51 protein-coding genes (2 of these 51 only partly in view) are annotated in these 57,671 nt (G+C 45.0%); 28 read left to right on the top strand and 23 right to left on the bottom strand.

From position 1 onward, the window contains the following. The 4 genes from LZG73_RS16485 to ppk1 all read left to right on the top strand — a co-directional run. Positions 1–609 carry the end of a beta-galactosidase gene (locus LZG73_RS16485; RefSeq protein ID WP_233852377.1) on the top strand. The gene continues 1,950 nt to the left of window position 1, outside the view, so the window shows 609 of its 2,559 coding nt (coding positions 1,951–2,559); its start codon lies beyond the left edge, outside the window; its stop codon occupies positions 607–609. Between the two features lie 200 nt (positions 610–809). After that, the gene (locus LZG73_RS16480; RefSeq protein ID WP_233852375.1) at positions 810–2,516 is read left to right on the top strand and encodes a hypothetical protein; all 1,707 of its coding nucleotides are present in this window, start codon (positions 810–812) and stop codon (positions 2,514–2,516) included. Between the two features lie 168 nt (positions 2,517–2,684). Further along, a complete protein-coding gene (gene gyrB, locus LZG73_RS16475; RefSeq protein ID WP_233852373.1) occupies positions 2,685–4,640 on the top strand; it encodes a DNA topoisomerase (ATP-hydrolyzing) subunit B in 1,956 nt (651 codons plus the stop codon). Between the two features lie 164 nt (positions 4,641–4,804). Continuing rightward, positions 4,805–7,120 (top strand): polyphosphate kinase 1, encoded by a 2,316-nt coding sequence (gene ppk1, locus LZG73_RS16470; protein WP_233852371.1) that lies wholly within the window; start codon positions 4,805–4,807, stop codon positions 7,118–7,120. Between the two features lies 1 nt (position 7,121). Here ppk1 and LZG73_RS16465 read toward each other — a convergent pair whose 3' ends face one another. The 3 genes from LZG73_RS16465 to LZG73_RS16455 are packed head-to-tail and all read right to left on the bottom strand — an operon-like array spanning position 7,122 to position 11,617. Beyond that, positions 7,122–9,596 (bottom strand): bifunctional UDP-N-acetylmuramoyl-tripeptide:D-alanyl-D-alanine ligase/alanine racemase, encoded by a 2,475-nt coding sequence (locus LZG73_RS16465; protein ID WP_233852362.1) that lies wholly within the window; start codon positions 9,594–9,596, stop codon positions 7,122–7,124. 36 nt (positions 9,597–9,632) lie between these two features. Further along, positions 9,633–10,760 carry a magnesium/cobalt transporter CorA gene (corA, locus tag LZG73_RS16460; RefSeq protein WP_233852358.1) on the bottom strand — a complete coding sequence of 376 codons (1,128 nt, stop codon included), beginning with the start codon at positions 10,758–10,760 and terminating at the stop codon, positions 9,633–9,635. 5 nt (positions 10,761–10,765) lie between these two features. Beyond that, complete coding sequence (locus tag LZG73_RS16455) at positions 10,766–11,617, bottom strand: universal stress protein (RefSeq protein WP_233852347.1); 852 nt, start codon at positions 11,615–11,617, stop codon at positions 10,766–10,768. A gap of 354 nt (positions 11,618–11,971) precedes the next feature. Here LZG73_RS16455 and LZG73_RS16450 point away from each other — a divergent pair, with 354 nt between their 5' ends. Together LZG73_RS16450 and LZG73_RS16445 are read left to right on the top strand one after the other, a co-directional pair. After that, complete coding sequence (locus LZG73_RS16450; RefSeq protein WP_233852344.1) at positions 11,972–13,372, top strand: dicarboxylate/amino acid:cation symporter; 1,401 nt, start codon at positions 11,972–11,974, stop codon at positions 13,370–13,372. An 18-nt stretch (positions 13,373–13,390) separates the two neighbouring features. Continuing rightward, on the top strand, positions 13,391–13,744 hold the full coding sequence (locus LZG73_RS16445; protein ID WP_233852341.1) for an ArsC family reductase: 354 nt from the start codon (positions 13,391–13,393) through the stop codon (positions 13,742–13,744). Here LZG73_RS16445 and LZG73_RS16440 read toward each other — a convergent pair. Then, positions 13,741–14,970, bottom strand: coding sequence for a THUMP-like domain-containing protein (locus tag LZG73_RS16440; protein WP_233852337.1), 1,230 nt, complete (start codon positions 14,968–14,970; stop codon positions 13,741–13,743). The genes LZG73_RS16445 and LZG73_RS16440 overlap by 4 nt on opposite strands. Before the next feature lie 254 nt (positions 14,971–15,224). On the opposite strand from LZG73_RS16440, the gene acs reads away from it, so the two are divergent. Next, the gene (gene acs, locus LZG73_RS16435) at positions 15,225–17,114 is read left to right on the top strand and encodes an acetate--CoA ligase (protein ID WP_233852334.1); all 1,890 of its coding nucleotides are present in this window, start codon (positions 15,225–15,227) and stop codon (positions 17,112–17,114) included. 77 nt (positions 17,115–17,191) lie between these two features. Here acs and LZG73_RS16430 read toward each other — a convergent pair whose 3' ends face one another. From LZG73_RS16430 to LZG73_RS16400, 7 genes are all read right to left on the bottom strand, one after another. Next, positions 17,192–17,968, bottom strand: coding sequence for a hypothetical protein (locus LZG73_RS16430; protein WP_233852330.1), 777 nt, complete (start codon positions 17,966–17,968; stop codon positions 17,192–17,194). A gap of 193 nt (positions 17,969–18,161) precedes the next feature. Beyond that, positions 18,162–18,314, bottom strand: a complete 153-nt coding sequence (locus tag LZG73_RS16425; protein ID WP_233852326.1) for a FeoB-associated Cys-rich membrane protein — start codon at positions 18,312–18,314, stop codon at positions 18,162–18,164. 20 nt (positions 18,315–18,334) lie between these two features. Beyond that, positions 18,335–18,868: a YfiT family bacillithiol transferase gene (locus tag LZG73_RS16420; RefSeq protein ID WP_233852324.1), complete on the bottom strand. Its 534-nt coding sequence runs from the start codon at positions 18,866–18,868 to the stop codon at positions 18,335–18,337. Between the two features lie 96 nt (positions 18,869–18,964). Beyond that, on the bottom strand, positions 18,965–19,756 hold the full coding sequence (locus tag LZG73_RS16415; protein ID WP_233852321.1) for an inositol monophosphatase family protein: 792 nt from the start codon (positions 19,754–19,756) through the stop codon (positions 18,965–18,967). 7 nt (positions 19,757–19,763) lie between these two features. Further along, positions 19,764–20,939, bottom strand: coding sequence for a DUF4105 domain-containing protein (locus tag LZG73_RS16410; protein WP_233852318.1), 1,176 nt, complete (start codon positions 20,937–20,939; stop codon positions 19,764–19,766). Between the two features lies 1 nt (position 20,940). Continuing rightward, entirely contained in the window at positions 20,941–21,642 is a 702-nt protein-coding gene (gene rsmI / locus LZG73_RS16405) for a 16S rRNA (cytidine(1402)-2'-O)-methyltransferase (RefSeq protein WP_233852316.1), read from the bottom strand. Positions 21,643–21,678: 36 nt separating this feature from the next. Next, complete coding sequence (locus LZG73_RS16400) at positions 21,679–21,924, bottom strand: 4a-hydroxytetrahydrobiopterin dehydratase (RefSeq protein WP_233852456.1); 246 nt, start codon at positions 21,922–21,924, stop codon at positions 21,679–21,681. A 261-nt stretch (positions 21,925–22,185) separates the two neighbouring features. On the opposite strand from LZG73_RS16400, the gene LZG73_RS16395 reads away from it, so the two are divergent. From LZG73_RS16395 to LZG73_RS16385, 3 genes are read left to right on the top strand one after another with little or no spacing between them, the layout of a single operon-like run. Beyond that, positions 22,186–22,614, top strand: a complete 429-nt coding sequence (locus tag LZG73_RS16395; RefSeq protein WP_233852306.1) for an OsmC family protein — start codon at positions 22,186–22,188, stop codon at positions 22,612–22,614. 39 nt (positions 22,615–22,653) lie between these two features. Then, a complete protein-coding gene (locus LZG73_RS16390; RefSeq protein WP_233852304.1) occupies positions 22,654–23,475 on the top strand; it encodes a thymidylate synthase in 822 nt (273 codons plus the stop codon). Positions 23,476–23,483: 8 nt separating this feature from the next. Then, positions 23,484–24,092: a trimeric intracellular cation channel family protein gene (locus LZG73_RS16385; RefSeq protein ID WP_233852300.1), complete on the top strand. Its 609-nt coding sequence runs from the start codon at positions 23,484–23,486 to the stop codon at positions 24,090–24,092. A gap of 90 nt (positions 24,093–24,182) precedes the next feature. On the opposite strand, the gene LZG73_RS16380 is transcribed toward LZG73_RS16385, so the two are convergent. Next, positions 24,183–25,097, bottom strand: coding sequence for a DUF2911 domain-containing protein (locus LZG73_RS16380; RefSeq protein WP_233852299.1), 915 nt, complete (start codon positions 25,095–25,097; stop codon positions 24,183–24,185). Positions 25,098–25,172: 75 nt separating this feature from the next. Between LZG73_RS16380 and LZG73_RS16375 the strand changes: the two genes are divergently transcribed. After that, the gene (locus tag LZG73_RS16375; protein ID WP_233852294.1) at positions 25,173–25,709 is read left to right on the top strand and encodes an NUDIX hydrolase; all 537 of its coding nucleotides are present in this window, start codon (positions 25,173–25,175) and stop codon (positions 25,707–25,709) included. Here LZG73_RS16375 and LZG73_RS16370 read toward each other — a convergent pair. The 4 genes from LZG73_RS16370 to LZG73_RS16355 all read right to left on the bottom strand — a co-directional run bounded on the left by LZG73_RS16370 (position 25,699) and on the right by LZG73_RS16355 (position 30,999). Beyond that, positions 25,699–27,363, bottom strand: coding sequence for a S8 family peptidase (locus LZG73_RS16370; protein ID WP_233852291.1), 1,665 nt, complete (start codon positions 27,361–27,363; stop codon positions 25,699–25,701). The genes LZG73_RS16375 and LZG73_RS16370 overlap by 11 nt on opposite strands. A 107-nt stretch (positions 27,364–27,470) precedes the next feature. Beyond that, positions 27,471–29,063 (bottom strand): FMN-binding glutamate synthase family protein, encoded by a 1,593-nt coding sequence (locus LZG73_RS16365; protein ID WP_233852287.1) that lies wholly within the window; start codon positions 29,061–29,063, stop codon positions 27,471–27,473. A gap of 25 nt (positions 29,064–29,088) precedes the next feature. Further along, the gene (locus tag LZG73_RS16360; RefSeq protein ID WP_233852285.1) at positions 29,089–30,324 is read right to left on the bottom strand and encodes a 3-phosphoshikimate 1-carboxyvinyltransferase; all 1,236 of its coding nucleotides are present in this window, start codon (positions 30,322–30,324) and stop codon (positions 29,089–29,091) included. A 60-nt stretch (positions 30,325–30,384) separates the two neighbouring features. Beyond that, a complete protein-coding gene (locus LZG73_RS16355; RefSeq protein ID WP_233852282.1) occupies positions 30,385–30,999 on the bottom strand; it encodes a hypothetical protein in 615 nt (204 codons plus the stop codon). 207 nt (positions 31,000–31,206) lie between these two features. Between LZG73_RS16355 and LZG73_RS16350 the strand changes: the two genes are divergently transcribed. The 10 genes from LZG73_RS16350 to LZG73_RS16305 all read left to right on the top strand — a co-directional run bounded on the left by LZG73_RS16350 (position 31,207) and on the right by LZG73_RS16305 (position 42,621). Next, complete coding sequence (locus LZG73_RS16350) at positions 31,207–32,286, top strand: Ldh family oxidoreductase (protein WP_233852280.1); 1,080 nt, start codon at positions 31,207–31,209, stop codon at positions 32,284–32,286. Between the two features lie 59 nt (positions 32,287–32,345). Beyond that, positions 32,346–33,383, top strand: coding sequence for an endolytic transglycosylase MltG (mltG, locus tag LZG73_RS16345; protein WP_233852277.1), 1,038 nt, complete (start codon positions 32,346–32,348; stop codon positions 33,381–33,383). After that, positions 33,383–33,796, top strand: coding sequence for a thioesterase family protein (locus LZG73_RS16340; protein ID WP_233852273.1), 414 nt, complete (start codon positions 33,383–33,385; stop codon positions 33,794–33,796). The genes mltG and LZG73_RS16340 overlap by 1 nt, the downstream gene beginning before the upstream one ends. A gap of 11 nt (positions 33,797–33,807) precedes the next feature. Next, positions 33,808–34,746, top strand: a complete 939-nt coding sequence (locus LZG73_RS16335) for a YihY/virulence factor BrkB family protein (protein WP_233852271.1) — start codon at positions 33,808–33,810, stop codon at positions 34,744–34,746. Positions 34,747–34,768: 22 nt separating this feature from the next. After that, positions 34,769–35,842, top strand: a complete 1,074-nt coding sequence (locus LZG73_RS16330) for a glycosyltransferase (RefSeq protein WP_233852269.1) — start codon at positions 34,769–34,771, stop codon at positions 35,840–35,842. Positions 35,843–35,872: 30 nt separating this feature from the next. Next, entirely contained in the window at positions 35,873–36,499 is a 627-nt protein-coding gene (locus LZG73_RS16325; RefSeq protein WP_233852265.1) for an L-threonylcarbamoyladenylate synthase, read from the top strand. Positions 36,500–36,601: 102 nt separating this feature from the next. Then, positions 36,602–37,261 (top strand): WbqC family protein, encoded by a 660-nt coding sequence (locus LZG73_RS16320; RefSeq protein ID WP_233852248.1) that lies wholly within the window; start codon positions 36,602–36,604, stop codon positions 37,259–37,261. A gap of 66 nt (positions 37,262–37,327) precedes the next feature. After that, the gene (locus LZG73_RS16315) at positions 37,328–39,868 is read left to right on the top strand and encodes an ATP-dependent Clp protease ATP-binding subunit (protein ID WP_233852246.1); all 2,541 of its coding nucleotides are present in this window, start codon (positions 37,328–37,330) and stop codon (positions 39,866–39,868) included. A 155-nt stretch (positions 39,869–40,023) separates the two neighbouring features. Continuing rightward, positions 40,024–41,706, top strand: a complete 1,683-nt coding sequence (locus LZG73_RS16310) for an alpha/beta hydrolase-fold protein (RefSeq protein WP_233852243.1) — start codon at positions 40,024–40,026, stop codon at positions 41,704–41,706. A 30-nt stretch (positions 41,707–41,736) separates the two neighbouring features. Next, a complete protein-coding gene (locus LZG73_RS16305; RefSeq protein WP_233852241.1) occupies positions 41,737–42,621 on the top strand; it encodes a sugar phosphate isomerase/epimerase in 885 nt (294 codons plus the stop codon). A gap of 70 nt (positions 42,622–42,691) precedes the next feature. Here the strand turns inward: LZG73_RS16305 and atpH are convergent, their stop codons facing one another. The 6 genes from atpH to LZG73_RS16275 all read right to left on the bottom strand — a co-directional run bounded on the left by atpH (position 42,692) and on the right by LZG73_RS16275 (position 45,948). After that, positions 42,692–43,228, bottom strand: coding sequence for an ATP synthase F1 subunit delta (atpH, locus tag LZG73_RS16300; protein ID WP_233852239.1), 537 nt, complete (start codon positions 43,226–43,228; stop codon positions 42,692–42,694). 23 nt (positions 43,229–43,251) lie between these two features. Then, positions 43,252–43,746 (bottom strand): F0F1 ATP synthase subunit B, encoded by a 495-nt coding sequence (gene atpF / locus LZG73_RS16295; RefSeq protein ID WP_233852237.1) that lies wholly within the window; start codon positions 43,744–43,746, stop codon positions 43,252–43,254. Between the two features lie 142 nt (positions 43,747–43,888). Continuing rightward, positions 43,889–44,152 carry an ATP synthase F0 subunit C gene (atpE, locus tag LZG73_RS16290; RefSeq protein ID WP_233852235.1) on the bottom strand — a complete coding sequence of 88 codons (264 nt, stop codon included), beginning with the start codon at positions 44,150–44,152 and terminating at the stop codon, positions 43,889–43,891. A gap of 45 nt (positions 44,153–44,197) precedes the next feature. Then, positions 44,198–45,292 carry a F0F1 ATP synthase subunit A gene (gene atpB, locus LZG73_RS16285; RefSeq protein WP_233852232.1) on the bottom strand — a complete coding sequence of 365 codons (1,095 nt, stop codon included), beginning with the start codon at positions 45,290–45,292 and terminating at the stop codon, positions 44,198–44,200. 24 nt (positions 45,293–45,316) lie between these two features. Further along, on the bottom strand, positions 45,317–45,799 hold the full coding sequence (locus tag LZG73_RS16280) for a hypothetical protein (protein ID WP_233852230.1): 483 nt from the start codon (positions 45,797–45,799) through the stop codon (positions 45,317–45,319). Further along, positions 45,700–45,948 (bottom strand): AtpZ/AtpI family protein, encoded by a 249-nt coding sequence (locus LZG73_RS16275; RefSeq protein WP_233852226.1) that lies wholly within the window; start codon positions 45,946–45,948, stop codon positions 45,700–45,702. Before LZG73_RS16275 ends, LZG73_RS16280 begins: the two co-directional genes overlap by 100 nt. Positions 45,949–46,081: 133 nt before the next feature. Between LZG73_RS16275 and LZG73_RS16270 the strand changes: the two genes are divergently transcribed. From LZG73_RS16270 to uvrC, 4 genes are read left to right on the top strand one after another with little or no spacing between them, the layout of a single operon-like run. Then, positions 46,082–48,289, top strand: coding sequence for a tetratricopeptide repeat protein (locus LZG73_RS16270; protein ID WP_233852223.1), 2,208 nt, complete (start codon positions 46,082–46,084; stop codon positions 48,287–48,289). A gap of 50 nt (positions 48,290–48,339) precedes the next feature. Further along, the gene (locus LZG73_RS16265; protein ID WP_233852220.1) at positions 48,340–50,637 is read left to right on the top strand and encodes a penicillin-binding protein 1A; all 2,298 of its coding nucleotides are present in this window, start codon (positions 48,340–48,342) and stop codon (positions 50,635–50,637) included. 18 nt (positions 50,638–50,655) lie between these two features. Continuing rightward, the gene (locus LZG73_RS16260; protein ID WP_233852212.1) at positions 50,656–51,789 is read left to right on the top strand and encodes a glycerate kinase; all 1,134 of its coding nucleotides are present in this window, start codon (positions 50,656–50,658) and stop codon (positions 51,787–51,789) included. A 30-nt stretch (positions 51,790–51,819) separates the two neighbouring features. Next, positions 51,820–53,628 (top strand): excinuclease ABC subunit UvrC, encoded by a 1,809-nt coding sequence (gene uvrC, locus LZG73_RS16255; protein ID WP_233852209.1) that lies wholly within the window; start codon positions 51,820–51,822, stop codon positions 53,626–53,628. A 3-nt stretch (positions 53,629–53,631) separates the two neighbouring features. On the opposite strand, the gene LZG73_RS16250 is transcribed toward uvrC, so the two are convergent. After that, positions 53,632–54,867: an NAD(P)/FAD-dependent oxidoreductase gene (locus tag LZG73_RS16250; protein WP_233852199.1), complete on the bottom strand. Its 1,236-nt coding sequence runs from the start codon at positions 54,865–54,867 to the stop codon at positions 53,632–53,634. Positions 54,868–54,959: 92 nt separating this feature from the next. On the opposite strand from LZG73_RS16250, the gene LZG73_RS16245 reads away from it, so the two are divergent. The 3 genes in view from LZG73_RS16245 to LZG73_RS16235 are tightly spaced (at most 59 nt apart) and all read left to right on the top strand, a layout consistent with a single transcriptional unit that may run on beyond the window. Further along, positions 54,960–56,012, top strand: coding sequence for a saccharopine dehydrogenase family protein (locus LZG73_RS16245; protein WP_233852196.1), 1,053 nt, complete (start codon positions 54,960–54,962; stop codon positions 56,010–56,012). Positions 56,013–56,036: 24 nt separating this feature from the next. Further along, a complete protein-coding gene (locus LZG73_RS16240) occupies positions 56,037–57,575 on the top strand; it encodes an aldehyde dehydrogenase family protein (protein WP_233852188.1) in 1,539 nt (512 codons plus the stop codon). Positions 57,576–57,634: 59 nt separating this feature from the next. After that, a protein-coding gene (locus LZG73_RS16235) for a PqqD family protein (RefSeq protein ID WP_233852185.1) crosses the window boundary here: on the top strand, positions 57,635–57,671 show its 5' end (the start). It continues 233 nt past the right edge of the window; the window shows 37 of its 270 coding nt (coding positions 1–37); its start codon is at positions 57,635–57,637; the stop codon falls past the right edge of the window.

Here is a 57,671-nt window from a genome sequence, read left to right as displayed (position 1 = left end):
AATTTATGGAGGATCCGGTTTGATGTGAGCAGTTTCTCATCATTCTACATCACAGCCAACAATGCTGCTCCGCTTCCGGTCACGCTGGTAAATTTCTCAGGCAAAAAACAAGAAAATGCGGTTGCATTGGATTGGCAAACATCTGAGGAAAGTAACAGCAGTCATTTTGAAATCCAACACGGCGTGGATGGCAAGCAATGGACTAACATTGGCCAGGTGGAAGCTTCTCAGGAGAGCAAGGTTTTGAAAACCTACAACTTTTTGCACCCTAATCCAGTCGCTGGCGAAAACCTTTATCGTCTTAAAATGGTCGACAGAGACAGCACATTTGCCTATTCCCGGATTATTTCAACGGGTTTCGAAGGACAGGAAGACGTAACGCTTTATCCGAATCCGGTGACGGCAGGCATTTTTTCAATTCGTTTTTCAGGAACGAAGCCAAGCATAACGCTTAATGACATTACGGGCAGAATTGTTCCGGTGGAAACAGAGCAAATTGGCACGGACAAGCTGGAAGTGAGGTCGAAGTCAAAACTTGTCCCAGGACTTTATATTCTTAATGCAGGTTATGGTACCAAGCAAGTTAGGCACAAAGTAGTCGTTAACTAGGGACTTGCAGCAGGGCAAAACGGGAGCAGAGCGGAATGTGTTTTTCGCGCTGCTCTCGTTTTTTTATAAAAACCAAAGCTGCCGCAAATCAGTAAAAAAGCATTTGAAATTTACAAATTCAATGATAATCGTTTAGTTTTGAACCCATAAGTGCCGGATTGAAAAGGGTCCGGATACACATTCAATCTATTTGCGTTTTTATGAAGTTACGATTTCTCTCGGGTGTCGTTATATGCTTGGTCATTCTTGTATACATATTTTACAATTACTATTATTCCGTTAACTTCCCTTATCAGGACGATTTCCTGCTCATTCAATTCATCGAGGTTGTGTCGCAAGGCGGACTGGGTTTTACCGGTCTCATAACCGAGCTTTTCCGCACTTTCAATGACCATAAAGCCGTGATTCCCCGGACGATATCGCTCATTGAATACAACATTACCGGGCATCTGAACTTCCGGTTTTACATCACACTCGTTTCAATCAACATTACTTACATTTTTTACTTCGTTTATCTCCAGTTCCGAAAAGCGAGGCTGCCCTTATATTATTTCATTCCTGCCGCCTTTCTCTACTTTCAGCCGCTTTACTACGACATTTCAGGCTGGGCGCTGAACGGGATGCAGCATTCCTTCCTTACGGCTTTTACGGTTACTGCAATTATACTCGCTTCGAGGCGCACCAATCTGGCGCTTTATGGCGCAATGCTGTGCTGCTTTCTGGCCACATTCACGCATGGCAATGGCATACTTTCTTTTCCCGCAATCATCTTTTATTTCCTTTGTTTTAAAGATTTCAAGCGGGCGATCATCTCAGGCGCTTTCATGATCCTTTGTCTTGTCATTTATCTGGCGGGATATGAATCCGGGCAGGCGGGCAATTTGCCAAAAGATCTGGTCTCGTTCTTCTCATCCCTTTTCGGTTTTATTGGTTCAGCCATGTCTTTGTGGGCTCTTCCGGAGCTGCTTTCGGCAATTTGGGGTGCGATCATCATTGGATTTATGGTTTACATTACATGGCGCGTTGCCCGGATTCATTTCAACAAACCGGTCAACATTAAGCCCGGCACGGTGGAGTTGCTGACATTGTTTGCATTCATATTCATAACCAGCTTCGTGATTGCGCTTTTTCGCTCATGGGCGGGGAGCACCATTGCCAGTCGTTTCCAGATCTATGCATCCTTATCGACCGTAATCTTTTACATTTTACTGCTCAATTATACGCATTTGCTCCGCCGACGAGCGGTTTTCCTGAGCTTTACGGCGTTCAGTATTTTCTATTGTGTTTACTCATATTACAAATTCACAGGCTTTGTCGCCATCAAACGCACCACATATCTGGCTGATGTTTACAACTGGAAAACCAATCGCAACATGTTTTCAGTTGAAAAAACGATAATCCGAAACGGCAGTTTTTATTTAATCCCAGGTTACGAAAAGGGATTTTTCAAATTGCCCGAAGCAATCGTTGACAAAAATGAGCTCGATTCGATGTTCAATGCGAATTCCAAAGCATCAAGGGATTATGAATTGTATGTCGAGGACTGGGCAGTTGAGCGCAGGGTCCGCAATGGCGTGGAAAATCTGACTTACTATTTCGTCGCCAGCAATGCATTGCCAGAGCGGAAAGGGCTTGCAGGAGATCGATTTATGGTCTTACGGGATCAAAAAACCCGCGTAATCCACATGATGAATGCCAATCCGAAGATCGAAGCCCGTAAGGCGATTTTGACAAGCGGGCATTATTACAAACCCGGTTTCAACACGCTGCTCCGGCAGGATGACCTTGCACCCGGCACTTATGACATGGCGATTATGGATGTGCACAACAATGGTGAAAAAGTGTTTTATAGATTGGATAAATCGCTTCGTGCATCCGGCAAAGATTACAGTCTTTTGTCGAATTAATTTACAATCTTTTCATGACTTCCAACCCGGAAAAGTCATAACAACTCAACCTCCTCTCCGTGTTATCTGAATGTTATTTCCGCTAGGTTAAGCGGCAAAAAAATCGTATCTTTACAGGCTTAAAAAGCCTCAAAACGGTTCTTTTTATCGAAGTGTAAAACAAACTATATGTCAAACGAAGCAGTGATTGAAGTAAATAGTTATTCAGCCGAAAACATCCAGGTTCTTGAGGGTTTAGAGGCCGTTCGTAAACGTCCGGCCATGTACATTGGTGACACTGGTTTTAAGGGAGTTCACCATCTAATTTGGGAAGTTGTTGACAACTCCATTGATGAAGCGATGGCTGGCTATTGCGATACCATCAATGTGACGATAGAGAAAAATAATTCCATTACCGTTCAGGATAACGGCCGCGGTATTCCAACAGGAATGCATACAAAGGAGAAAAGATCAGCATTGGAGGTTGTATTGACCGTTCTCCATGCCGGCGGCAAGTTCGATAAAGACACATATAAAGTTTCCGGTGGTTTGCACGGCGTTGGGGTTTCCTGCGTAAATGCACTTTCAATTCATTTGAGAGCTGAGATCCACCGTGAGGGAAAAATATTTGAACAAGAGTTCAGCGAAGGCAAGCCGCTTTACTCCGTAAGAGTGATTGGCGAATCTGAAAAAACAGGAACATTTATTCACTTCCTGCCCGATGCGACGATTTTCACAGTAACAGAATTTAAATACGAAACTGTTGCAACGCGTCTCCGGGAATTGTCCTATTTGAACAAAAGAATCAGGATCACGTTAGAAGACAAACGTGAGGAAGATGAGGAGGGCAAATTCAGAGGCGAAGAGTTCTATTCCGAGATCGGCTTGAACGAATTCGTTACCTATCTGGATGCAACACGTCAGCCTTTAATTCCAGCGCCTATTCACATGGAAACATTGAAAGGAACTGTTCCCGTAGAAGTGGCGATGATGTATAACACGTCTTACAGCGAGAATGTTTTTTCTTATGTAAACAACATTAACACGGTCGAAGGCGGAACGCACGTTTCGGGTTTCAGAGCGGCGTTGACGAGAACTTTGAAAAACTACGCTGAGAAATCAGGCGTGCTTGCGAAAGAAAAAATTGAAATCAGTGGCGACGACTTCCGCGAGGGATTAACCGCCGTTATTTCGATCAAAGTTCAGGAGCCTCAGTTTGAAGGGCAGACAAAAACTAAACTTGGAAACTCCGAAGTGACGGGTGTTGTAAGTCAGGTTGTGTCTGAAATGCTTGAAACTTATCTGGACGAGCATCCGAAAGAAGCGCGTGTTATCATTGATAAGGTTATCTTGGCCGCAAAAGCGCGTATCGCTGCGAAGAAAGCTCGCGAAATGGTGCAGCGCAAGAACATTCTTACTGGAACAGGTTTGCCAGGAAAATTGTCCGACTGCTCAGAAACAGATCCAAACGTTTGCGAACTCTATCTGGTCGAAGGGGACTCGGCGGGCGGAACTGCAAAACAAGGCCGGAACCGTGCATATCAGGCGATTTTACCACTAAGAGGAAAGATCCTGAATGTAGAAAAAGCCCAGGAATACAGAATTTATGAAAACGAAGAGATTAAAAACATGTTTACCGCACTGGGTGTGCAGATCGGTAAAGATGGGGATGAAAGGGCGCTGAACATTGACAAGCTGCGTTACCACAAGATTGTCATCATGACCGATGCGGATATTGACGGCAGCCACATTCGGACGCTGATCCTTACTTTCTTCTTCCGTTATATGAAAATTTTGATCGATCACGGATACATTTATATCGCTCAGCCGCCGCTTTATCTGGTTAAGAAAGGCCGCGAAGAGCGTTATTGCTGGACAGAAGCGCAACGAGAAGCTGCTGTTCGTGAAATTGCAGCAGGTCGTGAGGAATCGGTTAACGTGCAGCGTTACAAAGGTTTAGGAGAAATGAATGCGGAACAATTGTGGGAAACAACCATGAATCCAGACAAGAGAAGCCTTAAACAGGTTTCAATTGAATCAGCAGCCGAAGCAGACCACTTGTTTTCAATGCTGATGGGTGACGAAGTTGCGCCGCGCCGCGATTTTATTGAGAAAAATGCGAAATACGCCCGGGTTGACGTGTAACAGTTAGCCGATAGATTTTAAAAACGGATGGCTGTCAAACTCGGCCATCCGTTTTTGTTTTAAGATCAAAATTTAATAGAAACTTCACGTCTCCAAAACAATAGATTCCTAGATTCGTTGAATTTTTAATGTATTCCCAATACAAGCCTTAAAGAATTAAGTTTATGTCCGGCTCAGGCGACCCAATATATAGCAACGGAAAAAAAGGCAGGTTAACCAACTTGTTCGCTTTTTTCAAAAGTACAAAAGGACCAGTCTCGACAGATGAGATCAAAGTGATCAGTCCTTCAACCGAAAAGGCCAACACGCTTGTACAGCAAAGTGACCTCATTAGCAGAGATTTGAGCTGGCTTAAATTCAATGACCGCGTGCTGGATCAGGCGACGAATGAAGATCGTAACCTGTTTGACCGCCTCAAATTCCTGGCAATTACATCGTCCAATCTCGACGAGTTTTTTACGATCCGCGTCGGCAGCTTATATAATTATCTTGATTTTGGTAAAGAACGCCTTGATTATTCAGGATTAAGGGAAATTCCCTTCCGTAAGGTGCTTATGCGTGAGCTGCATGAGTTCGTGCGGAAGCAAAATGATTGTTACAAAAATCAATTGCTGCCGTTATTTGAAAAGCACGGTTTTCGCATCATTAAGCTGGATGAAGTGCATGACGATGAAAAGGCTGCCGTTGAAGAATATTTCGAGCGGACGGTTTATCCAATGCTCACGCCAATGCTTTTTGATTACACGCACGCATTTCCTGTTTTGCTTGCCAAAGTGCTCATTCTGGGCGTGATCACGCAAGTCAAAGGGTCCACAGCAGAAGAGGATAGAAAACTTTCGTTCGTACAGTTGCCCTTGAACCTGCCACGGTTTTATGTGATCGATCGGGAAGAGGAGCTGTTATTTTTACCCATTGAAGACATTGTTCGGGCATACATTCATAAACTTTACCGCAATGTTGACATTGTTTCAACCAATCTTTTCCGGATCATCAGAAACGGTGATTTTTCATTGGAAGAGAGCGATGACATTGAATCAGATTTTATTGATGAGATCAAACAAAAGATAAAAAGCAGACGTCTGGGTCGTGTGGTGCAGGTTTCCGTTGAACACGACACCAACCCGGATTTGCTGAGTTTGATCAAAAAACGCTGGGAGATAGACGATTACAATGTTTTCCCGATCGACGGATTTATCGATTACACGTCGTTCTGGGGCATTATCAAGCATCCTGAATTCAAGGATCAGATTCCCGCAATCCACCCGCCGGTGCCGCCATTGGGACTGGAAAGAGAGCGCATTCCGGATATTTTTGAAGTGATGCGCGAGCGCGATATCCTCTTGCATCATCCATACAACAATTTCGAACCCGTTTTGCAGCTTTTGGAACAAGCCGCAGAGGACCCAAAAGTTTTGTCTATCAAGCTGACTATTTACCGGTTAGCAAAAAATTCTCGCGTTACCGAGGCGCTTTTACATGCCGCCGAAAATGGCAAGCACGTCGCCGTGTTATTTGAGGTTAAGGCACGATTTGACGAAGAAAATAACATTAGAGAAGCGCAGCGGCTGCAAAAGGCAGGCTGTTTTGTCATTTATGGCATTGGCTTATTGAAGACGCATACAAAATTGCTGCTCATCGTCCGGAATGAAGGAAATCGGGTGTTGCGTTACGCGCATTTATCAAGCGGGAATTACAATGAAGACACGTCCAAATTATACACGGACACGGGTTTGTTGACCTCCAATGAAAAATACACAGAGGATATTTCGGAATTTTTCAATGTCATTACCGGCCATTCCATTCCATCAGAATATCAAAATCTGATCACGGCGCCGCGTTACATGCGCGATAAGCTGGTTGCATTAATTCAGCAGGAAGCAGACAATGCGCGTGCGGGACTGAAAAGCGGAATTTGTATCAAAATCAATTCTTTGGAAGACCGCACAACCATCCTCGAACTTTATAAAGCATCCGAGGCCGGCGTTCCGATCAAGTTGATCGTGAGGGGAATGTGCTGCTTGCGTCCGCAAAGGGCCAAATTGAGTGAAAATATTACGGTTAGATCGCTTGTAGGTGACTTTTTGGAACATTCGAGAATATTTTATTTCCATCAAAATGGTGATCCGGTTGTCTACGGCGGAAGTGCGGATGCCATGGTGCGCAGCTTCGACAAACGCATCGAGTCGCTTTTCAAACTTGTTGACCCGCGTGTAAGGCAGCAAGCCATTCACATTCTTTATTTCAGTCTGATGGACAATGTGAATGCCTATGAGATGCAGGAAGATGGAAGTTACATCAAATGTGAAGTCAAAGATGGCGTAGCGCCACTGAATGTGCACGAGGCTTTTTACGACGTCACCATGGACGATGTTTTGGCAGCGCATCTTTTTGAGGATGAGCCCGTTGCATCATCCGACGAAGAAGCCGCAATTGAGGAAGTTCACGCGCAAATCACGGGAAGTGACGAGGCGGAAGCTTAATTTATTCTTTAAAAAAAACCCTTTTAACACGGTCCCCGATTCCTGTCAGGATTTCATAAGGGATCGTGTTTATTTGTTTTGCGAGCTCAATGATGGGCATTTCCTTCCCAAAAATTATCACTTCATCGCCTTCATTCGCATTTGCACCTGTTACATCGATCATGGTCATGTCCATGCAAATGTTGCCGATTGTAGGGCATAAGGTGCCATTTACCCAAATTTTCCCGACACCATTTCCAAGTCCGCGATCGTAACCATCGGCGTAACCAATGGCCAGTGTTGCAATGGCCGCATCATGATCCAGATGCCCGCGCCGGCTATAACCGACCGTCTCGCCCGCTGAAAGATATTTGATTTGTGAAATAACCGTTTTTAATGTGCCCACGGATTGCAGCGCCTGCTGTTCCTGCCCTGTTGCTTCAACGCCATAAAGCCCGATGCCAAGCCGCACCATATCCAGTTTGTATTCCGGAAAACGCACAATTCCGGCCGAATTAAGAATGTGCTTGATCGTTTCATAGCCCAATGCCTCTTCAATGCGTTCTGCGCCTTCAAGAAAAAGCGCATACTGTTGTTTGGAAAAAGCATTATGAACACCCTCATCCGCACCCACCAAATGCGAGAAAATGGAGGCAACCTGAATGCCAGGATTTGCTTTTAATGTGTCAATAAGCCATTCCAAATCATCCTTAATGAAGCCGAGCCGATGCATTCCGGTGTCGAGCTTCAAGTGGATCTTTGGAATTTCTGCCGTAATGCGGTTTTTATTGACAAAGGAGATCCAATCCGTAAAAATCCGGCGGCTGTAAATTTCCGGTTCAAGTTCGTATTGCAAAAGCAGGTCAAATGCCTGCGCAGTCGCATTCATCACCATAATTGGGAGCGTGATGCCGCTTTGGCGCAATGCGACACCTTCATCTGCATATGCAACGCCCAGATAATTTACGCGATGAAACTGCAACAACGAAGCCACTTCTCCACTTCCGCTGCCATAAGCAAAAGCCTTCACCATGGCCATAATCCTGGTTTGCGGCCCGACTTTTGACTTATAAAAATTCAGATTATTGGACAATGCATCCAAGTTAATTTCCAGCACAGTTCCATGTGCTTTTTGCTGCAATCGCTGCACGATTTTCTCGAAGGAAAAAGGCCGGGCGCCTTTGATCAAAATCAAACTGTCTGATAAGGAGCCAAACGGAAAATCGCGTAAAAAAGCGGGCGTGTCCGGGAAGAAATCTGTTCGTTCAACGTCGAATAACGCAGCCTGACTGCTTATTTCCGGGCCAATGCCGATCAAATGCGTGATCATTTTCTCGTCCAGAAGCTTCGAAACCATTGTATAAAGCTCAACCGGTGTCTGGCCGGTTTGCAAAAGATCTGAAAGAATTAGCGTTTTTTTCTGCCTTTGTTCTTGTTGGGACAGGAAATTAAGCGCCATCGACATGCCATTGATGTCATTGTTATAGGCGTCATCAATGATATAATTGTGATTAATGCCCTCTTTGAGCTCCAAACGCATGGAAACCGGCTTTAACAACCGGATGCCTTCCTGAATGGTCGTCGCCGAAAAGCCAAAATCCAGCAGAAAAACAATGCAATGTGTGAGATTTTCGAGAGAAGCTTCATCTGTAAAACCCGTTTCAAACTTGTGATCGCCGAGCTTTCCAGACAATGTAAGCGAAGCCTTCGATTTTTCATTTTGAAATAAAACAGTGACATCCGCCCCAGAAGCCGCTTTTCCCCAACTCAATGTCTTTAAAAATGTGTTGACCGGCCTTAAAATCAGATTGATCTCTTCGTCAATTTCGGTGTAATCTTTGCGATAGATCAGTTTCCTTACTTTGGTAAAAAGGCGCAGTTTCTCCGTAATTTTCTGTTTGCGGCTTTTGAAACCATCGTCATGCGCAGGACCGATATTGGTAAATACCCCGATGGTGGGCTGCATAACCGGCTGCAAATATTCCATCTCATGTGATTTGGAAATGCCCGCTTCAAAAATGCCCAGCGTATGTTCATTGGCAATGTTCCAAACAGAAAGCGGAACGCCGATTTGTGAGTTATAACTTTTGGGGCTGGCAACCACAGTAACCTGAGCAGCAGCCAATTGCACCAACCATTCTTTTACGATTGTTTTTCCATTGCTGCCTGCAATGCCGACAACGGGCAGATTGAAATGACGTCGTTTTTCAGCAACGAGTGCCTGTAAAGCCTTAATGCTCGAAGGCACGATCCAGATTTTCGCATCCTCCCAATCCGCAGTTTCTGAGCGAAGTTTTTCTGTAAAAGAAGCTTCCTCAACAACAAATTCCCTCACCCCGCTCGCATACAATGCAGACAGAAACTGATGGCCGTCGTGCCTTTCACCTTTGATTGCGAAAAAGATGCTTTGTTTGGGAAAAGAGATCTGGCGGCTGTCTGTAAGCAGGTAAGCTGCGTTGGTCGAGATTGTTTGAAAGCTGGTTGCGGTAAGGTTCATTCCAATGCGTTTTTCAGGCCACAAAGGTATCAAACCTTACATCCATTTTTTGGATTTGAAATAAAATATAAGTCCGGTCGTGACGACTGCCATCAAGCCCCAAACGTAGTAATAACCATATTGCAGCTTCAATTCGGGCATATTTTCGAAGTTCATGCCATAGACACCGACTATAAATGTGAGCGGCATGAAGACGGCCGAAAAAATGGTGAGCGTCTTCATTACGGAGTTCATTCGGTTGCTGATCGTTGATAAGTGCACGTCGGCAAGACTCGCCACAAGTTCGCGATAGGAGTCAACGGTGTCCAGAACCTGCATGATGTGATCGTAAAGATCCCGGAAATAGGGAATTGACTCTTTCTGTATCAACGGGTTATCTTCTCTGATCAGCTGGTTGATCATATCCCGCATTGGCCAGATAAGCCTTCTGGCCGTGGTAAGCTCTCTTTTTAGCGAATAAAGCTCGTTGAGCGAAAGTCCTTCATTGCCCTTGATGACCTGATCTTCAACGGAATCCAGGCTATCTCCCAGTTTTTCAAGGACAATGAAATAGTTGTCGATGACAATGTCCATCAATGCAAACAACAGATAATCAGGTCCGTTTCGGCGGGTTTTTCCAACGGAAGCTTGCAAACGGTCCAAGACGGGCGTGAAAATATCCGTGGTTAATTCTTCCTGAAAAGACAGTAAATAGTTTTCACTCAAAACAAAACTAACGTGCTCCGAAGAAATGCAAATGGGCGATTCCGTGTCCACATGCAGCATTTTTAATGTCAAAAACAAGTGACCCGTGTCATAAATTTCGAGCTTGGGCTTGTGCTCCGTGTTCACCACATCTTCCAGCAAAAGCGGATGCAGCTTGTACAAGTTGCCCAGTTTCGCTATCAGTGAAGTTTCGTGAATTCCGTCGACATCGAGCCAGGTGACCGTTTTCTTATCAGCAGGTTCAGGACTGCATTCGTGCAGAGATTTTACCGCATCATTTTTAAAGATCTCCTCATTATAAATGATCCGCCTGATCTTGGTTTTTAACTCAATTTCGGGCCCAATGTATGTGAGTGTTCCCGGAGAGGTCAGCAGATTCTTTTTGTAGCGCCTGTGCCTCCGATGCTTTCCTTTTGGTCCATCCGGCTGAATAGTCGGTGTATGCTCTGGGTTATCCAATGTTTTTATTTGAGATGAAATACCATTAATGGCACGTGTGTATCAATAATCAGTTTTCTGGTCACGCTCGGATTGATCAGAAACTCTTCGATGAAAGAACGTTCACGTGAAGACATGATTAATAAATCCGCGCCAACCTCGTCACAATAATCCTCTATTCCGTCCAGAACATGCCGCGCCTGGCGGAAAACAATCTGCTCGTCAGCAATGGTGAATTGTGATTTGAGCTCGGCAATGTATTGATTATCAGCCTGAATGTTCGGCTGTGAATCTGAATTTACTTTTAATAATGTAAGGCTGGCTCCCAGGTGGTTTAACAACACATAAACCTCTTTAAGAATGTCCGCTTCATCATATTCAAATTGCGCGGCATACACGACCTTCTGAAATTTTTTCGGCGTGCTTTGCGGCGGAATCACCAGCACCGGGCAAGTTGCGTGCAGACCGATATTCGTTGCCGAACTGCCAATAAGTTTGTCCATAAAGCCGCCCGTCCCCGTTCTGCCAATGACGATCATGCTCGGATTATGCGCCTCAATCGCATCTGCCACAGCCGCTTGCACACTTCCTATTGCCCAAATCGCCTGTGCGTGAAAGCCCTCAGCCGTAATCCCATCCACATAAGTGTTCAGCTTTTTCTGAAATTCTTCTTCCAGCTCACCGGTCATCGAAAGGAAATCTGTTCCGTCGATTCCAGGCAGCACATTGCCGGGCGTAAGGTTTACATCTGCAATGTATGGCTGATAAGCGTGGAGAATAAGCAGCTCGGAATTTTCTTTTTCCGCTATAATTTTTGCAGCTGCCAATGCGCGTTCCGCATTTTCAGAAAAATCAATCGGGATCAGGATTTTGTTCATAGGTTCGGGTAAATTTTGAGTTCGAAATAATGTAATTTCCGAACATATCAAATTTACAGACTCAAACCAAAGAATCATGCCCCTTTTAAATGAAAGATAATGTGCGTGCAAATTCTTGTTTGAATGCAGACATTCCTGTGCTTAATTTTAAAACTTTTCCGCCCCTTTAAATTTTTGTAAACCAATAATTATTTCTTAAACCGGCAGTTGTATAATACAAACAATCAATATTATTGTGCAAAACCTATTGATAATTTTGCATTTGACTGTAAAAGCGCTTGTCGCGACAGTTGGTCTTAAATTGATTTTTTATAAGTTTACCGTACAAATGAATTCCTCATTCCAATATCCTTTATGAAGAGCAAGATTACCATCATCAACATTGCCCTGGTTACTATTGCTGCAATAGCCACTGTGCTCAATGCATATCATATCATTGCTTTATCCGATACAGTCCTCATTACATTGCGGTGGCTCGCGCTGGCAGGGCTGATCATTTTTGCGATTCTCAAAAAAAATCTCACCACTTCCATCTTGATTTCCATGCTTGTCGGCACGGAGATCGGATATGATTTTCCGAAGATGGGCACCGAGCTCCATTTCCTGCGCCAGATCTTTTTGCAAATGATCAAAACCGTGATCGCCCCGTTGCTTTTCGCGACTTTGGTTACGGGAATTGCGGGGCATTCGGATCTAAAACAAGTGGGGCGGATGGGATGGAAATCCTTACTTTATTTTGAGGTTGTCACCACATTTGCGCTGCTGATCGGCTTGTTTTTTGCCAACTGGTTTAAACCCGGAGTCGGCATTGTTCCACCAGAATCGCTGAATGCGGCCTTGCCAAAAGTGGCCGAGCAAACCTGGCAGGACATTGTGCTGCACTCATTTCCTGAAAACATCGCCAAGTCCATTTACCACGGAGAAGTGCTTCAAATCGTTGTTTTCAGCGTTTTGTTTGGGATCAGCCTTGCATTATTGCCTGCTGTTAAGAAAGAGAAGTTTGTTCACGGAGTTGAACTGCTCGCAGAAGTAATGTTCAAATTGACCAAAATTATCATGCTTTTTGCGCCAATTGGCGTGGGTGCGGCCATTGCAGAAACGGTGGGTCACATGGGCATTGACGTCTTGCGCAATCTTGCATTGCTGCTCGCAACATTATACTGCGCTTTGATCGTCTTCATCCTTATTGTTTTTGTTCCAATTGCATTAATCGCTAAAATTCCGGTCATTAAGTTTGCAAAAGCGATTTTCGAGCCTGTTTCGATTGCATTCGCAACCACAAGTTCGGAATCTGCGTTGCCTAAGGCCATGGAAAAAATGGAGAAATTCGGTGTGCCGCGGCAAATCGTTTCTTTCGTTATGCCAACGGGTTATAGTTTCAATTTGGACGGTTCCACGCTCTATCTGGCTCTGGCAACCGTTTTCGTAGCGCAGGCCACGGGAACAGAAATGTCTTTCGGACAGCAGCTTACAATGGTTTTGTTATTAATGTTAACCAGTAAAGGCGTTGCCGGCATTCCAAGGGCGACCTTGGTGATCCTGCTTGGCGCGATTGCAAACTTTGGCATGCCTGAATGGCCCGTTTTGTTAATTATGGGCATTGACGAGCTTATGGACATGGCCCGGACATCTGTTAATGTGACAGGAAACTGTCTCGCAACCGCCGTTATTGCGCGTTGGGAGGGAGAGTTAGACGATGAAAAAATGCATAATTCGGACCTGATCGTTGACGAGCCGGTTGTTACAGAAGCTTAATTTTATTTTATATTTTTTATGTTGACGGTTTACGGAATTCCCAATTGCGACACGGTTAAAAAAGCACGCACCTGGCTGGAAAAGCATAACATTGAATACGCTTTTCATAATTATAAAACAGACGGAATAGGCAAAGACAGGATCAAGGTTTGGTTCAAACAATATCCCTGGGACAAGGTTGTAAACAAAGCAAGCACAACCTGGAAAGGGCTTTCAGATGAAGAAATAGCGCTGATAACAGACGAAAAATCAGCTGCAAAACTCATGATATCGCACACATCCGTGATCAAAAGGCCATTGATAGAGGATGAATCCGGAAAGGCAGTTGCACTTGGTTTTTCTGAAAAAGATTACCAAGAAAAATTTCTCTAAGCCATTTCCGGCTTCATCGTCACGACAACCACTTTCGAATTGTCGGCCAGGGTGGTGGCAAAAAGATAATATTTGCCGCCATCTTTCAACTTCCACTTTTTCCGAAGCTCCTCACTCTTTGCAGGGAAATTGCGCACGGTTAGGTTGGCCTTATCTCCTTGAATGTGCTTTGCAATCTCCTTAATATCGGGTTTGCAAACCGCAATAATCTCAAAAGTCCGGCCAGGAAAGTCTCGATTAAGTGCGTGCGACGTGTATAACTGACTGTTAATGGACAGTTTATCCAATGAAAACGCAGCACTGACGGTTTTAAAAGCCCCGGCCTTCAAGACAGCCGCATGTGGTTCGTACAAATATTGCAGCGGATCTGAGTAAGTGACTTGCGATATTCGCTCAGTTTCCCGGTTGAAATCCATCCGATGCAGCACAGCTCCCGCACCGTCCACAATGCGGATTTTTATTTCAAAATCATTGGAAGCGTGATTAAGGTCCATTACAAACAGGAGCTCCTTACATTCGCTTTCGAAGCCAATCACATGCACTTCTTTCAAATATTTGAGCGATTTTGCAGCGAGATCAATGTCCAGTAACGGCGAGGTTTTGAGCAAAATCTGAGGCGCATTTTGGAACAGCAAATCCAGATTGGAAACAATGTCAGGCGTGCAGCCGGAGAGGAGCACAACCTTTTCCCGGTTCGCATTGCGCCTCGCCGGATCGGCATAAATCCAATCGGCGGGAAGGTTATTTATAGCAAGATTTTCCAGCGAATTTTCAGCATGAACCACAATGTTGGTGACTCCCAAATGTTTAAAATTCGCTTTGGCAGTCGCGGCAACTTCTGCCTGCTGCTCGAAATACTGAACCTGTTCAAACTTTTGGCTCATGTAAAAGCAGTCGACGCCCATTCCGCCCGTAATGTCAATCAATTGATTTCCAGACACAATACTTGCCTTATAACGTGCTGTTCCCTCAGATGAGCTTTGCTCTACGGAGAGGGCAGGGGGGAATGTCAATGCTGGGTTAGCAGACCATTGCGGCAACTTCTTCACCGCCTTTTGTCTCGATTGAATTTGCGCAGCAAGCTTTTTAATGTCATACCCTTTAAATTGGCCCGCCCTGAGCATAAGCTGGCTCACGTCGTCCTGCATATGCGCCTTTATGAAGTCAATTTCCAGTTGTGAAAAACTGGTTTCAGCTGCACTGCTTTCGGGCATACGGTCTGACATGATGCTAATTCGTTATCATTAGAATCCGAAAATACAGCTTTTTGCCGGCGGGTCACAGTTTTGTGAAGCGTTCGCGAAAGCGTGAAAGATTATTCAAAAAGCTGACTCGTGCAGCTGACTGGTTTCGGCTTGATTATCAATGTAATGCAGTTTACGGGCGGGATTTTCTGTTTTGCTTTAAGTAGGACTAACCAAATGAAAATTATAAATTGACGCCTCATATCCCTTAATCCTAAGTCTAACCTTTATTTATCATGAGAATTAAGACCTTTGAAGCGTATCAGGCTGCCTACAAACAAAGTGTAGACGATCCCGAAGGTTTCTGGGCGGAAGTTGCCCAACAGTTTCAATGGCGCAAACCTTGGAAGAAAGTCCTGAGCTGGGACTTCAATGAAGCAAATATCAAGTGGTTTGAGGGCGGCGTGCTCAACATTACAGAAAATGCATTAGACCGTCACTTGGCCGAGCGTGGCGACCAGCCCGCCATTATCTGGGAATCGAATGATCCCGAAGACAAATCCGTAACCATCAGTTATCGTGTTCTGTATGATAGGGTTTGCCGTTTTGCCAATGTTTTGAAAAAGCATGGCGTTAAAAAGGGCGATCGTGTCTGTATATATTTGCCAATGGTCCCGGAACTGACCGTGGCCGTGCTGGCTTGCGCGCGCATAGGAGCCATTCATTCGGTTGTTTTTGGCGGTTTTTCTGCAAAATCCATCGCCGACCGGATCAATGACGCCGAATGCAACATGGTCATCACATCCGACGGAGCTTTCCGCGGATCAAAGGTGATTCCGATGAAAGAAACGGTTGATGCGGCGTTGGATCAATGTCATAGCGTCAAAAACGTGATCGTGATGACGCGCACGCGCACGCCGGTTTCTATGTTGAAGGGCCGCGATTTGTGGTGGGAAGAGGAAGTGAAGCACGTCGATTCCGTATGTCCCGCCGAGCCAATGGACGCAGAGGACACATTGTTCATTCTTTATACATCAGGTTCCACGGGCAAGCCCAAAGGCGTGGTCCACACCTGCGGCGGTTACATGGTTTACGCGACTTACACTTTTGCCAATGTATTCCAGTACGAGCCAGGCGAAGTGCATTTTTGCACAGCCGACATTGGCTGGATCACGGGTCATAGTTACATTGTTTACGGCCCGCTTTGCTACGGCGCAACTTCCATCATATTCGAAGGCGTTCCTACTTATCCTGATGCCGGACGTTTTTGGGAAATTGTAGCCAAACATAAGGTTAACATTCTTTATACGGCACCAACTGCGATTCGTTCGCTGATGAGTTTCGGTTTGGATTTTGTCAAAAAACATGATCTTTCATCGCTGACAAAACTCGGTTCAGTAGGCGAGCCGATCAATGAAGAAGCTTGGCATTGGTTCAAAACTAATATCGGCCACGACCATTGTCCGCTCGTCGACACGTGGTGGCAAACCGAAACGGGGGGCATTATGATCTCGCCACTGGCAGGCATCACGCCGGAAAAACCGACATTTGCTACATTGCCTTTGCCTGGGATTCAGCCGGTTTTGGTGGATGAAAATGGAAAGGAAATCTTCGGAAACGGCGTGAGCGGTAATCTTTGCGTAAAATTTCCGTGGCCTGGCATCATCCGTACAACATATGGCGATCACGAGCGCGCCAAACAAACCTACTTCTCAACTTACCCCGGCATGTATTTCACCGGTGATGGTTGTTTACGAGACGAAGATGGTTATTACCGCATTACCGGACGCGTGGATGACGTGTTGAATGTTTCGGGACACAGAATCGGCACGGCGGAAGTTGAAAATGCAATCAATATGCACCTGGGCGTGGTGGAATCAGCTGTTGTGGGTTACGCGCATGACATCAAAGGACAAGGGATTTACGCCTACGTCATCGCCGAACACGAGCCGGATGATCCCGAAATGTTCCGCAAAGACATTGCAGCCACCGTTTCTAGAATCATCGGCCCCATCGCAAAACCAGACAAAGTCCAGTTCGTAACAGGCTTACCGAAAACACGTTCCGGCAAGATCATGCGTCGAATTCTCAGAAAAATATCCGAAGGCGACATGAATAATTTAGGAGACATTTCAACTCTGCTTGACCCTGCTGTTGTAGAGGATATCAAGAAAGGGGCGTTTTAAAAGCAGGAAGCACTTAACGTAAAAACAGAAAAGCGGTGTTTGTCTTAAACACCGCTTTTCTGTTTTTGATCAACTATTTATTTTGCATGGAGAATGTTGTTTCCATATTGAATTTTTCCATTGGTATATTCTACATAAGTGCGTGCATAGATTTCCAGAACAGTGTTTTCGGAAATTGGCAAATTGACGGTGCCTAATCCCTTCAGTGTTAAAGGCCCAGAAAGGGCGATAACCTTGTTGTCCGCTGTTGTCGGGAATGCATTTATATTTGCATTTGCCTGTGGCCGGTAACTATAAACCATACCAAACTCCTTAACTGGTGATTTACCGAAATCCTGAATTTCATATGCAGTTTGGTAAGGTTTATTTAGTGACAAGTTTAACCCAGCTTCCACTATCGCCAGTTTCGGATCATAAACAAGCACCTCTCCGTAAACGACTTTATTATTGCCATAAATTGCATAGGCGCGATAGTAAAGCTGCTTAGCAGTAGTCAGATCTATTTCCGTTATTTTTATTCTTTCTTTTAAGCTAGGAACTTCTGGGAATACTGATTTCGAATTAGAAATCGTAGGTGTATTCGTAAAGTTTTGACTTCCGTTGTCAGGTTCAACTGAATAAACGACTCCATGTTCAATGATAGGTTGGTTGCCCAGATTTGTGAAGTTGACTTTAAGGCGATATAAATTAGCTGATGAATTTTCAATTGTCAATCCGGGCGTATGGATAACGGGCATAATTTCCTCTGGTGTTTGAGGATCAGGGTTTTCCGGAACCACGTGGTCTTGACACGAGAAATTGAACAAGAAGATTGCTACGAGGAGCATGGAGAACTTAAATGTAACTGATTTCATAGAGTTGTAATTATTGATTTTAAATGTCAGAGGAATATTTGTGACAATTATAAATCAATTAACTAACAGGAATGAGGGCGGGTGGTGATGCGATTATTTGTCGGCCTTGTTTCAATTATTCTACGGCACGCAAGCCAATAAAAAAGGTTGCCCTTTCGTAAAGACAACCAATTATTCAATCAAATATATTCTGTCAATTCTTAACACTCATCGCCTTATCCGCGGCGCAGCCGCAACCCTTCGCGCATCCGCCGCTGTTGCGGCTGTCGAATGCTTTCCAGATGCGCCAACCCATGAAGCCGGCTGCTGCAAGAAATAATATGAGGATGATGATTTGCTGTGCCATGGTGTGTTAACAGCGTGTTTTTACCAATTGTTCCTTGCAGCGAGTTGAAATGCATGCTGATAATGATGTTCGCTGTGCCACGCATAATTCGCAATCACTTCGTCCACGCGAAAGGTGCGGCCCGTCGCAGGGTGAATGTAAGTCCGCGCCAGATCAGTTTCATCCATTGAATTCAATAACAATATCCAACGCAAGTGAATGTATCGCAACAATTGAAGTGAAAGCTCAACCTGCGCCGTTTTCGCGTCAGGAAGCTCTGCCCAAAGTTGCTCTTCGTATGGCTTAATAACCGGATTATCTTCCGTCATCGCAAGCCTGCAACGCACATATGCATTCATGTGGCTGTCGGCGACGTGGTGGATCAGCTGGCGGATTGTCCAGCCATCCGGCCGATAAGGCGTGTTATATTTTTCATCGTCCCAGCCGCCTAGCAAGTTGATAAATTTAGAAGGCAAGGCGCTGATAATCTGAATGTTTGATTTTACTTCGGCTGGTGTGTAATAATCCTGGTGTTGGAATTGGCCGATTGGGTAACGGAGGGAATCTGGGGACATTTTTTGAATGACTGAATGACTGAATGAGTGAATGACTGAATGAGTGAATGAGTGAATGAGCCAGTGTGTGAGTGAGCCGGGATGAACGTCTTATGATTAGAAGTTTTCTCGGATTACTTCTACTAATTCTTTGTGGCCTCCTGCGGCTGCAACGATGTCGCCGCCGAAAAGATAGTTGTCTCCGCCTTTAAAATCTGTGACTGTTCCGCCCGCCTCTCTGATCATCAACACGCCAGCCGCCATATCCCAGGAATTGAGATTGTATTCATAAAAACCGTCAAACCGGCCCGCTGCAACATATGCAAGATCGACAGCCGCTGCGCCCATTCTCCGGATTCCGTGCGTTTTTTGCATAAGGAGTTCAAGAATGTACATGTATCGCTTTTGCTTCTCAAATTTGTAATAAGGGAAACCGGTTGCTATTAAGCTGTCCGCCAAAGTTTCAACATTGGAAACCTTAATCTGTTTACCATTGCACCACGCTCCGCCGCCTTGCCAGGCATAAAACATTTCGTCCAAACTCGGCTCATGGATAACGCCAACAAGCAATTCCTTCCCACGCGCAAGGCCCACGCTCACGCAATAGACCGGAATGCCATGAATGAAATTCGTAGTTCCGTCCAATGGATCAATGATCCAATTCAATGCAGTGGGGTCGGGTTCCTGGCCGGTCGTGCCTTCCTCAGTGATGAAGCTGGCCTCGGGAAGAAGTTGGGTCAGACTGGCAACGAGCAGTTTTTCCGCTTCCTTGTCCACATAAGAAACAAGGTTGTTCAGGTCTTTGTATTCAATTTTATCACGCGAAAACGAAGCAGCTTCCTGTTGGATAAAAGAAGAAGCCTGTCTTACTATTTCAATCGTTTGTTGTGTAAGCTGTTCGAGATTCATTACTATTTTATCCTTTTTCGGGGATTTTAGAAAGTGAATTATTAATGTAGTAAACCCTGATAATCAATGTTAATAGAATCGGGATTACAACATAGTTATGCTTTAATACATTGCCCGTTGCGCAAAGTAAGAGAAATCCGTAAAATATCAGCAAGAACTGAAACCACGAAGGTTTTTTTGTTTTTGAAATAAAAAAAATCAGCGGCATCCAAAGCGGGAAAGCCCAGAGAATGTCATAGTTCCACTTGGTGTCGTTGTGCTCGGTTGCAAACCACAATAAGGCAAGCAGCCAGCCCGCCAGCCCGACGACAGAAAAAAGCACTTTGTCAAATGTAAAATCAAGAATTTCTTTCCTGATCTGCCAATAAGTAAGCGCCATTGTAATGACTGCCAAAGCCCAAAAAACGACCGCCGGCGTGAGAATTCCCTTATAAACGATTGGCTCCGCCTTGAAATATTCATTTGTTGTCAAAACCAATGGCACTAAGCCGGCTGCTGTTTTAATCCGCGCATCTTTGAAAGCAATGCTCAGATTATCAGGCAGAAACGTCGCTTGTTCGGCAGTTGCGATTTCATCCGCAGGCGTGCCCAATGCGAGATCCATCCCAAAGTCGGCCCAGGGATTTTGCTTGTAAGCGTAGCGATCAATCCATTGTCTGAAACTGAGCTTTTCGTGCGTGTAACCTTTGTAAACGAGGCTGTCACCGCATGCGGTTTTCAATGCAACGGCTAATCGGCTTGCACAGTTGTCATAAAAGAATTTATAAGGATAAACCCTGTTTTGAGGCAAATAATTGTTTTCCAAATAATTGTAAAGCCGCTGCTTTTGTGCTTGACTCAGATTCAAAACCTGCTCAGATATAGATCGATTTTCGGCACGATAATATTCCAGTTGCGGCCCAAGCGGGTGCACCGAAATGCTGTAAGGCAAATAACCACGCATGAAATTGATATAAAAATTGCCCTGATCGAAGCTGAATGTGCCGTAACTATAAGCATTGTCAAGCCGCAAAACCGGATCGTAAACCCAAAGCACACTATGCCCAAAACCTGAATACAACTCATCTCCCGGACCGAATGTCACCAGGCTAACTTTGGCCTGCGCACTCAGCGTGGCAAATTGCGCGCGCGCCAATGCAATCGAAGACAAAAACAAAAAAGCGAACAGAACTGACCGCAACATATTAATCCTCATATTTTTCCGATTTCTTTTTCTCTTCCGCTTTTCCGGCCAGAATGATTACGATTTCTCCTTTTATGGTTTTTTCTGAAAAGTAAGTAATGACTTCTTCCAATGTGCCGCGCACGTTTTCTTCATAAATTTTGGTCAGTTCCCGCGCAACTGAAACCTGTCGGTCTGCCCCGAAATACTCAACAAATTGCTGCAACGCTTTCACCAGCCGATGCGGCGATTCGTAGAAAATCATGGTCCTCTCCTCGGCAGCCAGGTTTTGCAAACGCGTTTGACGGCCTTTTTTATGCGGCAAGAAACCTTCAAATGTAAAACGGTCGCAAGGCAAGCCTGAGTTCACCAGCGCGGGCACAAAAGCAGTGGGGCCGGGGAGACATTCGACTGCAATGCCTTGTTTAATGCATTCCCTAACGAGCAAAAAGCCTGGATCAGAAACAGCCGGCGTGCCAGCGTCGGACACCAGCGCCATGGTTTCACCCTTAAGAATGCGTTCCACAACACGCGTAACAGTCTGATGCTCATTATGAACGTGATAACTGTGCATTGGCTTCGAAATGCCCAGGTGTTTGAGCAGATTTCCAGAAGTTCGCGTGTCTTCCGCGAGAACGACATCGACATTTTTCAGAACATTGATGGCGCGAAGTGTAATGTCTTCCAGGTTGCCGATCGGCGTGGGGACTATATAAAGTTTCATTGAAAGCAAATGTGCCCAGGTTGACCGGCCACACAGTTATTTTTTAATTTCTTCAAATATTTTGTCAATCGCCTCAGCGAGTTTTTTATCCTTATCGGTAACAATGTCGCCCGCATCGTGCGTGTTCAATTCAAATGTTACTTTGTTATATGTGTTGGTCCAAAAGGGATGATGATCCATTTCATCAACCGTTTGCGCAACCTCCGTAATAAAAGCAAATGCTTCCTTGAAGTCCTTGAAAGTGAAGCTTTTTTTTAATTTGTTATTCTCCTCTTTCCACATATCCATGTTTATTTATTTTACTAAAAATCCTTTATTCAGCATAATGAAACGAATATACAAGCTTTATGCTTCTTTTTAAATTATTCAGGTAAATAGCCGAATCGGGTTTGATGGAGTATATTTGAACTTTGATCCGGTTCATATCCTTATCATAGTGTGGCGGCTGAACAATCGGTTTTTCAGAACAAAAAGCCTCGCATAACCCGCTCTTTTATCTATTTATAATTTAACAAAGCTCTGCTAATCAGCCGAGTAAGAATCATGAAAGTAGAACTCGTTCGTGTTAATGACGCCTTTCATTTTGAAGGCACCGGTTCATCAGAAGTAAAAGTGCACACAGACGGATCGCCTGAAATCGGCGGCAGTAATCTTGGCGTGCGGCCTATGGAATTGCTCCTGTTGGGACTGGCAAGTTGCAGCGCCATCGATGTGGTGCTAATCCTCAAAAAACAACGTCAGGACATTACAGACTTCCGTATCACTGCCGATGGCGACAGGACGCAGGAAGAAAATACGCAGCGCAAGCCATTTACCAAAATCCATTTGACATTCAAATTTGCGGGTAATCAGCTGGACGAAAGCAAGATTAATCGTGCTATTGGTTTGTCGATGGAGAAATATTGCTCTGCAACTGCACAGCTCGAAGCACTTGCAGAAATTACATATGCTGTCGAAATCGCGACGGTTTAACAAACATTCTTTTTTATAAAGCATTAATAAGCAGCCCAAATGCAGCAATATCACGATTTGTTACGCCACATTCTTGACCACGGCGTTCGTAAAACAGACCGGACCGGCACAGGAACAATCAGTGTTTTTGGTTATCAAATGCGCTTTAACCTGAACGACGGTTTTCCATTGGTTACCACCAAAAAAGTGCACACTAAATCGATTATTTACGAGCTTTTGTGGTTTTTGAAAGGGGACACAAATACGAAATATCTCAAAGATCACGGCGTGTCGATCTGGGATGAATGGGCGGATGAAAATGGCGATTTGGGGCCAGTATATGGCAAGCAATGGCGGAGTTGGGAAGGGCCAAACGGCAAGACGGTGGATCAGTTGCAGGAAGTTTTGAAGCAGTTGAAAAACACACCGGATTCTCGCCGCATCATTGTTTCGGCCTGGAATCCATCACAGTTGTCGGAAATGAAATTGCAGCCTTGTCACGCATTGTTCCAGTTTTATGTGGCGCCTCCGAATGAAGATGCGGGTGAAACAAAAGGAAAACTATCCTGCCAGCTTTACCAGCGCAGCGCCGATGTTTTTCTGGGTGTTCCATTCAACATTGCGAGTTATGCATTGCTGACGATGATGATAGCGCAGGAATGTGACCTGGATTTGGGTGATTTTGTATGGACCGGCGGCGATACGCACATTTATCTCAACCATTTGGAACAGGTGGATCTGCAACTCAGCCGTAAGCCACGCGCGCTCCCGGTTATGGCCATTAATCCGGATGTTAAAAGCGTCTTTGACTTCAAATTTGAAGATTTCGAGCTGCAAAATTACAATCCGTGGCCAGGAATTAAGGCGCCCGTCGCCGTTTAGGTTTTGAGATGAGCATCCAATATATTTTAGAGATTATCGGAACATTCGCGTTTGCGATTTCCGGGGCGCTGGCTGTGAAAGATCAGCAGCATCAGGATTGGTTCGGCGCGAGTTTCACTGCATTCATTTCCTCCATTGGCGGTGGAACGCTGCGGGATATTTTGCTAGATAGTTATCCTCTGGTCTGGATTAGCGACATCACGATCATTTACGCCATTATGGCGGGAATATTGGTCACATTCATTTTTTACAAATTTCTCCTTCGCTTGCGCAAAACGCTCTTTTTGTTTGACACATTCGGCATTGCGTTATTCACCATCGTGGGCACCGAAAAAGCCCTTCATTTAGGCGTCAGGCCAGAGATTGCTGTGATTATGGGTGTTTTTACCGCCACAATGGGAGGCGTTATCCGTGACATGATGACGAATGAAATTCCGATCATCTACCGAAAAGAAGTGTACGCAACTGCTTGTCTGGCAGGGGCATGTGTTTATTTGTTATTGGACGAAATCGGCGCGGGGCGTAATGTGGCGTTTATCACCGCGTCGTTGGTTATCATCACGATTCGCATCCTGGCAGTCCGTTACGGATGGAGCGTGCCGCGGTTTTTCCGTTAGCATTATGGTTCCGGGGTTTATCGTTGCAATTTTTTGCACAAAAATCGTCGGGGATGCCAACTCATTCAATGGGCATCCCTGACGTCTTAATTATTTCTTCTTCTTTCCTTTTACGGATGCAGCGGCTTGCTTTGGGGCGGCTGATATTTTTGATTGGATCTGCGTAATGCCCTTTTCGATCTGGCCTTTGTAAAAAGTTGTGAATGCGCCGTCTGGTGCGGTTGTTCCCAATGTCAACGCCTTTTGGGCGGCTGGCAATGCTTCTGCATTCTTGCCTAATTTGCTCAAAATCTGTGCTTTCAACCAATAATTAAAATACGATTCTTTTAAACCAATCGCTTTATCAGCCATTGCAAGCGCAACTTGCAAATCCTTACCTTGGGATAATAAATAACCCGCAGTGCTTTGCAAAACGCCAATGTCCTCAGGTTTTTCGGCAACTGCTTTATTCAAACCGGCCATTGTCAATGCTTCGGTGCCAACTGCCAACGGAACCGGAATGTTAACGGACGACCAGGAAATGTTCAAAAATCCGGTGCTGTCTGAAGTCGGATCAATGCTGATCTTAAAGCTCTCATTGAATTCGGCAGATGTCGGGACAACCATTATTCTTGCCACGTCTTCCGATTCTTTATAATCCTGCGTTCCGCCCTGATTGAAGTTTTTGTTCAAAATCACCGTCCAGGCAGCACCTGATGGAATGGAGAATAATGCATATTTTCCGGCAGGCACTTTTTTGCCTCCGAATGAAAAATCGGTTCCCGCTTCCAATGTCGTCGCCATGTTCGCGCCTGTGCGCCAGATTTGGTTGTAAGGAGCCAGTTCTGAGCTGTCGGCGAAAATCTTCCGGCCTTTGATCGACGGGCGTGAGTATTTCACAGTAAAATCAGTGACACCAATGCTCTGCATGACACTGGCGGACGGACTGGCTTGTGGGGTGCGTTGTCCGATGGCAGTTGTTGCAAGTAAAGCGGCAATGGACACTGATAAGAAGTATTTTTTCATTTTTAAATAAGGTGGTTTATTTCTTGAAGTATTAAACTTGTGGTGAAATTAGAATGAAAAAATCACATAGCCTACATGAAGCGGAACAGTTTGTTATCCCTTTTAAATGCTTATACACCCGAAAACGGACTTGAAAATGAAATGTATTTGGCAACAATTGATTTTGTCAAAAGTCACGAAGATTGCTTCGAAAGATCATTGCTGATCGGGCATGTGACCGCTTCGGGATTGGTGCTGTCGGCGGATGGAAACTCGGTTTTGCTCATGCATCACCAAAAGCTGGGACACTGGCTGCAACCAGGCGGGCATTGTGATGGAGATCCTGACACCGAGCGAGTTGCCCGGAAAGAAATTTGGGAAGAAACAGGCATTCAACAATTGGAATTGTATAAAGAAGGCATTTTTGATGTGGATATTCACCTCATTCCGGAACGGAAAGGCCTTCCGGCGCACAATCATTATGACATTCGTTATGCGTTCAAAGCTGCGGAAGGACAGGACATCGTGGTTAATGACGAGTCATTGGATGTGCAATGGGTTCCTTTGCAGGATGTTGCAAAATTGAATGATTCAGAATCCGTCGTGCGCATGATCCGCAAGGTCACTGCTTGATAAATTTCAGCGCTTTCTCCTGATTGTCAACCTTAATTTTTACCAAATATAATCCTGCCGGCAATTGCGTTGCTGCAATGGGTTGGTTAGCAGTCAGTTTTGATTCCAATGTGCTTAATGTTTTGCCATTCTGTCCATATAAATTGAGCACTGCTTGTTTGCCAATCAAATGTTGCGGAATGGAAAGACTTGCGTCGTCCTGAACCGGATTTGGTGATAAAACAATGGCAGACAGCAGGTTATCCTCCGTTCCCAGCGGTGAAAATTCTTCCTGAATAATTTTTTCTGCCCTCACAGCGCTCGGGACGCCATAACCCAACAAATTGTCAGGCGCACTGGCCTGGTGACCCGATTTTTTGATGGCGTAAATAAGCTGCTGCGCGGTCAAGTTAGGATATGCCTGCCACAAAATCGTTGAAAAACCAGCCATTAACGGCGACGAAAACGAAGTTCCGTTGTTGCTGGAAACATTGCCGGACGTGTTGCCGATCACGGCGCCCAGTCCAACGGCCGCGACATCAGGCTTTTGCTGGCCTGCCGCATTCGGGCCTACGGAGCTTAATGCAGCATAAGCGCGTTCATAATTCGTTGCGCCGACGGTCAGCACAGAATCCACGTCAGCGGGCGCGACAATGTAATGCCACGCCTTATTTCCCTCATTTCCAGCCGAAGTGACGACCAAAATGCCAGTTCGTGTCGCAAAGCGTGCGGCGCGGCTGACAATGGTCGTTTTGCCGTCCATATCCTGATACGTGTAACTGTATTCCGGCTTGGCAAACTCGTCGTCAAACTGATTGTAACCCAGAGAAGAATTGATCACATCTGCGCCCAAGCTATCCGCGCGCTCGGCGGCCATCAACCACGCAATTTCCTCATATGGTGATTCAAGAAAGTCGTTTTCTGTTCTGTAAAGCGCGTAATTCGCTTCGAAAGCCGCTCCGATCATTGTTCCGGGCTGGTCGGCTGCCATGGTTGAAATTACATTTAAGCCGTGTGATCCGTCATTGAAAACATTTGTTTCCCGGCCCATAAAATCATAAGTGTCGACGATCCTTTTTTCGTCGCGAAGCGGCTTCAAAAACGGAACCTGATCACCATTTAAAAATCCATTGTCCAAAACGGCGATGAGCATGCCTTCGCCGTGAAAGCCTTTGTTATGCAAACTTGGAACGTCCATGAGTGCCAACTGGGCATTCATATTTCCGTAATTCAGATCTTCGGTTGTCTCAAACTTTTTGTTAACACCGCCAACGCGCTCCACGCCGGGCGATTTCGAACCAATGTTGGCAACAGGCAAATCAAATTCAATGCTTTTAAAAAACGGCAGTTTCCGAATGTTGGCAAGCTGTGCAGCGGTCGCCTCTACAATGGCGCCGTTAAACCAGCGGGAAGTGAAAATAACTTCCGCACCCACCTGTTTTATAGCCGACACATAACCCGGGTTAACGGGGAAATCCTGAGTCGTAATTGGAATGTTCTGTCGTGTTCTGCGGGCAACGGAACGCGCTGAGAGGAATTCTGCCGGCTTGTCTGCGGAAAAGGTCGTGTTGTTTTTGTCTTTGAACAAAACAAAATAACGCGGGTTACTTTGGGCAAAGGTGCAGCTCAGACCGAGGGAAAAGGCAAAAATGGTGACTAGTAGCGTTTTAATCATTGTTTTCCATGTTTAACTATCAAACCAACGCCCGCAGGTCATATTTTGATATACTGCTTTTTGTGCAAAAGTTTGGAACTGTTGCAGTTAAATACAGCCATAAACGATTAGGCAACTTTTTCACCAGGAATTTTTCTCCCACCGAGATGCGGGCATTCGAGTAAGGGCTTAATTCCTGAATATGGAACGATCGTTTTCAGATAACCATAATTGTCAGCCAGGGAGATCGTTCGGTTTTGGTCGCCCATGGAAATGTCCACATCATTCATTCCAAACTGGCAGGGATGCTCGTAACCCGTCGCATGCGTGATTTCGATAATTTCCTTCGCCAGCGTGCTCATATAACTGTTGAAGCGCTCGGTTTTCAGCGCGGGATCAATGCCAGCTTCGAGCCATTTGTTATTGGTTGCAATGCCTGTTGGGCAGCGGTTTGTGTGGCAAGTCTGCGCTTGAATGCAGCCAATTGACATCATTGCTTCGCGCGCAACATTGATCACATCGGCGCCCATCGAGAATGCCATTACGGCCTGCGCCGGAAGTCCGAGCTTGCCGGATGCGATGAAAGTCAGCTTGTCGGTCAGGTTTCTCTTTTGGAATATTTTATAAACCGTGCTGAAAGCGAAAACAAGCGGCAACGAAACGTGGTCTGCGAATGATGGCGGCGCTGCGCCTGTTCCGCCTTCGCCGCCGTCAATGGTGATAAAGTCGGGGCCTTTTCCGGTTTCAGCCATGAGGTCGGCCAATTCTTCCCACATATCCGTTTTTCCAACAGCAGATTTTATTCCAACAGGCAAGCCCGTTTCAGCGGCCATTTGCTCAATAAAATCGATCATTCCTTTTACATCTGAAAAAGCACTGTGATAGGGAGGCGAAACAACGTCTTTGCCGATGGGAACGCCACGGATCTCTGCAATTTCTGCAGTGATCTTGCTGGCGGGCAGCACGCCGCCCTTTCCTGGTTTGGCACCTTGCGAAAGTTTAAGCTCGATCATGCGCACAAATGGATTCAGTTTGGTCATTTTCACCAACTTTTCCATCACAAAATTTCCTTGATCATCGCGAACGCCGAAATATGAAGTTCCCATGTTAAAGACCACATCTGCGCCGAATTTGTGATAGGGAGACAATCCGCCTTCGCCCGTGTTATGGTAATTGCCGAACTGGAATGAGCCTTTATTTAACGATTCAATTGCTCGTGAAGAAAGTGATCCAAAGCTCATTGCGCTCACATTCACGATGGAACGCGGGCGATAAGGTCTTTTTCTTTTATGGAATTCGCCGATAACCTTCGCCGAAGGAATTGTGTAATGATGCGGATCATTACCATTCAGGACGTGATGGCTGTGCGTTGTATCCAGCTTATAAGGAAGCATGGCAGGTTTTATCAGCACATAACCGGCTTCCTGCATATTTTGGTCGGTGCCAAAACCCTGATAATTGTTTTCTTTTTTGGAAGAAGCGTAAATCCACGAGCGCTGACGGCGATTGAAAGGCAGTTCCTCGCGGTTATTGGCAACAATGTATTGCCGCAATTCCGGGCCAATCGTTTCGAGCATGTAACGAAAATGCCCGACCAGGGGAAAGTTATGCTGAATGGTGTGCTTCCGCTGCAAAATGTCCCTGACAGCGATCGCAACAGGAATGATAATGATATAAACCCAAATCGGGATCGCAGCAAAGAACGAGGTAAGCATTTCCATAAATCAGTGTGTTAATGGCAGCAAATCAGACTTCCTCCCAGGTTGTAACAACGGAAAGATCTTTCCAATAACCCGGATAGGATTTTACAACAACGCCTGGTTCTTCAATGATAATCGGTGAAACCATTCCAGCCGGGGCGAATGCCATGGCCATGCGGTGATCATCATAAGTGTGAATGGAAGGTGTCTCTTTTGGCTCGAATCCCGGAATGCGGGTCACTTCGTAGAGATGATCTTTCTCAATTTCTTTGAGCGTCGCGCCAAGCTTTTGCAATTCCTGCTGCAATGCGAAAACGCGGTCTGTTTCCTTTATTTTCAAACTTTCAATGCCGGTTAAGGAAAGGCGAATGTCTTTTACAGCGCAGCAAACAGCGACGGTTTGGGCAAGGTCGGGGCAATCTGTGAAATCCCAGCCAATGGATGCTGCGGGTGGGGTTTTGGTCAAAAGCACGCCGCGTTCTGTGAAAACACTTGCGACGCCCAGATGCTCCATAATTTTGACAATGGCGCTGTCGCCCTGCAAAGAGTCTTTTTTCAAGCCCAAAAGCTCCACTTCCGCATCTTCGGCCAGTGCAACAATGCTATACCAGTAACTCGCACCCGACCAGTCGGATTCAATTGCATAAGGATGCGGCTGATATTTGAATGGCGGAACAATGATCATGTTTGTAAGCCAATCTGCCTGATATTCAATGCCGAAATGAGCCATTTGATTGAGCGTCATTTCAATGTAAGGCTTTGAACCAACTTCTCCTTCCAGCTTTATTTTTAAACCGCTAGGCAAACTTGGCGCAACAAGCAGCAATGCGGAAATATATTGGCTGCTTACGTCGCCACGCATTGTAATTTCGTTCGTGCCGGAGTAAGTGAAACCATTCAGTTTCAATGGCGGAAAGCCTGTTTCTTGCTGATATTCAATGTCTGCGCCCAGGATTCGTAAGGCATCCACCAAGATCCCGATCGGCCTTTCACACATCCGCGGCGTGCCGGTCATAATCTTGTTTTGACCGGTTACTGCGAAATAAGCTGTCAAAAAACGCATTGTAGTGCCTGCATCGATCACATCGGCAATGGTGTCCTGCGAATCGAGCAGCCTGAGCATTGTTTGTGAATCGCGGGCTTCCGAAATGTTCGAAAGCTCACATTGAAAACCAGTCAATGCATTGATAATGAGCGCACGGTTGCATTCACTTTTGGATGCTGCCAGTCTTATTTCTGCGCGTATGGATTGTTTGGGTGGGTGGACTAGAATGGATTTCACTTCAAGTAATCAGATTAGGGAATGCAAAGGCGCTTGGCCTTTGGAGGCAATGGTTTTGTATTAATAGGTTTCCAGGACTTTCAGCTTGTTTTTGCTGTTGATCTTCAACGATGAAAATGTCAATTTGTAACAAACAAAACCTGCCGCCATAAACGCCCCGCCCACAAAGAGCGACGAAGCGTCGGTTGTATATCTTTTATTATCAATTCCTTTATTGAAAAAATCAGCGCCGATGTAAATTAACCCCGCAAGCGGCAGCAATGGAGCCAGTTGCGAAACGAACGGAATCCTTCGGGAGACTTTCATAAGCCTGATATCCTTCAAAAGGATTTCCTGATAATCCATTCGGCCAACGGCTTCATTAATGATGGCAATGCTGAAAGACGAGTCCGTGACGCTGGCAATGGTTTCGTTGAAGCGAATGGTTTCGTTATGCATCCGGAACTTGATATTATCGCCGGGAAAAAAGCGATATCGGTGAAAGCCGCCGATCGTAGGGGACGCGTCTAAAACGAGATATTTCTGCCCGGGAGAGGCAATTACGCGGTTTGTGGTGCTTTGTTTGAGGAAAAGTTCTTCGCTTGAAAGTGCTTTTTTGGCATCATAATGATCCTGGGACCACGCCTGGAAACTCCCTGTGAGTATTAAAAGGACAATAAATAAGCGTTGTCTCATAGCATTAAAAGAATGTTTCAAATATAGGGAATCATTCTCTGAAACGGGCAAAAGTGTTGCATTGTTAACCATATTTTAAGTCGCGGCCAGCGAACAGATTTTGATGAAATATTGGACGATGCCATTTGAATTAGGATATTTGCAGCGCCTCGCGTGCCGGCAAACAGCGTGCAGGAAAATCAACGTAAGCTCACTCATTCAACTTATATGTATCAGGCCAGCTATTTAAAACATTTTACGGAAGAAGTTTTCCTTGCCATAGGATGTTCAGAGGAAGAGGCTAGACTGGCGGCGACCGTTTTGGTAAGTGCAGATTTGCGTGGGGTCGATTCGCATGGAATTGCAAGGTTGGCGGGTTATGTTCGTTTGTATGATCACGGCCGCCTTAATCCCAAACCGGAAGTGAAAGTTGTCTATGAAACGCCTAGCACGGCAGTTGTGGACGGAGACAGAGGGCTGGGACTGGTGGTTGCGCCGAAAGCCATGGAAATTGCCATGGAGAAAGCCGAAAAAGTGGGTTCGGGATGGGTTTCTGTACGGAATTCAAACCACTTTGGCATTGCCGGATATCATGCCATGCTGGCTTTGGAAAAAGACATGATCGGCTGGACAATGACCAATGCTGCACCGTTGGTTACGCCAACTTTTTCTTTGGATAAGTTGCTTGGAACCAACCCGATTGCGGTTGCAGTCCCGGCTTTGGAAGAGCCTGCTTTTGTGGCTGACTTTGCTTCAACGGCTGTGGCTTACGGGAAATTTGAAATTTTACAGCGCAAAGGATTGCCCGCTCCCTTAGGCTGGGCGCAGGATGCGGAAGGCAATGCAACAACGGATTCGAATGCAGTGAAAAGCGGCGGCGGTTTGCTGCCGTTGGGTTCGGACAGGGAGCACGGAAGTCATAAAGGTTATGGGCTTGGCGCCATTGTGGATATTTTTTCAGGCGTGCTTTCAGGTGCTAACTTTGGCCCTTGGGTGCCGCCATTTGCAACTGCCGGATTTATGACTGCTCAGCAAGGTGTGGGCTTGGGAACGGGGCATTTTCTTGGAGCGATGCGCGTTGATGGGTTCCGTCCAGCCGATGAATTTAAACAGGATATGGACAAATGGATCAGAGCATTCCGCGGCGCGCGGGCTGTGGATGGCCAGAAAGTGCTGATCCCCGGCGACCCTGAGCGCGAGACGGAGGCGGAACGCAACATTAATGGAATTCATTTGCTTGAACCCGTTGTTGTTTCGCTTGATGAGCTTGCAAAGCGATTTGGAATATCATTTGAAATTAATCTTTAACATATAAAACAACGGAAGCGGAGGCGGACGATCGCCGGAAGCTGTTAGCCACACATCATATGTCGCGTAATTTTAAAGTTGGGTTGTTTGTCACCATTGCAATCCTTACCACAACATTCACTTTTTATTTTTGGCAAATATTTAAAACGCCTAATCTGCAACTTGACAAGCAAACGAGTTTTGCATTGCTGATCCCGGAAGGCGGAACTTACAAATCGGTGCTGGATTCGTTGAACAAACATGAAGTGATCAATGATCATATTTCATTTCAGTTTCTTGCCAAACTTTTAAAATATCCGGATAAGGTTAAGCCAGGAAGATATGTGATCAAGCCGAATTCCAACAACTACGCGGTTGTTAAAAAACTTGCTGCTGGCAGTCAGGATGCTGTGAAACTGACCTTTAACAACATCAGGCTAAAAGAAGATTTGATCGTAAGAATCGGAAGCCGGTTTGCATTTGGAGAAGAAAATTTTAGAAAAGCGCTTAATGATCCGGAGGTTTGCCATAAATACGGATTGGACACGCTGACAATTGTTTCCATGTTTTTGCCAAACACTTATGAGATTTACTGGACAACGGGCACAGAGAAGTTTTTGGACCGGATGCACAGCGAATACAAAAAATATTGGACAGAAGAGCGGACTGCAAAAGCAAAATCCATTGGGCTGACACCGGTTCAGGTTTCGATTCTGGCTTCCATTGTTGAGGAAGAACAAGCCAGAAAAGTGGATGAGAGGGCCAAAGTGGCTGGGCTTTATATTAACCGTTTAAACGCGCAGATGCCTTTGCAGGCGGACCCTACGATCAAATTCGCGTTGCAGGATTTTGCCATTAAAAGGATCTTAAACGGACAGCTTTTGATCAAATCGCCTTATAACACTTACGTAAATGTGGGTCTGCCTCCCGGCCCGATCCGCGTCGCCGACCTCAATTCCCTGAATGCGGTTTTGAATTATGACAAGCACGATTATGTGTACATGTGTGCGAAGGCGGACTTGTCCGGTTATCATGCATTTGCGACCAATTATGCCGATCATTTGAACAATGCACGCATGTATCAGGCCGAATTGAACCGACTCAAAATCATGAAATAATGTTCGTTTACGAAGTCAAAGGCGTGCGGGTCCGTTATGCAGATACGGACCAGATGGGTTATGTATATTATGGAAATTATGCCCGTTATTACGAAATAGGGCGGGTTGAAGCGCTCCGGAGCCTTGATTTTCACTACAAAGTGATGGAAGATGAAGGCGTAATGATGCCGGTTTATGAAAACCATTCCCGTTATTTGAAGCCCGCGCGTTACGACGACGAACTAAGCATCCGCGTTACTTTGCAGGAAATGCCTGGGATTAGGGTCGTTTTTCATTACGAAATACGCAATCAAAACAATGTGCTGTTGAATACGGGTGAGACGACATTGGTTTTTCAGCGCCGGGACAACGGAAAATTATGCCTCGCGCCGGAAAAGCTGCTCAACAAGTTGAAGCCGTATTTTGAAATTTAATTAGTCTGCCTATGCTTGAAAAACTGTTAACAAACCGTCAGATCAAGCGTCTTATCGTCTGGCTGCAGCGAAAGGTTTTCCTGAGCAAGACAGTTTCTTTATATGACATTCTGGTCAATCTGGTGCGGAGCAATCGCAAATATGACATTGACCAACGCGCGTCAGCGGTTGCTTACAGCCTGACACTTGCCTCTTTTCCTGCGATCATTTTCCTTTTTACATTAATTCCCTACATCCCGATCGAGCATTTGGATGAGCAGATCATGGAATTGCTTCGCGAAAACATTCCGAGCGGGATTTTTCAGGATGCAGACCAAACGATCATGGACATTATCAGCAGGCCGCGGAAAGGCGTGCTTTCTTTCGGTTTCATTTTCGCGCTTATCGCGTCGACCAATGGAATGATGTCACTGATGCGCTCTTTTGATATGGTTTATGATGATATTGAAATCAGGGGTTTTCTGAAATTAAGGGCAATCGCGACCTTGCTGACATTGCTTTTGATTGTTGTTCTGTTCCTGTCGGTCATTCTTCTCATCGTGGGAGACGCTGTGATGAACATTCTGAGCGATTGGAGCATTTTGCAAGATAATTGGACCATCACATTGCTGAATATTACGCGTTATCTGATCAGTTTTGGGTCCCTAATGCTGACTATTTCACTTATTTATCGCATTGCTCCTTCTCATGGGCGGCAGTTTGGTTTCATCAATGCAGGCTCTGTCATTGCGTCCGTGTTGATTCTGACTGCGACATATGGTTTCTCCTATTATTTATCGAGATTCAGCTCTTATAACAAGCTTTACGGCTCCATTGGAACCATGATAGCGCTCATGATCTGGCTCTATTTGCTGGCTTTTGTGATCATTCTTGGCTTTGAAATTAACGCTGGCATCGCAGCCGCAGCCAAGGGAAAAATTGTCCCGAAGCAGCGATTTACCGCAAACTAACTACTTCTCTGACATGTGGTGAATGTTGCTAATTTTGAAACTTACGGCCGCCAAAACATTAAAATCGGGCTGTGAGACGGGAATTGTGATACTGCATGTTGAAATGAAAGAGAAGGAAAAGCCATTGGTGACTGTTATCCTGACAGCCTATAATCAGGAAAAATATATTGAAGAAACACTTCATTCAGTCTTCCAGCAAACTTATGCACACATTGAGCTGATTGTCATTGACAACGCGAGCACGGATCAGACGCTCACCAAAATCGAGCGGTTTAAAGCGGCTTCGAACCAGTTCATATTAATCAAAAACACGTTTAATTCCGGGCTTTGCAAAGCTTTCAACATAGGGCTTTCCATCGCGAAAGGAAAATACGTGATCGACCTCTCCGGCGATGATCTGCTGATGCCCGAGCGCATTGAAAAGCAGGTGGAAGCATTTGAACAGCTTTCTGACGAATACGCTGTGGTTTTTACCAATGCATTGTATATCACTCCCGCCGGAAAATATCTGGACTATCATTATCAGGTTGACAAGCAAGGAAAAGCGGCGCATAACGTGCCTTCCGGGGATGTTTACAAGAATGTTTTGGAACGATATTTCATTTGCACGCCCACAATGATCATGCGCACCGAGGCATTAATCGGGCTGGGTGGTTACGATGAAACACTGACATTTGAAGACTTCGATTTTTGGGTGCGCTCGGCGACAAAATTCAAATATTTTTATCTGGATGAAGTGTTGACCAAAAAGCGCATCGTTCCCACTTCACTTTCTTCAATGGTTTACAAAAAGGGCAGCGGCATGCTGGCTTCCTATTATGCAGTTTGCAACAAAGCCTACGATCTAAACCGCGATCAGCAAGAATTTGATCTGCTGGCGGCTCGCATTCGCACATTCATTCGCAAATGCTGGTATGCGCAGGAATTTGAGCTTGCGATCCGTTTTCGGGTTTTGCTAAATTATATTGAGAATCCCGGATGGCAAACCGAGCTGATCGTAGTCATGTGCAGGCTGCATCTTCCAGTCAATTTCGCTTATCGATTTTATATCAAAAACTTAAAAAAAGCACTTGGACAGGAAGGATTTAGCTTCTAGAATTGTTATTCTTTAAAGTTGCTATTGCCTATGCCTGCTGAGTTCATTAAAATTTATCCCCAAAATCCTGACGAAAGAAGAATACGCCAGGTTGTCGATTGTCTTCGAAACGGCGGATTGGTCATTTATCCCACCGACACGGTTTATGGACTGGGCTGCGACATTTACAACTCCCGCGCCGTCGAAAGAATTGCCCGAATCAAAGGCATCAAACCTCAAAAAAATGATTTTTCATTTATTTGCTACGATCTAAGCCACATTGCAGACTTCGCGCGGGTGGACACGGCTGCCTTCAAAATCATGAAAAAAGTGCTGCCCGGGCCATATACTTTTATCCTCGAAGCCACGAGCAATGTGCCCAAACTGCTCAACACCAACAAAAAAAGCGTGGGGATTCGTATTCCTGACAACATGATTCCGCGTTTGATCGTAAAAGAATTAGGCAATCCGATCGTTACAACGTCGATTAAAGACGAAGACGAAATTATCGAGTATTCTACTGATCCTGAGTTGATTTATGAAAAATTTCAGCATCAGGTGGATATGGTTGTGGACGGTGGATACGGCGGCAATGTGGCATCGACGATTGTAAAAGCTGACAACGATGGCTTTGAAATAATCCGGGAAGGGCTGGGCGATATCAGTATCTTTTTATAACAGGAATTGTATCATTCAGTGTTCGAATTGTACATTGCTACCGGTGCAAAATATTTATTATGAATTTTTTGATAATATCATAAGCCTTTACCATATTTGATAGTGTCACAAATTTTGAGTGATCGTGACGAGTTCACGGATTTACGGATTGAATTACAGTATTTACCTTGCATCGCTTATTTTACCTGTTTATTAAAATACGACCGTATTTTCATCGACATTGAAGAGCGATATGTGAAGCAAAGTTATCGCAACCGATGTAGTGTTCTTACTGCGAATAAAACAGATTTGTTAACGGTTCCGGTCAAAAAGTACGAGGCAGCCACCCCCACCAAAGACATAAAGATTGACTACGGCCAGGACTGGATGCGACGTCATCTCGGCTGCTTGAAATCAGCCTACGGAAAATCCCCGTTCTACGAGTTTTATGCCCCCGAAATTTTGGATATATACGACAAAAAATTAGCATATCTCGTCGATTTGAATTATGAATTATTGACAATTTGTCTTAGATTGGTAGGAGTTAAGAAGGAATTACAGTACAATTTGTCAGGTGTGGTTGTGGATGAAAGCAAGGTGTTTAATGCTATTTCCCTCATTAACAACAGGAAAAGCCTAATTCCCTCTGAATATTACCAGCCAGTGCCTTATTATCAAACCTTCGGGAATGATTTTGTAAGTAACCTGAGTATTATTGATCTGCTATTTAATATGGGTCCTGAGGCAAAAAGTGTTTTGTTAAAATCCTGTAAATTTCAATAAAGCTATTTTGAACAATCGAGGATCAAGTAGCGTTTAGAATATTAAAACACTTTTTATTGCTACACAATGGAAGCAAAATTTTCGAATAGAGTGAAAGAGGTAATCACGATGAGCCGGGAAGAAGCACTTCGCCTCGGTCATGATTACATTGGAGCAGAGCATTTGTTACTGGGAATGATTCGTGAGGGAGACGGAGTGGCGATAGGCTTATTGAAAAAGCTGGGCGTTTCTTTGGATGATGTACGACAAACCATTGAGCAGGCAACAAAAGGCGCAGCGACCAACAACGTAAAGAATTTACAAAATATTCCGCTGACAAGACAGTCAGAGAAAGTGCTGAAAATTACTTATCTGGAAGCCAAAATATTTAAGAGTAATTTGATCGGAACGGAGCATTTACTGCTTTCGATTTTGCGCGACGAAGACAATGTAGGCACCCAGATTCTGCATAAATTTAATGTTAACTACGAAGTCATCAAGGAAATGTTAGAATATCAATCATCAGGATCCAAGCCGCATATGGGGCCGGAGACCGAAGACGGAGATGATGAGGCAAGAGGTGGCATGTTTGGAGGAGGAAGCGGCTCTGCATCTGGTAAAGAATCAAAAGGAGCTGAAAAATCACGGACTCCTGTGTTGGATAACTTTGGACGCGACCTTACCAAAATGGCCGAGGTTGGCAAATTGGATCCGATCGTTGGACGTGAGAAAGAAATCGAACGTGTCGCTCAGATCCTTAGCCGTCGTAAAAAGAATAACCCAATTCTTATTGGTGAGCCCGGTGTAGGTAAAACTGCTATCGCTGAAGGTCTTGCATTAAGGATTGTTCAGAAAAAAGTTTCTCGCGTGCTTTTCGGCAAACGCGTTGTAACGCTTGATTTGGCATCATTGGTTGCCGGAACAAAATATCGCGGACAGTTTGAAGAGAGAATGAAAGCAGTAATGAATGAATTGGAAAAATCTCCGGATGTGATCCTGTTCATTGATGAGCTTCATACAATTGTAGGTGCAGGTGGCGCTTCCGGTTCTTTGGATGCTTCAAACATGTTTAAGCCTGCATTATCACGCGGAGAAATTCAATGTATCGGTGCGACGACATTAGACGAATATCGCCAGTATATTGAGAAAGACGGTGCATTAGCACGTCGTTTCCAAATGGTGATGGTGGATGCAACTTCAATCGAAGAAACCATTCAGATCCTTGAAAACATCAAGGATAAATACGAAGATCACCACCACGTAAACTATACGCCTGAGTCGATCAGCACTGCTGTTAAATTGTCTGAGCGTTATATTACAGACCGTTTCTTGCCGGATAAGGCGATTGACGTTTTGGATGAAGTAGGAGCGCGGGTTCACATCAGCAACATTACAGTTCCCGAAGACATTCTCGTTCTTGAAGAGCAGATTGAAAATATCAAGCAGGAAAAGAACAGGGTTGTTAAGAGCCAGAAATATGAAGAAGCTGCGCAATTAAGAGATCGTGAAAAGAAATTGATCGATCAATTGGAGCGCGCTAAACTGGCTTGGGAAGAAGAAACAAAACAAAAACGTTACACGGTAACTGAACACAATGTGGCCGAAGTGGTTGCAATGATGACGGGCATCCCGGTAACCAATGTGTCCATGGACGAAGGCAAGAAATTGCTGAACATGGCTGACGAATTGAAAGCCAAAGTAATTGGTCAAAACCCGCCGATTGAAAAGCTTACCAAAGCAATTCAACGCACAAGGGTTGGCTTGAAAGATCCGAAAAAACCAATCGGGTCGTTCATTTTCCTTGGACCGACTGGTGTAGGTAAAACTGAGCTTGCCAAAGTGCTTTCTTCTTATCTGTTTGATAAAGAAGATTCACTGGTGCGCATTGACATGAGCGAATACATGGAGAAATTCAGCGTATCGCGTTTGGTTGGAGCGCCTCCGGGATATGTGGGTTACGAAGAAGGTGGGCAGCTGACCGAGAAAATCAGACGCAAGCCTTACAGCGTAGTTCTTTTGGATGAGATCGAAAAAGCGCACCCGGATGTGTTTAACATTCTATTGCAAGTGCTTGACGATGGAATCCTGACGGATGGTTTGGGACGCAGAGTTGATTTCAGAAACACGATCATTATCATGACTTCTAACATTGGAGCGCGTGATTTGAAAGATTTCGGATCTGGAATTGGTTTCTCAACCAAAGCCAAAACAGAAAATCAGGATGATATCATGAAAGGCACTATTCAAAGTGCACTTCGGAAAGCATTCTCTCCTGAATTCTTGAACCGTTTAGATGATGTGATCGTGTTTAATTCGCTTCAACGCGAAGATTTGCACAGAATCATAGACATTTCACTAGGAAAATTGTTTAACCGTGTGAAAGGTTTGGGATACGAAATAGAATTGACAATTCCTGCGAAGGACTTCTTATCAGAAAAAGGATACGATCCTCAATATGGAGCACGTCCTTTGAACCGAGCGATCCAAAAATATCTTGAAGATCCCGTAGCAGAGGAAATATTGAAAGGCGATTTGCGCGAAGGCGATGTGCTGGTTGCCAATCACGAAGAGAACAGTGAACAACTTGTTATCAGTGTTCGTAAAAAAGAAGAAGAGCTAGCCAATTAATCGGTGGATCTTTTAAAGTAATAATGCTTGAAAGGCGGATCATCTGATCCGCCTTTTTTTGTGTTAACATTCATTACCAAGAATGAAATGCAGATTTTAGCAAATAGTCGTTATGATTTAGTTTATATTTAGCCCAAGAAAATTATCATATCGAGATGAGAATCAAATTTTGGAATGTTGCGGTTTTTACTGTTCTGGGCTTAATATCAAACATTGCTGATGTACAAGCACAGAGACTTTCCTCCGGCCCGCAGGTCTTGACTTTCTTCTCAGATGCAGACGACACAGAGCAGCCTTACGGTCTTTATCTTCCCAAAAACTTTGACGAAACCAAGAAATATCCTTTGGTTATCATGCTCCATGGAGCCGGTTCCAATCACCGGTTGGACTTGCGCCGGGTTTTCGGAAAAAGCAATGCTGAGGGCGAAACGGATGTAGAAGCAAGCAGATCTTTTCCTCAGTGGGATGATGTTGATTTTATTGTTGCTGCGCCTTATGCGAGGGGAACCGCGGGTTACCAAGGCATTCCAGAGGAAGACGTTTATGACGTGCTGGATGATGTCAAAATGCGTTTTAAAATTGATGAAAATAAAACTTACCTCACCGGCTTGTCCATGGGCGGCGGCGGAACTTTGTGGATAGGGCTTACTCGTCCTGACATTTGGGCTGCCATTGCGCCAGTTTGCCCTGCGCCGCCGGAAGGAACATTTGACCTGGCTTCCAACGCACTGAATTTTCCCGTTCACTTTTTCCATGGTGACGCTGATCCCGTTGTTCCTGTTGCAGGCACGCGGAAGTGGGTTGAACATTTGCAGGATATTGGTGTTGAAGTGAGTTATAAAGAATTTGTAGATGTAAAGCACGACAGCTGGGTGAGCGCTTATGACAATGAATTTATCTTTGAATGGTTTGGTCACGCGGAGCGCAATCCATTTCCTGATCGCGTGAAATTTGTCAGCAAGCAGTATAAATACAACAAAGCATTTTGGGTTCAGTTTGATAAAATGAATCTTGGAACATTGGCGGAGATTGACGCCAATCTCAATAAGCCTAATGCTGCAACGATTACAACTAAAAATCTTTTTGCATTCACAGTCAACCTAAAAGGTCATCCGAAATTCAACGCGGCATCCAATGTGACATTCACGATTGACGGAAAAGCGTTAACTGCTAAAACAGACAGTTCCGTTTCATTTGTGAAAAACAACAATGTTTGGACTGTTGCTACAAGCCCGATTGCAACTGGCATAGTAAAGAAAAAAGGTGCGGAGGGGCCGATTTATGATGCGTTTTCAAGTCGCCATGTTTATGTCTACGGCACTGCTGACAATCCGTCACCCGAAGAATTGAAGAAGCGCGTTGATCTTGCTACACAAGCGGCTTACTGGTCGCATTATAGGGGCGAGTTTTTAGGCCGGATCATGTTCTTTCCAAGAGTTTTGTCAGATAAGGAAGTTCGGCCGAGCGACATTGAAAGCAGCAATCTCATTCTGTTTGGCACAAAAGAAACCAACGCGATGATTGCAAAATACGCGGATAAACTTCCCTTACATTTGAATGCAGCCGATAAAACACATGGTTTACTTTATGTTTTTCCAATTGACAAACATTATGTTGCCATCAATTCAGGTCTGCCCTGGTGGAGCGGCGCGGAGGATAAAGGCTTTCCATTCGTTTCCGTTATGCACCGCAGATTGCCGGAGTTAAAAGATTTGTTCTTCTTCAAGGATTCTTCAATGAACGCCATCTTTGACGGCAGATTCTCTGACGATTGGAAAATCACGGAGGAGATGAAAACGAAGCTTACCAGTTCAGGAGCGATTACAATTACCAAATAATATAACCAACCCCAATTTCGACTAAGACAGATGAACTACAACGAGAAGATTTCACGGAAATCATTCATGAAAGCAAGTACTTTTATGTTGGCTGCACCAATGCTTTCGAAGCTTGACTTTGCTGCAAAAGCATCTTCAAAAATAGGTTTACAGCTTTACACCCTTCGCCAGGATCTTTCAAAAGATTTGGAAGGAACATTGAAAAAAGTAGCGGCAATCGGCTATAAAGAAGTGGAGCTTTTCGGCTATAATGATGGAAAGTTCTTCGGAAAGTCGCCAAAAGAATTTAAAGCAATTTTGGACGGCCTTGGACTTGATCCGGTAAGCGGACATTATGGCGCTGGTGTGCAGATGAAAGACCAAAAAGGCACACTTTCCAATGACTGGCAACGTGCAGTTGACGATGCAGCTTCTATCGGCCAAAAATATGTGAACTGCGCATATCTGACGGATGGAGAAAGAAAGTCTATTGAAGATTACAAAAAATATGTTGATCTGTTCAACAAATCAGGTGAAGTTGCTAAAAAGGCAGGTTTGCAGTTCGGTTACCATAACCATGATTTTGAATTCAAGAAAATGGACGGCCAGCTTCCTTATGATCTTATCGCCAGCACTGATCCTGATTTGGTTAAGCTTGAATTGGATTTGTATTGGATCGTGAAAGCTGGTTTGGATCCGGTCGATTTGTTTAAGAAATATCCAGGTCGTTTCCCGCTATGGCATGTGAAGGATATGGACAAAGGCGATCAGTCATTTGCAGAAGTTGGAACTGGCTCGATTGACTTCAAAAAGATTTTTGATGCACGTAAGATTGCAGGAATGACGCACTTTTTTGTTGAGCAGGATGTGGCGAAAAGACCAGCGCTTGAAGCCATTGACATCAGCTTCAAGAATGTTACAAAAATGAATGTTTAGAAACACTCGCGCATAAAAAAAGACCTGGCCGCATAGCTGCCGGGTCTTCCAAATTATGCAGATAAAAATATCAGTTTACAAACTGTAATTTAAGTTCATTAAGACGGCTTCTCAATGACGCGTCAATCTGACGGTCATCAATTTTAAGCACATATCCACCGATAAGGTTCGGATCAATTTTCTCGGCCAATTGCACCGTCCGGCCCGTTTTTTCAGTGACTATATCTGTAAACTGCTTGCGCAATTCTTCTGTCAGTGGCGTTGTCGTTGTAACCGTTGCCCTTTGAATGCCCTGGAATAGATTATAGGCGATTACAAATTCGTTTGCTATTTCGTCGAGAATGGATTCCCTGTTTTTCTTCGTAATGATGTTAAAGATCGCGTAAGAAACTGGATTGACGCGTGCTTCGAAAAGGGCTTTCAAAATGTTTAGTTTTTTCTCGTGACGCACAACCGGGCTTTTCAATGCAAGCATTAAGCCCCTGTTTTTATCAGCCGTATCCTTAAATAAAAGCATATCCTGGTAAACTGCTTCAAGAACGTTTTGTTCCTTCGCCAGTTCAATCAGCGATTTTGCGTATCTGGAAGCAACTATACTTACTGACATCGTAAATTAATTTTGTATACTTTTTAGTTAAGGCGGGCAGATGAAGCAAGTTCTGCGATCAATTGTTCTTGCGCTGCTTTGTCTTTCAATTCGCGGTGCAAAACTTTCTCGGCAATTTCCAGTGAAAGTGTAGCAACTTCTTTTCTGATCTTGGTAACAGCAAGTTGTTGCTCGTTACGGATCGCTTCACGCGCGCTGTCAATCATTTTTTGCGCTTCCACAGCTGCCTTGTCTTTTGATTCAAGGATTGTGCGATCAGCAGCATCTTTGGCGTCACGAAGGATTTGATCACGCACTGCATTTGCTTCTGCGATCAGCTTTTCATTATCTGATTTCAATTTAACCATTTCAGCTCTTGTTCTTTCTGCAAGATCAAGTGCGCCCTGGATTTCGTTTTCACGATCTTTAAGTCCTTTAATGATTGGTTTCCAAGCGAATTTGGCTAAGATGAAAACAACCAGCAAGAATACCACAAGCATCCAGAAAATAAGACCTGGGTTTGGAGTAAGCAATGACATAGTATAATGAGTTTTGAGTGTTAAGAACCGCTCTCTTTTATTTCTTAAAAAATCGTGGAAGCCTAATGCTCCCACGAAGAATTTCAATGTTACCTCTAACGCCTAATGCGAAAGAAGTAAGGACCGAAGTCCAATGTTTTTACTAAAGCTTGAACGAAATCAGCAGACAGATAACCGCTGCGAAAAGCGCTACCGCCTCGATAAGAGCCGCGATGATAAGCATTGCAGTCTGGATAGCACCAGCAGCTTCTGGCTGACGAGCGATACCTTCAACAGCGCTTCCACCGATTCTACCGATACCAAGACCAGCACCGATTGCAGCTAGACCAGCGCCGATAGCAGCACCGAAAACAGCTAGACCAGCACCACTTTGTTCCGTAGCTTGAAGCAAGATTTGAAGCAACATAATTGTGTTTGTTAAAATATATAATAAATAAAAAAGAGATTCAAATCAATGTCCGTGATCTGCGTGGCTGTGCTCTTCGATGGCACTTCCAATGTACATGGACGATAAAAGGGTAAAAATAAATGCCTGAATAAACGCCACCATGATCTCGATGAAGTTCAGGAACAAGGCGAAAAGCGAGATAACCGGAGCGATTACAATGCTTTGGAAAATGAAGATCAGACCAAAAAGGCTTAGCAAGATAATGTGACCTGCTGTCATGTTGGCGAATAACCGGACCATCAATGAGAAAGGCTTCATAAATACGCCTACAATCTCAACAGGAATCATAATCAGCAACAAAGGAACCGGAACGCCGTCTGGCTTCACAAGGTGTTTGTAATAATTACCGTTTGCATTCAAGTGAACGACAATGAATGTTAACACGGCAAGCGTCATGGTGATGGCGATGTTACCCGTAACATTAGCCGATCCGGGAAGCAAGCCCAGAATGTTGTTCACCAGGATAAAGAAGAACAATGTAAGCAGGTAAGGAAGATATTTTTCGTATTTCGGACCAATGTTCGGCTTCACAACATCGTCGCGTATAAAAAGAATAATCACTTCCATTGCAGACTGAAATCCTCTTGGCGCTTTTCCTTTGTTGTTTTTATAAAAACTTGCGATGCTTGTGAAGATCAGGATCAAGATCACCGCGCTCAATAGCATGGAAGCAACGTTCTTGGTGATCGAGAAATCGTAAACTGTGCGGGACTCGTCAACCGGAACAATCGTCTCGGCATCACCGTGAACAAGGTGATAACCATTGTATTCGTGGTGATCGTTGTGAAAGTTCGAAGATGAGAAAACTTCAATTCCGCGGTCTGCTGAATAAAGGATAACAGGAAGCGGAAGAACCACACCATGCGTAATTTCCCACTCATGCGAGTCGGCAATGTGGTGCATGATCATCTGGCCGATATTGAACTTTTCCTCTGACTCTTCAAGATTATGTTCAATTTTATGCTCGGCCTGATTAATGCCTTCAACAGCCTTTTCAGCCTCGTGCTGTACAGGTTCGGCCGCTCTTGTAGGAACATTGAAAAGGCAAGTTGCCGCAACCAGGGCAGTGGTAAAAAACAGTCTCAAATGGGTGTACATAGATGCTTTAAATGCGATGCTTTGTCAATTGCGGCGCAAGGTACGATAGAAACCATATATTTCAAAGCATGTATAAAACAAATAGAGAGCAAAAAAGTTGGTTATAAATAGGAATGAGTCACTTAACCCTTTGAACAAAAACAGTCCAATAAAGACTAGACTTAAAATGATCCTGCCCACAATGACTGCGATATAGAACGTGACAAATTTTTCGCGATTGTTGCGAAACCCAAGCTCCATCAAACGATGGGCGAAGAATGACAGCCCGAAAAAGAAGATCAGAATGTACCATATATAAGGATGAAGGAAGCGGTCGAAGTGAAAATGCTGAGCAAGGAAAAATGCAATTCCAATGATGACGGTTGCAGCAATAGTGCGTAACATGCCTGACGGTTTTTTGATAAAATCTATTTCTTTGTAAAACCCCGGATCAGCATATATAAGGAGCCTGCGATCGATAACAGCGACATAATCAATGTCCAAACGGGCACGTTGTTTTGCTGCCATTCGTCCAGCTTGTAGCCGCCGTAAGTGAAAATAAGAATGGTGCCGAGCATTTGCGTAGCCATGCCCGAGTATTTCAGAAAACCGGACGATTGTTTTTGCAATGCCCTTTTTCGCTCGTCTTTTCCTGCCTGATCGTTGTCCGTTTTCATTTGACTGCTCATTGTTATTGTCGTAAAATTGCTTCAATTTTTACAATTGCCCTTGTCTTCGATACGTAATTATTTAAATTACCGTTTTAGATTTGCTCATAAGAAGATACAAAACATCCCTAACTTCATATTTGTGACCAACCCTTTTGCCCTCTACACCTGCCGGATAGTGCTTTCGCTTACGTTTATCGGTATGCTGACAGCCTGTTCACAGTTCAGTACAAAACCTGGTGCAATCGGTTTTCACAATCTTTCTGCGCGTTATAATGCCTACTTTATGGCCGAGCAAAGTCTTGCTGAGGCTGAATTTCAAATGAGTAAGGCATACAAAGAAAATTATAACGAGCTGCTGCCGATCCTGCTTCCCTTAGATTCTGTGTTGTCGTTGCCGGTTAAACTGCAGTTGCAGGATGCCATCAAAAAGTCGTCCATCGTGGCTGAAAAGCATCAAAACAGCAAATGGATGGATAACAGTTACATTGTTTTAGGTAAATCACGGTTGTATCTGGGAGAGTGGGCGGATGGTTTGGAAGCATTGCGTTATGTATATGCCAATGGCCGCGACGAAAATGACAAAAATGATGCGCTGATCCTGCTTATGCGGGCTTACACCATTCGGAAAGATTATTCGAATGCATTGGGTGTTGCAGAATATTTGAGTCAGCAGCCACTGACAAAGTCTTCGGCCCGTGAATTTTATCTTACCAAAGCTTATTTGCACCAGCAGAATGGCGAGTATCTGACTTCCGTTGCCATTCTCGAAGAGACATTTCCGCTTTTAAAAAAATCAACCGAAACTGCCCGGATTCATTTTGCGGCTGCGCAAATGTATGACCGCCTTGGACAATATGCATTGGCCAACAAGCATTACCGGAGCGTGAGCAAAAACCGGCCTGGATATGATCTGGGCTTTTATTCATCCATGAATTCGCTGCAAAATGAAGTCGTTCTGGATCCTAAAAAAGATTTGGACGATGTCGGTTTTGCAAAAATGTTGCGCGATCGCAAGAATGATGATTTGCGGGATAAGATCTATTTCACGATGGGTTTGCTTGCCGAGCACAGAAAACAAATTCCTGAGGCAATCGATTACTTGCAAAAGTCGGCGGCTGCTTCCAAAGGCACGAACATGGAGCAAAAAGCTTACACTTATTTGCAGCTTGCACGAATCAATTATGAGTCCCTGGAAAAGTTTGAAGTTTCGAAAGCCTATTATGACAGCGCATTGACGATCCTTCCGCAGACGGCACCAGAATATAAGTTGGTTTCAGAAAGAAAAAGAGCATTGGACCAGTTTGTAGAACAATATACAATTGTCAACACCGAGGATAGTTTGCAGAAATTGGCGCAAATGAATCCGGCCGCACTCGATAACCGAATCGATGCGATTATAGAGGCGCAAGAGAGCGAACGGAAGGCGGAAGAAGCCAAGGCTCAAAAAGCATTGCTTGCTGCGCAAAACACCAATGTCCAGAGTGTCCAAAGTCCCCTGATGAATGGAGGCGAACGCCGCTGGGAACTGTATGATCCCGCATTGATCAATCAGGGAAAAATGGATTTCAAAAGAGCCTGGGGCAACCGTCCGCTTGAAGACGATTGGCGCAGAAGCAGTCGACAAATGCGGTCATTGGCTAACAATGGAATCAACGCGCCCGACTCGCTGGCACCTACGACGGAACTCGTGGCCGACAACAGCCTTAAAAAAGGCTCCCCGGAATGGGACGCATTGCATGCATCGCTTAAACAAAGCATTCCGCTCACAGAAGGCCAGATGGGCGATTCTCAAAAGAGAAAAGAAGATGCGTTGTATAACCTGGGCAAGATTTACAGATTTGATCTGAAAGAGCAGCAAAGATCCATCAACACGTTTGAGCGTGTTTTGGCTGATTATCCAAAGACGCAATACAAGGAGGAAATCTATTATTTGTTGTATCTCACCTATGAAAGTGAGAATGATAAAAATGCCTGGAAATCGCGGCTGCTGAATGAATATCCGACATCAACTTACGCCCGGTTGGTGGGAAAAACGACTGGCAATGCAGGCGACTTGGCCGGTTCCGGCAACCCTGTAAAAGAGTATGAAGCGGCCTATGCGCTTTACAGCAAAGGAGATTATGCCAGAGCGCTTGAAGAAATTGAACAAAACCTGCCTGCTTATAAAGGCCACGCAATTGAAGATAAATTCGCACTTTTAAGGGTTTTCCTGATCGGTAAAGTGCGGGGTAAAGAAGCTTACACACAAGCCATTACCGAATTTATGAGATTATATCCTTCCAGTATTTACCTCCCTCGCCTGAAAGAAATGCAAGAGCTGAATTCACTTTCCATGGGAAAGAGATAACTAGCTGAAATCGTATATTTGTCAGTTTACAATTAATTAACCCCACGTTTATGTTTGAGCTTCAACCCGGAAAGTATCGCCGCACCATAATCCGTCTATGGCGGACTATTGCAGTTGGACTGGGTCTAGTTATACTTTACATTGTTGCCGTCAGCTTCAATTTCTTCTGGCTTTTCGGTGGAATGCCCGATTTGAAAACGCTCGAAAATCCTAAAAGTGAGCTTGCATCCGAACTGATCAGCGAAGATGGAAAGTCGCTCGGTAAATATTTCTTCGAAAACCGCACGCAAATTGACATTTCACAAATTTCGCCGAACCTGATCGACGCATTGATTGCGACGGAAGACGCACGATTTGTTAATCACTCCGGCATTGACCCCAGAAGTTTATTGCGCGTGTTTAAGGGTGTGGTTTCCGGAAATTCTAGTTCAGGAGGAGGAAGCACGCTGACACAGCAGGTTGCCAAAAACCTGTTTAATACGCGTTCAGAGGAATTTGAGGGACTTTTGGGGAAAATTCCTTTGGTTCGCATTGTCATCGCAAAAACGAAAGAATGGATTCTGTCCGTCATTCTGGAAAGAAAATATACTAAGCAGGAGATCATGCAAATGTATCTCAACACCGTTTCTTTTGGCAATAACACCTACGGGATCAAGGTTGCCGCGAAGACTTATTTTGACAAAGAAGCATGGGATTTGAATGTTACCGAAGCAGCATTACTTGTAGGAATGCTGCAAAATCCAACGCTTTTCAACCCGTTGCGCTTCCCAACAAATGCATTGAACCGTCGAAATACGGTTCTGGCTCAAATGGCGAAATACGACTACATTCCGGCAGAAGATTTTGAAAGATACAAAGCAAAGCCGCTTGGCATGGACTTCACCGTTGACAGCCATAACACCGGTCTCGCGCCGTATTTCAGAGAATCAATGCGCGGTTATTTGAAGAGTTGGGTGAAGCTTTATAATGAGGAACATGACACGAATTACGACCTGTATACAAGCGGGTTACGCATTTATACAACCATCGATTCGCGCATGCAGCGTTACCAGGAAGATGCGCTCACCGAGCATATGAAGCAACAGCAAAAGCTTTTTGATGAACATTGGAAAGGCCGCAATCCCTGGTCTTTCGATAATGGAAAAGAAATTCCGGGTTTCCTGACAACAGCTGCAAAAAGATCACCGCATTTCATCTCATTGAAGCGCGATCTGGGCGAGGAAGAAGCTTGGAAAGTAATGCGCAAACCTTACAAGATGAAGGTTTTCTCATGGAATGGTGAGAAAGAAGTAATGATGAGTCCGCTGGATTCCATTGCTTATTACAAGCGTTTTTTACGTGCGGGGATGATGTCAATGGATCCGAGAAACGGCCACGTGAAGGCATGGGTTGGCGGCATTAATTTTAAATATTTCAAATATGATCACGTAAAGCAGGGTTCTCGCCAGCCAGGTTCTACATTCAAGCCATTCGTTTACGTCTCGGCTTTGGACAAAAACTTCCTGACGCCGTGCGATCACGTAACCGATGCGCCGATTTACTTTGGGCCATCTGACGGCGTTCCAGGCGGCTGGTCTCCTAAAAACTCTAACAATAAATATTCATATCAATCCCTGTCATTACGTCAGGCTTTGGGGAAATCGGTCAATACGGTGAGCGCTTATCTCATCAAAATGGTGAAAGCGAAAACGGTTGCTGAATATGCGCATAAGCTTGGCATAACGAGTAAGTTACAGGAAGTTCCCTCACTTTGTTTGGGGATCAGCGATGTTTCTGTTTTTGAGATGGTTGGTGCTTACAGCGCTTTTGCTAATGGCGGACACAGGACAGAGCCCATGACGATTTTGCGCATTGAAGACCGCTATGGCAACGTTTTGCAAGAATTTTTCCAAAAACAAAATCAGGAAATTAGCGAAAACATGGCTTACAACATGCTTTATCTGATGCGCGGCGCCGTTGAAGATCCAGGCGGAACTGCTGGTCGGTTGAAACAATATGGCGTAACGGACGGCAACGAAATTGCTGCTAAAACAGGAACAACATCCAATTACTCAGACGGTTGGTTCATGGGCATGACGCAGCATTTGGTTTCAGGCATTTGGGTTGGGGGCGAGGATAGGAGCATTCACTTCCGGACCATTGCATATGGACAAGGCGGACGCATTGCCATGCCAGCCTGGGGCTTGTTTATGAAAAAAGTTTACGACGATCAAACGCTCGTTCAATACAGAAAAGGCGCATTCAACAAGCCTGAAAATTACGTCAGGGAATGCGGCGGCGTGACTTCCGACAGCACCGACACTTATGTTCCGCCATCCCGTTCCGATGACGAGGGCATTTTGTTTTAATTAGCCAATGCGCTCATTGTGAACATTTTTGTTGCACCAGACAAATTTCGTGGTTCCCTGGAAGCGAGTGAGGTCTGCCAGGCGGTCAAAGAGGGCATTTTGCTTGCATATCCCGATGCCAATGTGACCACAATCCCTTTGGCAGACGGCGGCGAAGGAACTGCGCAAATACTAACACAACACGCAAACGGTCAAACCATTACAGCGACAGTCAATGATCCACTGGGACGGCCTGTCAATGCTTCCTATGGACTTTCGGCAGACAGGAAAACGGCTTTCATTGAAATGGCAGCTGCTTCCGGGCTGGCGCTTCTTTCAGCGGCGGAGCGAAACCCATTACGCACAAGCACTTTCGGAACTGGCCAGTTGTTACAACATGCACTTGAACAAGGTGTTAATCACATTATTTTAGGCATCGGCGGCAGCGCAACGACGGACGGAGGCATAGGCATGGCGATGGCATTGGGTTATCAGTTTTTTGATAAAAACAGAACGCTGCTGCGCCCGGAAGGCGCATCACTAAATGACATTGCTTTTATCAATGCTGATCATGCGGACAAGCGCCTATCGAATGTCACTGTGACCGTGGCTTGTGACGTGACCAATCCGTTATACGGGCCTAATGGGGCCGCTTACATTTACGGTCCGCAGAAAGGAGCGAATGCGGATATGGTAGAAATTCTGGACAAAGGATTGCAAAATCTAGCCAAAGTTGCAGCCGAAACCTTTGGAGAAGATGTCAGTAACGATCAGGGAGCGGGCGCTGCGGGCGGGTTAGGTGCCGGTTGTCTCTGGTTTTTAAATGCAGTTTTAAAAGATGGCGTAAGCATTGTTATCGAGCAGTCGCGGATCGGGGAGCTGATCAGCCATGCCGATCTCGTGATAACGGGAGAGGGGAAAGTTGATGAACAAACGCTGAGTGGCAAGGTCGTCAAAGGATTGGCCGATTTTTGCGGACAATATAATGTGCCTTTGGCAGTCATTTGCGGCACATTACAGATTACGCCGGAGCAAGCGCGTGATGCGGGCATGACTTATGCTACGTCCGTTTTGAATAGGCCGATGGATTTAAACTCGGCCCAGACAGAAGCATTTGGGTTGGTCAGAGACGCAACTTTTAACCTCGTGCGGTTGTTTTTTGTCAAAAGGTGAGTGGGGAAGGTCTGTTAAGAAAAATTTTCAATGTCCGAATTCAATTATAAAGAAGAACTTTCAAAAATTCCGCTTGATCCTGGTGTTTATCGTTATTTTGATGAAACAGGGGAGGTTATATATGTAGGAAAAGCTAAAAGTCTGCGCAGCAGGGTTTCGAGTTATTTCCTGAAATCAAATCAACACGACCGCAAGACCCGCCGGCTGGTAAGCCAGATCCGCCGCATCGAATACACCATTGTCCATAGCGAATGGGACGCATTGCTTCTTGAAAATCAGCTTATTAAGCAATTGCAGCCTAAGTTTAACATTCTGCTGAAAGACGATAAAACTTATCCTTTCATTTGTGTAACCACTGAGCGTTTCCCGCGCGTGTATGTCACACGAAATCTGGACCGGAGTAAGGGCACCTTTTATGGACCTTTTGCCAGTTTACGGACAATGCACACGCTTTTGGATATGTTCAAATCACTTTACACAATCCGATCTTGTCAGTTGCCTCTTTCAAAGGCCAATGTGGAAGCCGGAAAATTTAAGGTCTGTCTGGAATATCACATCGGCAACTGCAAAGGCCCATGCGAAGGCCTGCATGACGAGTTGGAATACAATGCGGAAATCGAGCAGATCCATAATATTCTGAAAGGCAACCTTTCGCTTCCGCAGCAATATTTTAAAGAAAAGATGTTGCAAGCTGCGGAGCAGATGGAGTTTGAAAAAGCGCATTCCTGGAAAACCAAAATTGAACATCTTTCGAATTTCCAAAGCAAAGCAACGGTTATCAATCCAAAAATCGGCAACATTGATGTGCTGACAATCGTGTCCGACGAGGAAGCCGCGTATCTCAATTTTATGAAAATAAAACAGGGATATATGGTTGCCACGCAGACCGTGGAGGTGAAGAAAAAGCTAGATGAAACCGATGCAGAAATTTTGGCATTGATGATCATTGAAATGCGCTCGAAATTTGGTGCAGAAGCGAGGGAACTGCTTTCTAACATTAAACCTGACCTTGAAATGCGGCTTGAAATCACCGTTCCGCAGATTGGTGACAAGAAGAAATTGCTGGATATGTCCATGAAAAATGTGATGTATTTCAGGCGCGACAAAGCGGAGCGTCGCGAAGTCGAAGCTTCTGCGACTTCATCTAAGAAAGACAGGATCTTAATCCGTCTGAAAAGCGATTTGCAACTAAAAACGCTTCCCCGCCACATCGAATGCTTTGATAACTCGAACATTCAGGGAACAAATCCGGTTGCGGCAATGGTGTGTTTCAAAGAAGGCAAGCCATCGAAAAAAGATTATCGCCATTTCAACATCAAAACCGTTATCGGGCCCAACGACTTTGCGTCCATGAACGAGGTTGTGGGCAGACGCTATTTGCGCTTGATCGCTGAGGAACAGCCGCTTCCCGACCTCATTGTGGTTGATGGAGGCAAAGGACAGCTCGGCGCTGCTTGTGACGCATTGAAAAGTCTGGGCATTTACGGCCAGGTTCCGATCATTGGAATTGCAAAAAGATTGGAAGAAATCTATTTCCCGGAAGATTCGCTGCCACTTTACATTGATAAAAAATCCGAATCCTTGAAGCTGATTCAGCAGATTCGGGATGAGGCACACAGGTTCGCAATTACGTTTCACCGTGATAAGCGAAGCAAAGGAAGTCTGGTTAGCGAGTTGGAAGGCGTGGAGGGCGTTGGGAAAATCACTGCTGCCAAATTGCTCAAATTCTTTGGCTCAGTTCGCGGAATCCGAGAAAGTTCGCTGGATGAGCTTACTGGTTTAGTTGGCCTGGATCGGGCGAAAAAAGTTAGGGCGTATTTTGACGCAATGGCTGAATAAAGGTCATTGCGCAATACTCCTTCCGGCGATAAAACCCGTCGTCCAAGCATTTTGAAAATTAAATCCGCCCGTAATTCCGTCAATGTCAAGCACTTCTCCGCAAAAATAAAGTCCCGGAATCGATTTGCTTTCCAATGTTTCAGCATTAATGCTGCTCAGTGAAATGCCTCCGCACGTCACAAATTCCTCCTTGAAAGTCGTCTTACCCTTAACCTCAAACTGACTATTTGTAAGCAGTTCTGCCAGTCGGTTCAATGCTTTGTTAGTGGCGTCGGACCAGCGCAATTCATCAGGGATCTCACATTTTTCAACAAATGCTTTCCAAAGCCGCGACGGAATTCCAAACCTGGAATGCGATGCGATCTGCTGTTTCGGTGTTTTGGTTTTTTCCAACAAAAGAAATTCCCTGACTTGCTGCTCGTTCATCTGCGGCAGCCAATTGATCTTGCAAACGAAGTTGTAATTCTTTTCTGCCAAATCACGCGCTGCCCAGGCCGACAATTTTAGCACTGCCGGACCGCTGAAACCCCAATGCGTAATCAGGAGCGGACCCTGCCATTCATGCTTGGTTCCTATGATTTTCACAACCGTTTCCTGAACAGACACGCCCGCCAATGGCAGCAGATAATTGTCCGGCGTGTTGAATGTGAACAATGAGGGAAGCGGCTCAATGACTTCATGGCCATGCACTTGCAGCCATTCAAAGCCGCTGGCTTTGGGATAACCGCCGGTCGCAATCAGCAGTCGGTCTGCCTTTATCGCTTCATCATCCAAATGAATGGTGAACTGATTGTCTTCCGGGTTTTTTTCAAACGATTTGACTGACGTTCCGGTTTTAATTTCAATTTTCAGGTTACGCGCCGTGCGCGTCATGCATTCAATGATGGTTTGCGAAGAATCCGTGACAGGAAACATTCTGCCATCAGGCTCTGTTTTAAGTTTCACACCTTTTGTTTCAAACCAATCGACTGTTGCTTTTGCATCAAATTCGTGCAGCAACTTGCGCAGCAGCTTTTCTCCGCGGGGATAATTTTTGATAAAAAAACGAAGATCCGAGGGGTTATGTGTCACATTGCATCGCCCGCCTCCCGAAATCCGCACTTTATTCAAGACCGACTTATTCCTTTCCAATATTACAATTTCCGCATCCGGATTGTGCTCTGCCGCTGTGATAGCAGCCATAAAACCCGATGCACCTCCACCCACAATTACAATCTGCATGTCACTCGTTTTGATCATACAAAAATGACATGTAACTTTTAAAAACTGCAATTTCTTTTCATATCTTTCTCAGCAGCAAGTTATAATTCCATCTAAACGACTTACAACACATGCAGAAAATCCTCGTCATTGGTCTCGGAAAAGTTGGTTCTCTCGTAGGGACATTGTTAAGCAAAAAATTCAATGTTACAGGCGTTGATAAAACGCAACCTGCTGTCGCTCTTCCGTTTCCGGTGCTCGCCGCCGACATTAGTGATTCCGATTTTCTGACACAGGCTCTCGCCGGATTTGATGCAGTGGTTTCTTGCATGCCCTATAATTTGAATTTGCCCATTGCCCGCAAGGCGTGTCAAAGCGGCATACATTATTTTGATCTTACCGAAGATGTCGCGACGACTGCTGCAATAAGGGAAATGGCAAAAGACAGCCACAGCGTTCTGGCGCCGCAATGCGGATTAGCGCCAGGTTTTATCGGCATTGTAGGGATGGATCTTGCCAAAAGATTTACCAAACTCCGTGATATTGAACTGCGCGTGGGCGCGCTGCCGCGTTACCCAAACGGGCTGATGGGTTACTCGTTTACCTGGTCGCCGGCGGGTGTGGTGAATGAATATATCAATGATGCGGAAGTGATTCACAACGGCGTCAGGAAGATGGTGCCGTCGCTGGAAGGCATTGAAATGATCAACATTGAAGGTCAGGAATTTGAAGCATTCATCACTTCGGGCGGGTTGGGAACGATGTGTGAAACACTCGAAGGCAAGCTGGATACGCTAAATTATAAGACAATCCGATATCCGGGACATTGCAGCCTCATGCGATTTATGCTTTATGAATTGTGCTTGAAGAACAAAAGAGCGCTTATTGAGGAAATTTTGACAGAAGCAAAGCCGCCTGTTCAGCAGGATGTGGTTTATGTATATGCCGTCGTGGAAGGCTGGAAGGATAACCGGCTTGAACGAGAGGAGTTTTACCGAGCTTATCACCCGATAGAAATTGATGGGCAACAATGGCGGGCGATTTCCTGGACAACTGCTGCCTCCATTGCGTCCGTTGTGGAAATGGTCGCAGATGGCGTTTTGCCGGACAGCGGTTTTATCCGGCAGGAGGATATTTTGCTAGATGCATTTTTGAAAACAACCAATGGCGCTTTTTTCAACTGACAGCCATAAAAACACACAACATTCATGGAGCGCATTCAGGATATTTTAGAAACGCTGGGAATACAGCAGCTTAACAACGGCATCAGCACAGGCACAAGTGGCAAGCCTGGAAATGGAGGGGTTTTAGATTCCTTTTCGCCGGTGGACGGGAAGCGCATTGCACAAATTAATGTTGCTAGCCGTGCGGATTATGATTCGGTTGTTGAAAAAGCGGTTGAAGCTTACAAAGTTTGGAAGCTGATTCCCGCTCCCAAGCGCGGAGAAACTGTGCGTCAGATGGGCGAGGAATTGCGAAAATTCAAATCGGCGCTCGGGACATTGGTCAGTTATGAAATGGGCAAAAGCTTGCAAGAGGGCTTGGGTGAGGTGCAGGAAATGATTGACATTTGTGATTTTGCCGTCGGCGTTTCCAGGCAACTCTATGGATTGACGATGCACAGTGAGCGTCCGCTTCACCGCATGTATGAGCAATGGCATCCGATTGGTGTTGTAGGCATTATTTCAGCATTTAACTTCCCGGTCGCTGTCTGGTCTTGGAATTCAATGTTAGCCTGGGTTTGTGGCGATGTTTGTATTTGGAAACCATCTGAAAAAACGCCCTTAACTGCACTCGCTTGTCAGAATATCATTAAAACTGTTCTGGAAAATAACGAAGTGCCCGAGGGCGTGTCTTGCATTGTGACGGGCGGACGTGAAGTGGGAGAGTGGCTTGCCAGCGATCATCGCGTTGCATTGGTTTCCGCAACCGGCAGCACCAGAATGGGCAAATCTGTAGCAGAAGCGGTTGCGCGGCGGCTTGGGAAAAGCCTGCTGGAACTGGGCGGTAACAATGCAATCATCGTAACGCCGCATGCCGACCTGAATGTGGCCATTCCCGGGATTGTGTTCGGGGCGGTGGGGACGGCCGGGCAGCGTTGCACATCTACAAGAAGGGTCATTGTGCAAACGGATGTTTATGAAGAAGTTAAACAACGTTTGATCAGGGCTTATGCGCAATTGCGCATAGGAAATCCGCTCGAAACGCATATTCATGTCGGGCCATTGATTGATCAGGCGGCGGTTGATCAATATCTGGTTACAGTTGAAAAAGTCAAAGAAGCGGGCGGTCATTTTATTGTTGAGCCCCAGGTTTTGTCAGGAAACGATTTCTTATCAGGCTGTTATGTTGCGCCTTGTGTGGCTGAGGTTTCTAATGATTATGCGATTGTCAAGCAGGAAACCTTTGCGCCAATTCTTTATTTGATCAAATACAACGATTTAGAAAAAGCCATAGCAATGCAAAATGATGTTCCGCAAGGACTTTCTTCGGCTATTTTTACATTGAATATCAGAGAGTCAGAGCTGTTTCTTTCTCAATCCGGATCAGATTGTGGAATTGCCAATGTCAACATCGGAACGTCCGGTGCGGAAATTGGCGGTGCATTTGGCGGGGAAAAGGAAACTGGCGGAGGCCGCGAATCCGGATCTGATGCCTGGAAGGCCTATATGCGTCGACAAACCAACACAATCAATTACGGAACGGCGCTTCCTTTGGCGCAGGGAATAAAGTTTGAAATAGAGTAATTAAAGTTTTTAACTTTGTGCCAATCAAAACACATTATATCACTTGAAACACCTCAGTAATGACTACATATCAGCTTACATCCGATCAGATTTCTT

Origin of the sequence: Dyadobacter sp. CY326, from assembly GCF_021390515.1 — a bacterium.
In the GTDB taxonomy this organism is placed as follows: domain Bacteria; phylum Bacteroidota; class Bacteroidia; order Cytophagales; family Spirosomataceae; genus Dyadobacter.
This window is presented reverse-complemented; position numbering and strand designations above follow the sequence as displayed.

Bases quoted from the DNA above. Each gene is read 5' to 3' on its own strand.
- LZG73_RS16480 (WP_233852375.1), top strand. From the start codon at position 810: ATGAAGTTACGATTTCTCTCGGGTGTCGTTATATGCTTGGTCATTCTT.
- gyrB (WP_233852373.1), top strand. From the start codon at position 2,685: ATGTCAAACGAAGCAGTGATTGAAGTAAATAGTTATTCAGCCGAAAAC.
- ppk1 (WP_233852371.1), top strand. From the start codon at position 4,805: ATGTCCGGCTCAGGCGACCCAATATATAGCAACGGAAAAAAAGGCAGG.
- LZG73_RS16465 (WP_233852362.1), bottom strand. From the start codon at position 9,596: ATGAACCTTACCGCAACCAGCTTTCAAACAATCTCGACCAACGCAGCT.
- LZG73_RS16455 (WP_233852347.1), bottom strand. From the start codon at position 11,617: ATGAACAAAATCCTGATCCCGATTGATTTTTCTGAAAATGCGGAACGC.
- LZG73_RS16450 (WP_233852344.1), top strand. From the start codon at position 11,972: ATGAAGAGCAAGATTACCATCATCAACATTGCCCTGGTTACTATTGCT.
- LZG73_RS16445 (WP_233852341.1), top strand. From the start codon at position 13,391: ATGTTGACGGTTTACGGAATTCCCAATTGCGACACGGTTAAAAAAGCA.
- LZG73_RS16440 (WP_233852337.1), bottom strand. From the start codon at position 14,970: ATGTCAGACCGTATGCCCGAAAGCAGTGCAGCTGAAACCAGTTTTTCA.
- acs (WP_233852334.1), top strand. From the start codon at position 15,225: ATGAGAATTAAGACCTTTGAAGCGTATCAGGCTGCCTACAAACAAAGT.
- LZG73_RS16430 (WP_233852330.1), bottom strand. From the start codon at position 17,968: ATGAAATCAGTTACATTTAAGTTCTCCATGCTCCTCGTAGCAATCTTC.
- LZG73_RS16425 (WP_233852326.1), bottom strand. From the start codon at position 18,314: ATGGCACAGCAAATCATCATCCTCATATTATTTCTTGCAGCAGCCGGC.
- LZG73_RS16420 (WP_233852324.1), bottom strand. From the start codon at position 18,868: ATGTCCCCAGATTCCCTCCGTTACCCAATCGGCCAATTCCAACACCAG.
- LZG73_RS16415 (WP_233852321.1), bottom strand. From the start codon at position 19,756: ATGAATCTCGAACAGCTTACACAACAAACGATTGAAATAGTAAGACAG.
- LZG73_RS16410 (WP_233852318.1), bottom strand. From the start codon at position 20,939: ATGTTGCGGTCAGTTCTGTTCGCTTTTTTGTTTTTGTCTTCGATTGCA.
- rsmI (WP_233852316.1), bottom strand. From the start codon at position 21,642: ATGAAACTTTATATAGTCCCCACGCCGATCGGCAACCTGGAAGACATT.
- LZG73_RS16400 (WP_233852456.1), bottom strand. From the start codon at position 21,924: ATGTGGAAAGAGGAGAATAACAAATTAAAAAAAAGCTTCACTTTCAAG.
- LZG73_RS16395 (WP_233852306.1), top strand. From the start codon at position 22,186: ATGAAAGTAGAACTCGTTCGTGTTAATGACGCCTTTCATTTTGAAGGC.
- LZG73_RS16390 (WP_233852304.1), top strand. From the start codon at position 22,654: ATGCAGCAATATCACGATTTGTTACGCCACATTCTTGACCACGGCGTT.
- LZG73_RS16385 (WP_233852300.1), top strand. From the start codon at position 23,484: ATGAGCATCCAATATATTTTAGAGATTATCGGAACATTCGCGTTTGCG.
- LZG73_RS16380 (WP_233852299.1), bottom strand. From the start codon at position 25,097: ATGAAAAAATACTTCTTATCAGTGTCCATTGCCGCTTTACTTGCAACA.
- LZG73_RS16375 (WP_233852294.1), top strand. From the start codon at position 25,173: ATGAAGCGGAACAGTTTGTTATCCCTTTTAAATGCTTATACACCCGAA.
- LZG73_RS16370 (WP_233852291.1), bottom strand. From the start codon at position 27,363: ATGATTAAAACGCTACTAGTCACCATTTTTGCCTTTTCCCTCGGTCTG.
- LZG73_RS16365 (WP_233852287.1), bottom strand. From the start codon at position 29,063: ATGGAAATGCTTACCTCGTTCTTTGCTGCGATCCCGATTTGGGTTTAT.
- LZG73_RS16355 (WP_233852282.1), bottom strand. From the start codon at position 30,999: ATGAGACAACGCTTATTTATTGTCCTTTTAATACTCACAGGGAGTTTC.
- LZG73_RS16350 (WP_233852280.1), top strand. From the start codon at position 31,207: ATGTATCAGGCCAGCTATTTAAAACATTTTACGGAAGAAGTTTTCCTT.
- mltG (WP_233852277.1), top strand. From the start codon at position 32,346: ATGTCGCGTAATTTTAAAGTTGGGTTGTTTGTCACCATTGCAATCCTT.
- LZG73_RS16340 (WP_233852273.1), top strand. From the start codon at position 33,383: ATGTTCGTTTACGAAGTCAAAGGCGTGCGGGTCCGTTATGCAGATACG.
- LZG73_RS16335 (WP_233852271.1), top strand. From the start codon at position 33,808: ATGCTTGAAAAACTGTTAACAAACCGTCAGATCAAGCGTCTTATCGTC.
- LZG73_RS16330 (WP_233852269.1), top strand. From the start codon at position 34,769: ATGTTGCTAATTTTGAAACTTACGGCCGCCAAAACATTAAAATCGGGC.
- LZG73_RS16325 (WP_233852265.1), top strand. From the start codon at position 35,873: ATGCCTGCTGAGTTCATTAAAATTTATCCCCAAAATCCTGACGAAAGA.
- LZG73_RS16315 (WP_233852246.1), top strand. From the start codon at position 37,328: ATGGAAGCAAAATTTTCGAATAGAGTGAAAGAGGTAATCACGATGAGC.
- LZG73_RS16310 (WP_233852243.1), top strand. From the start codon at position 40,024: ATGAGAATCAAATTTTGGAATGTTGCGGTTTTTACTGTTCTGGGCTTA.
- LZG73_RS16305 (WP_233852241.1), top strand. From the start codon at position 41,737: ATGAACTACAACGAGAAGATTTCACGGAAATCATTCATGAAAGCAAGT.
- atpH (WP_233852239.1), bottom strand. From the start codon at position 43,228: ATGTCAGTAAGTATAGTTGCTTCCAGATACGCAAAATCGCTGATTGAA.
- atpF (WP_233852237.1), bottom strand. From the start codon at position 43,746: ATGTCATTGCTTACTCCAAACCCAGGTCTTATTTTCTGGATGCTTGTG.
- atpE (WP_233852235.1), bottom strand. From the start codon at position 44,152: ATGTTGCTTCAAATCTTGCTTCAAGCTACGGAACAAAGTGGTGCTGGT.
- atpB (WP_233852232.1), bottom strand. From the start codon at position 45,292: ATGTACACCCATTTGAGACTGTTTTTTACCACTGCCCTGGTTGCGGCA.
- LZG73_RS16280 (WP_233852230.1), bottom strand. From the start codon at position 45,799: ATGGCAGCAAAACAACGTGCCCGTTTGGACATTGATTATGTCGCTGTT.
- LZG73_RS16275 (WP_233852226.1), bottom strand. From the start codon at position 45,948: ATGAAAACGGACAACGATCAGGCAGGAAAAGACGAGCGAAAAAGGGCA.
- LZG73_RS16265 (WP_233852220.1), top strand. From the start codon at position 48,340: ATGTTTGAGCTTCAACCCGGAAAGTATCGCCGCACCATAATCCGTCTA.
- uvrC (WP_233852209.1), top strand. From the start codon at position 51,820: ATGTCCGAATTCAATTATAAAGAAGAACTTTCAAAAATTCCGCTTGAT.
- LZG73_RS16250 (WP_233852199.1), bottom strand. From the start codon at position 54,867: ATGATCAAAACGAGTGACATGCAGATTGTAATTGTGGGTGGAGGTGCA.
- LZG73_RS16245 (WP_233852196.1), top strand. From the start codon at position 54,960: ATGCAGAAAATCCTCGTCATTGGTCTCGGAAAAGTTGGTTCTCTCGTA.
- LZG73_RS16240 (WP_233852188.1), top strand. From the start codon at position 56,037: ATGGAGCGCATTCAGGATATTTTAGAAACGCTGGGAATACAGCAGCTT.